Annotated in this window: 42 protein-coding genes (1 of these 42 running past the window's edge); 30 read left to right on the forward strand and 12 right to left on the reverse strand. The window is 68.5% G+C overall.

Annotation, left to right across the window (positions count from 1 at the left end):
• Nucleotides 1-279 carry the 3' end of a hypothetical protein gene (locus BLV60_RS14025; RefSeq protein WP_143042588.1) on the forward strand. It extends 1224 nt beyond the left edge of the window, so only the last 279 of its 1503 coding nucleotides appear in the window; its start codon lies beyond the left edge, outside the window; the stop codon is at nt 277-279.
• A 21-nt stretch (nt 280-300) separates the two neighbouring features.
• On the opposite strand, the gene BLV60_RS14030 is transcribed toward BLV60_RS14025, so the two are convergent.
• Nucleotides 301-744, reverse strand: coding sequence for an META domain-containing protein (locus tag BLV60_RS14030; protein ID WP_093055410.1), 444 nt, complete (start codon nt 742-744; stop codon nt 301-303).
• Between the two features lie 108 nt (nt 745-852).
• Nucleotides 853-1773 (reverse strand): tetratricopeptide repeat protein, encoded by a 921-nt coding sequence (locus BLV60_RS14035; protein ID WP_093055412.1) that lies wholly within the window; start codon nt 1771-1773, stop codon nt 853-855.
• Nucleotides 1774-1809: 36 nt separating this feature from the next.
• Between BLV60_RS14035 and purE the strand changes: the two genes are divergently transcribed.
• Genes purE through BLV60_RS14050 form a run of 3 tightly spaced genes read left to right on the forward strand, consistent with a single transcriptional unit; the run spans nt 1810 to nt 4567 of the window.
• Nucleotides 1810-2370 (forward strand): 5-(carboxyamino)imidazole ribonucleotide mutase, encoded by a 561-nt coding sequence (gene purE / locus BLV60_RS14040; RefSeq protein WP_093055414.1) that lies wholly within the window; start codon nt 1810-1812, stop codon nt 2368-2370.
• Entirely contained in the window at nt 2367-3569 is a 1203-nt protein-coding gene (locus tag BLV60_RS14045; protein ID WP_093055416.1) for a 5-(carboxyamino)imidazole ribonucleotide synthase, read from the forward strand. The genes purE and BLV60_RS14045 overlap by 4 nt, the downstream gene beginning before the upstream one ends.
• A complete protein-coding gene (locus tag BLV60_RS14050) occupies nt 3566-4567 on the forward strand; it encodes an L-threonylcarbamoyladenylate synthase (protein WP_093055418.1) in 1002 nt (333 codons plus the stop codon). The genes BLV60_RS14045 and BLV60_RS14050 overlap by 4 nt, the downstream gene beginning before the upstream one ends.
• A 7-nt stretch (nt 4568-4574) precedes the next feature.
• Here BLV60_RS14050 and BLV60_RS14055 read toward each other — a convergent pair whose 3' ends face one another.
• The 3 genes from BLV60_RS14055 to BLV60_RS14065 all read right to left on the reverse strand — a co-directional run bounded on the left by BLV60_RS14055 (nt 4575) and on the right by BLV60_RS14065 (nt 8333).
• On the reverse strand, nt 4575-6140 hold the full coding sequence (locus BLV60_RS14055) for an alpha/beta hydrolase family protein (RefSeq protein ID WP_093055420.1): 1566 nt from the start codon (nt 6138-6140) through the stop codon (nt 4575-4577).
• 176 nt (nt 6141-6316) lie between these two features.
• Nucleotides 6317-7738, reverse strand: a complete 1422-nt coding sequence (gene dacB / locus BLV60_RS14060) for a D-alanyl-D-alanine carboxypeptidase/D-alanyl-D-alanine endopeptidase (RefSeq protein WP_093055422.1) — start codon at nt 7736-7738, stop codon at nt 6317-6319.
• Nucleotides 7739-7745: 7 nt separating this feature from the next.
• Nucleotides 7746-8333 carry an NUDIX hydrolase gene (locus BLV60_RS14065; protein ID WP_093055511.1) on the reverse strand — a complete coding sequence of 196 codons (588 nt, stop codon included), beginning with the start codon at nt 8331-8333 and terminating at the stop codon, nt 7746-7748.
• Between the two features lie 79 nt (nt 8334-8412).
• Between BLV60_RS14065 and BLV60_RS14070 the strand changes: the two genes are divergently transcribed.
• The 5 genes from BLV60_RS14070 to pyrF are packed head-to-tail and all read left to right on the forward strand — an operon-like array spanning nt 8413 to nt 12113.
• Nucleotides 8413-9180, forward strand: coding sequence for a DeoR/GlpR family DNA-binding transcription regulator (locus tag BLV60_RS14070; RefSeq protein ID WP_093055424.1), 768 nt, complete (start codon nt 8413-8415; stop codon nt 9178-9180).
• Nucleotides 9181-9214: 34 nt separating this feature from the next.
• Nucleotides 9215-9925: a tRNA (adenosine(37)-N6)-threonylcarbamoyltransferase complex dimerization subunit type 1 TsaB gene (tsaB, locus tag BLV60_RS14075; protein WP_093055426.1), complete on the forward strand. Its 711-nt coding sequence runs from the start codon at nt 9215-9217 to the stop codon at nt 9923-9925.
• 5 nt (nt 9926-9930) lie between these two features.
• On the forward strand, nt 9931-10473 hold the full coding sequence (gene rimI, locus BLV60_RS14080; protein ID WP_093055428.1) for a ribosomal protein S18-alanine N-acetyltransferase: 543 nt from the start codon (nt 9931-9933) through the stop codon (nt 10471-10473).
• A complete protein-coding gene (locus BLV60_RS14085; RefSeq protein WP_093055430.1) occupies nt 10470-11255 on the forward strand; it encodes a uracil-DNA glycosylase family protein in 786 nt (261 codons plus the stop codon). The genes rimI and BLV60_RS14085 overlap by 4 nt, the downstream gene beginning before the upstream one ends.
• Nucleotides 11256-11288: 33 nt before the next feature.
• Complete coding sequence (pyrF, locus tag BLV60_RS14090; protein WP_093055432.1) at nt 11289-12113, forward strand: orotidine-5'-phosphate decarboxylase; 825 nt, start codon at nt 11289-11291, stop codon at nt 12111-12113.
• A gap of 12 nt (nt 12114-12125) precedes the next feature.
• On the opposite strand, the gene BLV60_RS14095 is transcribed toward pyrF, so the two are convergent.
• The gene (locus tag BLV60_RS14095) at nt 12126-12860 is read right to left on the reverse strand and encodes a helix-turn-helix domain-containing protein (RefSeq protein WP_093055434.1); all 735 of its coding nucleotides are present in this window, start codon (nt 12858-12860) and stop codon (nt 12126-12128) included.
• A 146-nt stretch (nt 12861-13006) separates the two neighbouring features.
• Here BLV60_RS14095 and BLV60_RS14100 point away from each other — a divergent pair, with 146 nt between their 5' ends.
• The 7 genes from BLV60_RS14100 (at nt 13007) to BLV60_RS14130 (ending at nt 19379) form a co-directional block, all read left to right on the forward strand.
• The gene (locus BLV60_RS14100; RefSeq protein ID WP_093055436.1) at nt 13007-13861 is read left to right on the forward strand and encodes a hypothetical protein; all 855 of its coding nucleotides are present in this window, start codon (nt 13007-13009) and stop codon (nt 13859-13861) included.
• Between the two features lie 14 nt (nt 13862-13875).
• A complete protein-coding gene (locus BLV60_RS14105; protein ID WP_093055438.1) occupies nt 13876-15831 on the forward strand; it encodes an MFS transporter in 1956 nt (651 codons plus the stop codon).
• Nucleotides 15832-15957: 126 nt separating this feature from the next.
• On the forward strand, nt 15958-16464 hold the full coding sequence (locus tag BLV60_RS14110) for a YiaA/YiaB family inner membrane protein (protein WP_093055440.1): 507 nt from the start codon (nt 15958-15960) through the stop codon (nt 16462-16464).
• A 27-nt stretch (nt 16465-16491) separates the two neighbouring features.
• Entirely contained in the window at nt 16492-16950 is a 459-nt protein-coding gene (locus BLV60_RS14115) for a hypothetical protein (RefSeq protein ID WP_093055442.1), read from the forward strand.
• Nucleotides 16947-17765, forward strand: a complete 819-nt coding sequence (locus tag BLV60_RS14120; RefSeq protein WP_371127370.1) for a DUF2145 domain-containing protein — start codon at nt 16947-16949, stop codon at nt 17763-17765. Before BLV60_RS14115 ends, BLV60_RS14120 begins: the two co-directional genes overlap by 4 nt.
• Nucleotides 17766-17790: 25 nt before the next feature.
• Nucleotides 17791-18861, forward strand: a complete 1071-nt coding sequence (locus tag BLV60_RS14125; protein WP_093055444.1) for a zinc ribbon domain-containing protein — start codon at nt 17791-17793, stop codon at nt 18859-18861.
• A 137-nt stretch (nt 18862-18998) separates the two neighbouring features.
• Nucleotides 18999-19379, forward strand: a complete 381-nt coding sequence (locus BLV60_RS14130) for a DUF3597 domain-containing protein (RefSeq protein WP_093055446.1) — start codon at nt 18999-19001, stop codon at nt 19377-19379.
• Between the two features lie 72 nt (nt 19380-19451).
• On the opposite strand, the gene BLV60_RS14135 is transcribed toward BLV60_RS14130, so the two are convergent.
• Nucleotides 19452-20234, reverse strand: a complete 783-nt coding sequence (locus BLV60_RS14135; protein ID WP_093055448.1) for an SDR family NAD(P)-dependent oxidoreductase — start codon at nt 20232-20234, stop codon at nt 19452-19454.
• Nucleotides 20235-20370: 136 nt separating this feature from the next.
• On the opposite strand from BLV60_RS14135, the gene BLV60_RS14140 reads away from it, so the two are divergent.
• Complete coding sequence (locus BLV60_RS14140; RefSeq protein ID WP_256329066.1) at nt 20371-20739, forward strand: hypothetical protein; 369 nt, start codon at nt 20371-20373, stop codon at nt 20737-20739.
• A 19-nt stretch (nt 20740-20758) separates the two neighbouring features.
• On the opposite strand, the gene tgt is transcribed toward BLV60_RS14140, so the two are convergent.
• Together tgt and queA are read right to left on the reverse strand one after the other, a co-directional pair.
• A complete protein-coding gene (gene tgt / locus BLV60_RS14145) occupies nt 20759-21931 on the reverse strand; it encodes a tRNA guanosine(34) transglycosylase Tgt (protein ID WP_093055450.1) in 1173 nt (390 codons plus the stop codon).
• Nucleotides 21932-21936: 5 nt separating this feature from the next.
• Nucleotides 21937-22980 carry a tRNA preQ1(34) S-adenosylmethionine ribosyltransferase-isomerase QueA gene (queA, locus tag BLV60_RS14150; protein WP_093055452.1) on the reverse strand — a complete coding sequence of 348 codons (1044 nt, stop codon included), beginning with the start codon at nt 22978-22980 and terminating at the stop codon, nt 21937-21939.
• Between the two features lie 82 nt (nt 22981-23062).
• On the opposite strand from queA, the gene recG reads away from it, so the two are divergent.
• Nucleotides 23063-25189, forward strand: coding sequence for an ATP-dependent DNA helicase RecG (gene recG / locus BLV60_RS14155; RefSeq protein WP_093055454.1), 2127 nt, complete (start codon nt 23063-23065; stop codon nt 25187-25189).
• Nucleotides 25190-25195: 6 nt separating this feature from the next.
• Here recG and BLV60_RS14160 read toward each other — a convergent pair whose 3' ends face one another.
• Entirely contained in the window at nt 25196-25828 is a 633-nt protein-coding gene (locus tag BLV60_RS14160; protein ID WP_093055456.1) for a LysE family translocator, read from the reverse strand.
• A 74-nt stretch (nt 25829-25902) separates the two neighbouring features.
• Between BLV60_RS14160 and BLV60_RS34555 the strand changes: the two genes are divergently transcribed.
• Nucleotides 25903-26061 (forward strand): hypothetical protein, encoded by a 159-nt coding sequence (locus BLV60_RS34555; protein WP_218132226.1) that lies wholly within the window; start codon nt 25903-25905, stop codon nt 26059-26061.
• On the opposite strand, the gene BLV60_RS14165 is transcribed toward BLV60_RS34555, so the two are convergent.
• The gene (locus BLV60_RS14165) at nt 26058-26762 is read right to left on the reverse strand and encodes a GntR family transcriptional regulator (protein ID WP_093055458.1); all 705 of its coding nucleotides are present in this window, start codon (nt 26760-26762) and stop codon (nt 26058-26060) included. The two genes, BLV60_RS34555 and BLV60_RS14165, sit on opposite strands and share 4 nt — an antisense overlap.
• Nucleotides 26763-27054: 292 nt before the next feature.
• Here BLV60_RS14165 and BLV60_RS14170 point away from each other — a divergent pair, with 292 nt between their 5' ends.
• From BLV60_RS14170 to BLV60_RS14220, 11 genes are all read left to right on the forward strand, one after another.
• The gene (locus tag BLV60_RS14170) at nt 27055-27795 is read left to right on the forward strand and encodes a DUF969 domain-containing protein (protein ID WP_093055460.1); all 741 of its coding nucleotides are present in this window, start codon (nt 27055-27057) and stop codon (nt 27793-27795) included.
• Between the two features lie 2 nt (nt 27796-27797).
• Nucleotides 27798-28754 carry a DUF979 domain-containing protein gene (locus tag BLV60_RS14175; protein WP_093055462.1) on the forward strand — a complete coding sequence of 319 codons (957 nt, stop codon included), beginning with the start codon at nt 27798-27800 and terminating at the stop codon, nt 28752-28754.
• A 10-nt stretch (nt 28755-28764) separates the two neighbouring features.
• Nucleotides 28765-29442, forward strand: a complete 678-nt coding sequence (gene pcp, locus BLV60_RS14180) for a pyroglutamyl-peptidase I (protein WP_093055464.1) — start codon at nt 28765-28767, stop codon at nt 29440-29442.
• Between the two features lie 17 nt (nt 29443-29459).
• Nucleotides 29460-30227, forward strand: coding sequence for a LamB/YcsF family protein (locus BLV60_RS14185; RefSeq protein ID WP_093055466.1), 768 nt, complete (start codon nt 29460-29462; stop codon nt 30225-30227).
• 2 nt (nt 30228-30229) lie between these two features.
• Entirely contained in the window at nt 30230-31822 is a 1593-nt protein-coding gene (locus BLV60_RS14190) for a 5-oxoprolinase subunit B/C family protein (RefSeq protein ID WP_093055515.1), read from the forward strand.
• A gap of 10 nt (nt 31823-31832) precedes the next feature.
• Nucleotides 31833-33563: an acetyl/propionyl/methylcrotonyl-CoA carboxylase subunit alpha gene (locus BLV60_RS14195; RefSeq protein WP_093055468.1), complete on the forward strand. Its 1731-nt coding sequence runs from the start codon at nt 31833-31835 to the stop codon at nt 33561-33563.
• A 4-nt stretch (nt 33564-33567) separates the two neighbouring features.
• On the forward strand, nt 33568-34569 hold the full coding sequence (locus BLV60_RS14200; protein WP_093055470.1) for a TRAP transporter substrate-binding protein: 1002 nt from the start codon (nt 33568-33570) through the stop codon (nt 34567-34569).
• Nucleotides 34570-34862: 293 nt separating this feature from the next.
• The gene (locus tag BLV60_RS14205; protein WP_093055517.1) at nt 34863-42368 is read left to right on the forward strand and encodes a non-ribosomal peptide synthetase; all 7506 of its coding nucleotides are present in this window, start codon (nt 34863-34865) and stop codon (nt 42366-42368) included.
• A 10-nt stretch (nt 42369-42378) separates the two neighbouring features.
• Nucleotides 42379-43698, forward strand: a complete 1320-nt coding sequence (locus tag BLV60_RS14210) for a glycosyltransferase (protein WP_093055472.1) — start codon at nt 42379-42381, stop codon at nt 43696-43698.
• 29 nt (nt 43699-43727) lie between these two features.
• Entirely contained in the window at nt 43728-43949 is a 222-nt protein-coding gene (locus BLV60_RS14215; protein WP_093055474.1) for an MbtH family protein, read from the forward strand.
• Nucleotides 43950-44121: 172 nt separating this feature from the next.
• Nucleotides 44122-45369 carry an acyltransferase family protein gene (locus BLV60_RS14220; protein WP_093055476.1) on the forward strand — a complete coding sequence of 416 codons (1248 nt, stop codon included), beginning with the start codon at nt 44122-44124 and terminating at the stop codon, nt 45367-45369.
• 192 nt (nt 45370-45561) lie between these two features.
• Here BLV60_RS14220 and BLV60_RS34560 read toward each other — a convergent pair.
• Nucleotides 45562-45860 (reverse strand): hypothetical protein (locus BLV60_RS34560; RefSeq protein WP_218132227.1); only part of this gene is annotated, 299 nt, incomplete at its 5' end.

Raw genomic sequence — 45860 nt, forward strand, 5'->3', positions numbered from 1 at the left:
GGGAGCGTCAGTGCCATGACTGTCGCGCCGGCCGACGATGCGAAGGTCAGTCCGGGCGAGGTCTACGAGATTGCCGTGAGCGGCATAACGGTCTGGCCGCAGGTGACGGTCAAGGGCTCGGCAACCTCCGAAATCCTGGTTGGTCCCGCGGTGAACCAGTTTGTCGTGCGCATCAAGGTGGCGGCAGACGCCAAGGGCACGGTGGACGTCAGCATCTCCGACCGGGGCCTGGCCACCGAAGACATCCAGCTGACCGTCGGTGCCCCCGCGGCCAAGTGAAGGTAGGCGCGGCGGGTGCGCTCAGCGCCCCCCACCGCTGTTCAACAACGCCACCGTCCGCCCGCCGCCGTCCAGCAGCGCCAGCCGGCTCGGCCCCGCCAGCCGGTAGCTCGCGGTGCTCTGCAGCGCGGAAATGAACTGCGCTTCATTGGCCCCACGCGCCGGGTCCGCGCAGGCCATGCGGGTAGAGGCCAGTTGGCCGATCCTCAGCGTGATGCCGCTGCGCGTGAAGGTGCCCGAGATGCGGTTGCAGCCGCCCGATCCGCTGACGCGGCCGCTGCTGCGGTCGAACTGAACTTGCGCTTCGCTCTGCCCGACCGGCTCGTCACCCAACTGAGCAAGGCGCCAGACCGGCCCTTCGATCGGCTCGTCGAGGCTGATGCCGCTGCCGCAACCGGTAAGGGCGGTCAGCAGCGCCGTCGTGGCAAGAAGGGGAAACACGATACGGCGGGCGAAGGAGCGCATGGCCAGTCTTCCTTTTCAATCTGCAACAAGTTGAATCGGGCGTGATCGTATTCGAGGCGGCCACGAAAAAGCGACCCCGAGGGTCGCTTTGTGGATCCGCTTTCCGGATCAGCTCAGCACGATGCTGCTGAGGCGGCGGCGATAGGTGGCCACCACCGGATCGTCCGGCGGGATCTGCCCGTCGGCCACCTTCACCTTCGGCGGCTCGATCAGGTCGAGGATGGCGATGTAGGTCTTGCGGGCCAGGTCTTCGCTCCAGGTCTTGTCGCGCATCAGGATGTCGAGCAGCTCGTCCATCGCGTCGGTCCAGCGCTGTGCGGCCATCAGCAGGCGGGCACGGCCGAAGCGGGCGTCGAAGTCGCGCTTGTTGGCGGCGATCTTTGCCTCGAAGTCGGCGATCGCAGGCGCGGCGCCAGCCACTGGCGCTGCGAAATCGATAGCATCCATCCAGCGCTGCAATGCATCGAAGCGGCGTACCAGCGTGGTCTTGGCGATCACCGGGGCGAAGGCGACCTTGGCGTCGTCGACGCGGCCTTCCTGCAGCAGCAGCTTGATGTAGTCGAAGCGGGCGTCGTCGTTGGCCGGGTCGGTGGCCACTGCGTGCTGCAGCCGTTCGAGCGCGCCCTGGGTGTCGCCTTCGGCCAGCGCTTCCTGCGCGGCGGCTTCTTCAGAGGCGGCCTCGGCCTCGTCGGCGCCCGGCACGTGCTTGTCGAGGAATTCGCGGATCTTCTCGGCCGGAATGGCGCCGACAAAGCCGTCCACCGGCTGGCCGTCCTTGAACATCACGCAGAACGGGATGCTGCGCACGCCGAACATTTCGGACAGCTGCGACGAAATCTGCGGCACCTTGTCGGCGTCGAGCTTGGCCAGCGTGAAGCGGCCGGCGTACTCGACTTCGAGCTTTTCGAGCACCGGGCCCAGCTGTTTGCAGGGGCCGCACCATTCGGCCCAGATGTCCAGCAGCACCGGCGTGGCCACTGAGCCTTCGATCAGTTCGGCCTGGAAATTTTCGAGAGTGATGTCGATCATCGGAACCAGCTGAGGGTGAAACGTAAAATTGAAACCATGAACGAAACCATTCAGGTCGGTGTAGTGATGGGCTCGAACTCCGATTGGGAGACGATGCGCAACGCGGTCGAGATTCTCCAGCAATTCGGAATCAGTCACGAAGCAAAGGTGGTCTCGGCCCACCGGATGCCCGATGCGCTCTTCGCGTACGCCGAAAGCGCCGCCGGGCGCGGGCTCACCGCGATCATCGCGGGCGCGGGCGGCGCGGCCCATCTGCCGGGCATGCTGGCCTCCAAGACCACGGTGCCGGTGCTGGGCGTGCCGGTGGCCAGCCGCCACCTGCAGGGCGTCGATTCGCTCTACAGCATCGTGCAGATGCCCAAGGGCGTGCCGGTGGCCACTTTTGCCATCGGCAACGCGGGCGCGGCCAACGCGGCGCTGTTCGCGGTGGCGATGCTGGCGGTGAACGATCCGGCGCTGCGCGCGAAGCTCGATGCCTTCCGCACGGCGCAGACCGCCGCCGCCGAGGCCATGACGCTGCCGCCGGCTCCTGCCGGCGGTGTTGGAGAAGTGCCCCCCGTGTCCCCTTTCTCGCCGCAAGGCGGAGGTGCCCTGTGAGCAACAGCAAGAACGGTGACCTGCCCATCCTCCCGGGCGCCACGCTCGGCGTGCTCGGCGGCGGCCAGCTGGGGCGCATGTTCGCCCATGCGGCCCAGCGCATGGGCTACTTCACGGCGGTGCTCGATCCCGACACCGACAGCCCCGCCGGCCGCGTGAGCCACCACCACATCCACACTGACTACGACGACGTCGACGGCCTCGCCCGCCTCGCCGGCCTGGCCGATGCGGTGACGACCGAGTTCGAGAACGTGCCCGCGCCCTCGCTGGAGCACCTCGCGGTCGCGCGGCCGGTGTCGCCCGGCGCCTCGGCCATCGCCATCGCGCAGGACCGCATCGCCGAAAAGGCCCACTTCACCCGCTGCGGCGTGCCCTGCGCGCCCTATGCGGTCATCGAGACCGCGGCGCAGCTCGCCGCCGTTGAAGACAGCCTGCTGCCCGGCATCCTGAAGACCGCGCGGCTGGGCTACGACGGAAAGGGCCAGCAGCGCGTGAAGACGCGCGCCGAGCTGGTCGACGCCTGGCAGGCCACGGGCTGCGTGCCCTGCGTGCTCGAGAAGATGCTGCCGCTGGAGTTCGAATGCTCGGTCATCCTCGCGCGCAGCCGCGATGGCCAGATCGTGCACTTCCCGCCGCAGCGCAACCTGCACCGCGACGGCATCCTGGCTGTCACCGAGGTGCATCCGCAGAACATGCCGAAGACGGTGGCGCAGGGCGCGGTCAATTCGGCGAAGAGCATCGCCAACGGCCTGGGCTATGTGGGCGTGCTGTGCGTTGAGTTCTTCGCGCTGGCCGACGGCTCGCTGGTCGTCAACGAGATGGCGCCGCGCCCGCACAACAGCGGCCACTACACGATGGAAGCCTGCGACGTGTCGCAGTTCGAGCTGCAGGTGCGCACGCTCGCCGGCCTGCCGCTGGCCGCGCCGCGCCAGCACAGCCCCGCGATCATGCTCAACCTGCTGGGCGACCTGTGGTTCACCGCCGAGGGCGGCGACAAGCCGGTTTCGCCGCGCTGGAGCGAAGTGCTCGCGCTGCCGGGCGTGCATCTGCACCTCTACGGAAAGATCGACCCGCGGCGCGGCCGCAAGATGGGCCACCTCACGCTCACCGGCGCCACGCTCGAAGCCGTGCGTGCCACCGCCTCGCAGGCCGCGCTGCTGCTGGGCCTGCCGGCGGTGACCACCGCCGATCTCGCATGATCCTCGACGGCCGCTCCCCCGAGTCCATTGCCGAAGCCGCGCGTGTGCTTCGCGCGGGCGGGCTGGTGGCCTTTCCGACCGAGACTGTCTACGGCCTGGGGGCTGACGCGAGCAGCGACATGGCCGTGGCCGGCATCTTCAAGGCCAAGGGGCGGCCCGCCGATCACCCGCTGATCGTCCACGTGGCGGCCGGCATCAAGGGCACCGAGTCGTTGTCGCGCTTCGCCCAGCCGCTGCCGCTCTTCGCGCAGAAACTCGTGCAGGCCTTCTGGCCCGGGCCGCTCACGCTGATCGTCACGCGCCAGCCCGGCGTGGGCGCGGCGGCGGCCGGCGGGCAGGACACCATCGGCCTGCGCTGCCCCTCGCATCCCGTGGCGCAGGCGCTGCTCGAAGCCTGCGCCCAGCAGGGTGTGCCCGGCCTTGCGGGGCCCAGCGCCAACCGCTTCGGCCGCGTCAGCCCGACCACGGCGCAGCACGTGCACGACGAGTTCGGCGACGCGCTGCTGGTGGTCGACGGCGGAGCCTGCGAGGTCGGTATCGAGTCGACCATCGTCGACTGCAGCCGCGGCGCCCCCGTGCTGCTGCGGCCCGGCCTGATCACGCGTGCGCAGATCGAGGCCGCCTGCGGCGAGAAGCTCAGCGACCGCGAAGTGCTCGAAACACCCGACCCGCGCGCCTCGGGCACGCTGGAGGCGCACTATGCCCCGGACGCCAGGGTGCGGCTGATGGACGCCAAGGCGATCCAGACCGGCCTCGACGTGCTGGGCGCGAATGCCGCGCACATCGCCGTGTGGTCGCGCACCGTGGTGCGCAGTCGCTCGCAGCGCGTGCTGCAGCGGCGCATGCCCGACGACGCGGCGGCCAGTGCGCAGCAACTCTTCGCGGTGCTGCGCGAGTTCGATGCGCAGGGCGTCAAGCTGATCTGGGTCGAGATGCCGCCCGACACGCCCGATTGGGAAGGCGTGCGGGATCGGCTGCAGCGCGCGTCAGCTGCCTGATCCTCGATCAGCCCCCAGCGGCGAGCACGCCCTGGAAGAAGCCGCGGGCGGAGGCCAGGCAGAACGGCGGCGCCAGCGTGCCGTGGTACGCCAGCGTGACCGCCTGCGCCTTGTCAGATGCGCTGCCTGACGTGTTCTGCGCCAGCAGGGCCTTGGCCTGCGCGAAGCCGGCACGGGCCGTCGAGTAGGCGTCGATCGCGGCCGAATCTTCCAGATCGACCACCGCCAGCGCGGTGGCCGGCACGCCCTTGGCGCGGAAGTAGCCTGACGTGGCGCGGGTGCTCACGAAGTTCACCGTCGGATCGTTGGCGCCGCCGCACATCAGCATCGGGCGGGTCGGCGTCCAGTTGCGCAGGTCGTTGGCGAGCGCCGCCTTGCGGAAGCCCGTGGACGGCTTGCAGTCCAGCGGCGAGGCCGTGCTCAGCGACGCCGACGTGGCCGGCAGCGCGTTGCCGGGGCAGGGCGTGGCCTGGATGTCGCCGGCGGCCTGCGTCAGGAAGCTCTGCTTGATGAGGTTGTTGGCGCCGTAGAAGATCGACAGCGAGGGGCTCACCGGCCCCGGCGTGGCATTGGCCGGGAACAGCGCCAGCTGCGGCAGCTTGCCGCTGGAGAACAGCGTGCCGGGCGAGGTGCTCGGCAGCAGGGTGTCGATGCCGTTGGCGTACTGCGCTTCATACACGTCGCTGGTGGAGCTGTAGACGTTGCCGAACTGCTGCTGCCAGCTGGTCGACAGCAGCGGCACGAACAGCGTGGCGCCCAGCGCCGGCCAGCCCTGGTAGGTGTAGTCCGTCAGCAGGCTGATGGCAGAGGGTGCCGACAGCGGCGCCGACGCCGTCACCGTCTTGCCCGTGGCCTGCATCTCGCGGTGCGCCGCCATTGCCACGTAGCCGCCCTGCGAGTAGCCGGTGATGAACAGCGAGCCGGCGTCGTTCGCGCCGATGCCCGAGAAGGTCTTGCGCGCGGCGGTGAGCGCGTCGACCATGTCCTTGCCCTGCTGGTCGCCGTTGAGATACGGGTGGTAGGGCAGGGTCGACTTGTCGTAGCCCGCGTAATTGGGCGCCACCACGATGTAGCCCTGCGCCGCGAACATGGCGGCAACCATCAGGCCCTCGCCGGCAGCCGCCTGCGTGCTGTCGGTCCACTTGGCCAGGTTGTAGGCCTTGGCGGCGGTGGTGCCGTGGGCATAGAGCACCACCGGACGCTGGCCGCCGCAGGCCACGTCGGAGCCGGTGGGCACCATGATCGCGGCGGTGGCGTTGGTGGCCTCGCTCTTCGCGCCGATGGTGCGGTATTCGAGGTAGCGCAGGTCGATGCCGCACTTGGGCGTGCCCGCCACCTGCAGCAGCGCCTTGCCCTGGTCGCTGGCCTGCAGGCTGGCGGTGAACTGGTCGGCGGTCAGCTTCGCCGTCTGCTCGGGCGGGTTGGTGACCACCGAGCCCCGGCCGTCGTCGGCGGCGGGCGGCGGAACGCCCACCCCGATGCCGATACCCCCGCCACCACCACCGCCTCCGCAGGCGGCGAGCAGCAACAAGGTTGCGCCTGCGAGCGCCGTCAGGGCTGCTGTCTTGCGCATCGGGACGGACGAATGGGGGTGGGGCTTTGTCAAGGCATGTCTCCTGCGTTGGTTTTGTACGGAAAAGAACGACCGTCCGATTCTGTGCAGGGGCATGCCCGCGCGCAAGCGGGCGTTTGCCCTCAGAAGATTTCAGTACACGGCCGCTGGCCGTGCGCCTTGCCGAGCCGTCGGCCTCAGTTGTCCTGCGAGGCCCAGTCGACCAGCGCGTCGAACGCCGCGCGCGCCGCGCCCGCGTTCTCGCCGTTGGCAATGGCCACCAGCACGTAGCGGCGCCCGCTTGCGCCGTCCACGTAGCCGGCCACGCCGGATGCGTCGCGCAGAGTGCCCGTCTTCAGGTGGGCCGAGCCGCCGGAGCGCAGCGTGCGCTTCTTCAGCGTGCCGTCCACGCCCATGGCCGGCAGCGAGGACATCAGCTCCGGCATTACCGGCGAGCGCCACGCCACCTGCAGCATCTTGCCGAGCGCGGCGGCGCTGATGCGCTCATCGCGCGACAGGCCAGAGCCGTTCTCGAACACCGGCTGCGCCTCGCCCGTGCCGATGCGCTCGCGCCACCACTGGCCCAACGCGGCGCGCGAGGCCTCGAAGGTGCCGCGGTTCTTCTGCGTGAGCCCGATCGTGAGGAACAACTGCTGCGCCATCACGTTGTTGCTGTACTTGTTGATGTCGCGGATCACCTCGGCCAGCGGCGGCGATTCGAACTCGAAGGCCGGCTTCAGCCCCGCCGGCACGCGCCCCTCGCGCATCTGCCCGCCCACGCGCCCGCCCATCTCGGCCCACATGCCGCCGATGGCGCGCATGGCGTAGGTGCGCGGGTCGCCGTAGGCCACGGCCCAGCTCTTCTCGCCGCAGCCGGCCGGGAAACCGCCGTTGAAGCGGATGCGGTTCACGTCGCTGAAGTCGGTGCGCAGCGCGGCGCGCCAGTCGCCGCATTCGCCGGGCACGATCGCCACGGTTGGCGGCATGGCCACGCTCGCCAGCGGGGGCTCGTAGCTCACCCGCGCGATCTGGCCGGCGCGGTCGGGCGCGAAAGTCATGTTGACCGACTTGAAGTTCACCAGCAGCGCGTCGGGCGAGGCGTTGTAGGGGCGCAGCGGCTCGCCGTCGAAGGCGCCCGGGTCGCCCTCGACCGTGGTCTCGAAGGCGCTGCGGTCGATGACGATGTCGCCGCTCACCGTGGTGATGCCCAGCCCCTGCACGTGGCGCAGCAGCAGCCACACGCGCTCCAGCACCAGCTTGGGGTCGCCCTGGCCCTTGATGTAGAGATTGCCGTTGAGCACGCCGTTGTTCACCGTGCCTTCGACGTAGACCGGCGTGGTCCAGCTGTAGGCCGCGCCGAGCAGGTCGAGCGCGGCGTAGGTGGTGACCAGCTTCATGATCGACGCCGGGTTCACCGGCGCCTGCGTGCGCCAGGCCAGGCGCGGCTGGCGCGTGCCGTCGGCCTCGGCCACCAGCATGGTCACGGACTCGCGCGGCACCTTGGCGCGGGCGAGGGCGGCATCGACCTGGGGCGGGAGTGCTTGCTGGGCGAAGGCGCCAGCCGGGGCCAGCAAGGAGAGAGTCAGTGCGCAGGCCGCGCGGCGGAGGGCAAGAGGCATCCGGCGATTATCCCGGCGCAAACACATGCAGCTTCGCGTGATACAGCAGCATCACCGTCTTGGCATCGGCGATGCGGCCGTCGGCCACCATGGCCAGCGCCTCGTCGATGGCCAGCTCCAGCACCTCGATGTCCTCGCCCTCCTCGGCCAGCCCGCCGCCCGCGCCGATGCGCATCGAGGGCTCGTAGGGCGCGACGAAGAAATGCAGCTTCTCGGTGACGGAACCCGGGCTCATGAAGCTCTCGAAGATCTTCTGCACCGTGCCGAGCCGGTAGCCGAGTTCTTCCTCGACCTCGGCGCGGATGCGCTCCTCGGGCTCCGCGTCGTCGAGCAGGCCGGCCGCGGCCTCGATCAGCAGGTCGTCGTGGCCGTTGACGAAGGCCGGGTAGCGGAACTGGCGCGTCAGCAGCACGGTGCGCTGCGCGAGGTTGTAGGGCAGCAGGGTGGCGCCGTTGCCGCGGTCGTAGGTTTCGCGGTGCATGCGCTGCCATTGGCCGTCGTTGCGCCGCCAGTCGAAGGCGGTGGTGCGCAGCGCGTACCAGTTGTCGGAAAGCAGGGTGACTTCGTGCACCCGGACGCGGTCGTGGATGGTCATGGCGGCGAGCATATGTGCGAATTCGTGCAAAAACAAGAAAAAACGTGCAATCAACGGCGCGCACCGATACCATCGGCCGATGCTCACCAGCCAGCGCAAGCAACACATCCTCTCGGTCCTGCGACGTGACGGCAACGTCGTCGCGAAGTCGCTCAGCGAAGAATTCGGCCTGTCGGAAGACACCATCCGCCGCGACCTGCGCGAGCTGGCCGCCGAAGGCCTGCTGCAGCGCGTGCACGGTGGCGCGCTGCCGGTCGCGGCGGCCGAGGCCGACTTCGCGGGGCGCCAGCAACTGGCTCCTGATGAAAAGGTGGCCATCGGCCGCGCCGCTGCGCGCCTCGTGAAGCCGGGACAGGTGGTATTCATCGATGGCGGCACCACGGCCGTGCAGCTCGCGCGCCACCTGCCGGCGAATCTGCAGGCCACCGTGGTCACGCACAGTCCGTCGGTGGCCATCGAGCTGGTGGCGCATGCCGGCATCGAGGTGGTGCTGATCGGCGGGCACCTCTTCAAGCACTCGGTGGTGGCGGTCGGCTCGGCGGCGATGGCGGCCATTGCGCGCATCCATGCCGACACGTATTTCATGGGCGTTACCGGCGTGCACGCCGAGGCGGGGCTGACCACGGGCGACCTGGAAGAGGCCGAGATCAAGCGCGCGCTGATGGCGTCGGCGGCCGAGACGGTCGTGCTGGCCTCGTCGGAAAAGCTCGGTGCGGCGTCGGCCTGGGTGGTGAACCCGGTGACCTCGGCCACCAGCCTGCTGGTATCGCCGGACGCTCCTGCCAAGGCGCTGGCGCCGCTGCGCAAGGCGGGGCTGGCCATTTTGCGCAGCGATAACGGCGCGTGACCCTGGGGATTGGCCGCCCCTCGATAATCGGCGGATGCCCCTCGCCCTGCCCAAGCTGCTCGCCTTCGACACCAGCACCGAGCACCTGTCCGTGGCCGTGCTTCACGGCGACAGGCTGCTCGCGCACAACGGCGTTGGCGGCGCGCAAGCCTCGACCACCCTGCTCCCGCTGATCCAGCAACTGCTGGGCGACGCCGGGCTGGCACTGTCCGAGCTCGACGCCATCGTCTTCGGCCGCGGCCCCGGTTCGTTCACCGGTCTGCGCACCGCCTGCTCGGTGGCACAGGGACTGGCCTTCGGCGCCAAGGTGCCGCTGCTGCCGGTCGACACGCTGCTCGCCGTGGCAGAGGAAGCGCGCCATGCCTTCGGTGCCCAACAGGTGGTGGCCGTGCTGGACGCCCGCATGGACCAGATCTATGCCGCTCGCTACGACTTCGCGGCCAACGGCCCGCTGGGTGGCGACGACGAGCCCCTGCTGCTGTCGCCCGAAGACCTCGAAGTGCCCGCCGGCTGGGCGCTCGCCGGCAATGCCTTCGCCGCCTACGGCCTTCGCCTGGCCCCGCCCGCCATCCGTCACGAGGCGCTGCCGACCGCCACCGCCATGCTGCGGCTGGCCCCCGCGCTGCTCGCGGCCGGGCGCACAGTGCCGGCCGCGCAGGCCTGGCCGCTCTATGTTCGGGATAAAGTGGCGCAAACCACCGAAGAGCGCGCCGCCATCAAGGCGGCCGCAGCCGCCGCCAACTGATCCGCATGAGCGCCGTCCTCCAGCCCGTCGAAGCCCGCCTCGAACCGCTCACCGTCGAGCGGATCGATGCCGTCTGCGCGGTCGAGCAGACGGCCTACAGCCATCCCTGGACGCGCGCCAACTTCACCGATTCCATGGCCGTGGGCTACCACTGCCAGTGCCTGCTGGCGCCCGGCGTGGCACCGGGTGTGAGCTCGCCGGTCACGGAGCTGGGCGAAACGCTGATCGGCTACTTCGTCGCCATGAAGGGCGTCGACGAGGTGCACCTGCTGAACATCACCGTCGCGCCGGCCTTCCAGCGCCAGGGCTGGGCGCCGCTCATGCTCGAGGCGCTGGGCGGCTGGTCGCGCGGCGAGGGCGCGCAGTGGCTGTGGCTCGAAGTGCGCCAGAGCAACCAGCGCGCGCTCGACATCTACATGCGCCAGGGCTTTCGCAGCGTCGGCGTGCGCAAGGGCTACTACCCGGCGCACGACGGCAAGCGCGAGGACGCCGTCGTCATGAGCCTGCGTTTGAACGAATCAGGCTCCGCCTGGGGAGCCTTGCGATGAGTGCGGTACAGACATTGAAGCTCGACGCCCGCCAGCGCGCGATGCTCGACGAGATGGGCGTGAAGGTCTGGTGGCCTGTGCCCGAGGCTGTCGAAGTGGCGGTGCCTGAGACGGCTGCTGTTGCCGAAGAAGAGGTGGCCGTGGCCGAGGAACGCGTGCAGGTCGAAGCACCCGTTGCCGCGCCAGCACCAGCTGCCCGGCCTGCTGCGGCACCAGCACCGGCTGCCCGGCCGGCAACTGCGCCGATGTCCCAGGGCGCTGCCGTGCTGGTCGAGGCGCCCTGCCGTCTCTATGCCGACGCCGGTGCAGCGGAATCCACGCAGGGCGGCTGGCTGGTCGTGGCCGACATGCCGCCCGAAGCCGACGGCCGCCACGGCGAGCCCTTCGAGGGCGACGCCGGCCGCCTGCTCGACAACATGCTGCGCGCCCTGAAGCTGCACGATGGCCATACGCCAGTGCACCTCATGCGCACCCACCGCGGCGTGGCCGCCGGCCAGCCCGGCAGCCCGCGCGCAATCGATGAGGCCTTCGACGAGCACGCCGCCGCGCTTGCACCCCGCGTCGTGCTGGCGATGGGCCCGCTGGCGGCGCAGAGCCTGATGCGCAGCGGCGACCCGCTGGGCAAGCTGCGCGGCCGCGTCGTGCCGCTGGATTCCGTCGGTGGCGCGGCGGTGGTGGCGACCTACCACCCCGCGTATTTGCTGCGCAACCCCGCCGACAAGGCACGCGCCTGGGCCGACCTCTGCCTGGCCGCCGAGCAGCACACGCCCGCGCCCAACTGAGGGCCGAAAGCGGGCCGCCTAAAATCAGGCCCCATGACTTTCCTCGACAAGCTGGCCGCCGCACAGCAAAAAAACGGTTCCTTGCTCTGCGTGGGGCTCGATCCGGAGCCAGCCAGATTCCCGGGGCAGTTCAAGGGCGACGCCAGCCGCATCTATGACTTCTGCGCGCGCATCGTCGACGCGACGGCCGACCTGGTCATCGCCTTCAAGCCGCAGATCGCCTACTTCGCGGCCCACCGCGCCGAAGCCCAGCTCGAACAGCTGATGGAGCACATGCGCCGCAACGCGCCCCACGTGCCCACGATCCTCGACGCCAAGCGCGGCGACATCGGCTCCACCGCCGAGCAATACGCCCTGGAAGCCTTCGAGCGCTACGGTGCCGACGCGGTGACGCTGTCGCCCTTCATGGGCTTCGACTCGGTCGCGCCGTACCTCAAGCACGAGGGCAAGGGCGCCTTCCTGCTTTGCCGCACCAGCAATCCCGGCGGGTCCGATCTGCAGGGGCAGCGGCTGGCGGACGTCGAGGGGCAGCCCTTTTTGTACGAACACGTCGCCAGGCTGGCGCAGGGGCCGTGGAACCTGAATGGCCAGCTCGGCCTGGTGGTGGGTGCGACCTACCCCGCCGAGATCGAGCGCGTGCGTGAGCTCGCGCCGACGGTGCCGCTGCTGATTCCGGGCGTCGGCGCCCAGGGCGGCGATGCTGTAGCCACGGTACGCGCCGGCTGGCGTGCCGATGCGCCGATCGTCGTGAACTCGTCGCGTGCGATCATTTATGCGTCGTCGGGCGACGACTTTGCCGAAGCGGCAAAAATCGCCGCGCGCACCATGCGCGACACCCTGGAAGCCGCCAAGCCCTGATCGGGCCCGGGTTCAGCCCCGGCGCAGGCGGGTGAAGAGCTCGAATTCCCAGTTGCGCATGCCCAGCAGCAGCGTGTAGCCCTCGCGGTCCTTGGCCGACAGCTTCTGGTCCGTCTGGTGCTGCTGCGCGAAGTCCTGCGCCACGCGCTGCAGGCGCTCCAGGAAGGCCGGCGCCAGCGAGCGGCTGATCGAGCCGTGCACCAGCAGCAGGCCCTCGGCCGGGCCGTCGAAGCCGCCGCGGTAGTAGTCGAGCACCACGTTCTCGCGAAAAAACTCCATCACCGGGCCGTGCGGCCGCCAGCGGAAGGTCTTGGCGAGCTTCAGGCGATACCGGTTGAGCGGGCGCAGTTCGATGATGCCGATGCGGTCCAGCTGCGCCAGGCAGCCGATGCACTCGGCCTCGCTCACGCGGTAGGCCGCCACGATCTGCTCCAGCGTCCACTGGCTCAGCACGCTGATGGCCACCAGCAGCAGCTTCTTGTCCTTGACCACGGCCTTTTCCTGCTCGTGCGTCAGCTCCTTCAGCAGCGGCTGGGCGTCGGCCACGCGGCGCGCCAGCTCGGCGAAATCGATCTTCAGCGCCCGGCAGATGGCGTCCACCCGCGACAGCGGCATGTCGCTCTTGGCCAGCATCCGCTTGACGCTGGATTCGGCCATGTCGAGCGACCGCGCCAGGTCGGCGTAGGTCATGCGGGCGCTCTTGAGTTCGTTCTTGAGGGCTTGGACGAGATCGACGGTGGTGCTCATGGGGCGGAAGCGTACACGGGCGCCGGCAAGTATCGATTGAAGATACCGTCAGGTGTGAATTAGTGCCACGTATCGATTCTCGATGCCTGTGGAGCGGCCCGCCACTAAATTCCGCGGCTCGTACAGACCACCCACCGAGGACCGCCATGCTCTTGCCCTCTCTCAGCCGCCGCGAACGCGGGTTGCTTTTCACCTTCGTGCTGCTCGCGCTGATCGCCTTCTTCGGGCCCGAGCTGCCGGCCGCCGAAGTCGCCATCGCCTCGGTGTTTGCCGACGACCGCGCCTGGCACGGCCTGCCCAACGCCATGGACGTGCTGAGCAACATCCCCTTCGTGGTGATCGGCCTGTGGGGCCTGTACCGGCTCAACCGCATCGACCGCTCGCACCAGGAGGCGCTGTCGCAATTCCCCCTGGCCCCGCCCGCCAGCGACCCGCCCGACAACACGCTGGACTGCGCCTGGCTCTTCTTCGCCGGCCTGATCGCCACCGCCGCGGGCTCGGCCTTCTTCCACCTCGTGCCCGACGCCCCCCGGCTCGCGGCGGACCGCGCCGGCATGGCGGTGGCCTTCGCAGGGCTGATCGGGGTGGCGGTCTGCGAGCGGGTGAGCCAGCGCGCCGGCTGGCCCGCCGCCTGGTTCGTGCTGACGGCCGGCCTGCTCTCGGCCGAGGTGTTCCAGGAAACCGGCAACGTCATGCCATGGGCGCTGGTGCAGTTCGGCGGCATGGCGCTGGTGGTGACGCTGGCGCTGGCCACGCCGATGCGCAAGTCGGTCGGGCTGAAGCTGGGCTGGGTCATCTTCTTCTACGTGCTGGCCAAGGCTTTCGAACTGGCCGACCACCAGATCTACGAATTCACGCGGCACACGGTTTCGGGCCATACGCTGAAGCACCTGACGGCCTCGCTCGCCGGGCTGCCCGTGGTGCTTGCGCTCCACAAGCTCGAAATGCGCTGGGAAGCTGCACTACGGCACAATCCGGGCGCCGCCGCCGTGGCCGCCTGAGGAGCACTCTTCGAATGACAAATCCCGCCGCTGCCGCAGCCACACCCGTGGCCCATGAAGCGAACGCCCACGCCAACCAGTTCGCCCTCCTCAAGCAGCGGCGCTTCGCGCCTTTCTTCTGGACCCAGTTCGCCGGCGCGGCGAACGACAACCTCTTCAAGTTCGCCTTCACCGTCATGGTGACCTACCAGCTCCAGCTGAGCTGGATGCCGCCGGCCATGGCGGGGCTGGTGATCGGTGCGCTGTTCATCCTGCCGTTTTTGCTGTTCTCGGCCACGTCCGGCCAGCTCACCGACAAGTTCGACAAGACGAAGATGATCCGCTTCGTCAAGAACCTCGAAATCGTCATCATGCTGATCGCCGCCTGGGGCTTCGTCACGGCCAACGCCGTGGTGCTGCTGGGCTGCGTGTTCCTCATGGGGCTGCATTCCACGCTGTTCGGGCCGGTCAAGTTCGCCTACCTGCCGCAGGTGCTCGACGCGCGCGAACTCACGGGCGGCAACGGCATGGTCGAGATGGGCACCTTCGTCGCCATCCTGCTCGGGCAGGTGGCGGGCGGGCTGCTGGTGGCGATACCGCAGATCGGCCACATGAGCGTGGCCGTGGGCTGCGTGCTGCTGGCGCTGGTCGGGCGGGGCGTGGCGCAGGCCATTCCGAAGGCGCCGGCCACCGACCCGGGGCTGGTCATCAACTGGAACCCCATCAGCGAAACCTGGCGCAACCTGAAGCTCGCGAACGAGAACGTGGTGGTGTTCCGCTCGCTGCTGGGTATTTCGTGGATGTGGTTCTTCGGCGCGGTGTTCCTGAGCCAGTTTCCGAGCTTCGCCAAGGAAGTGCTGCACGGCGACGAGCAGGTGGCCTCGCTGCTGCTGGTGGTGTTCTCGGTGGGCATCGGCGTCGGCTCGCTGCTGTGCGAGACGCTGAGCCGCCGGCAGGTTGAAATCGGCCTGGTGCCGCTGGGCGCCATCGGCATGAGCGTGTTCGCCATCGACTTGTACTTTGCCTCGCGCGGCCTGCCCAAGGTGCCCGAGATGGGCATCGGCGCCTTCGTGCACCAGGGCGCGCACTGGCGCGTGATGGCCGACCTGGCGCTGCTGTCGCTGTTCGCGGGGCTCTACAGCGTGCCGATGTACGCGCTGATCCAACTGCGCAGCCAGCCCACGCACCGCGCGCGCATCATCGCGGCCAACAACATCCTCAATGCGCTGTTCATGATCGGCAGCTCGGTCATTGCCGGCGCGCTGCTGGGCGCGGGCTTCACCATTCCGCAGATCTTTTTGTTCACCGGCATCGCCAACGCGGTGGTGGCGTTCTACATCTTCATGCTGGTGCCCGAGTACCTGCTGCGCTTCGTGGCCTGGGTGCTGTCGCGCTTCGTCTACCGCTTCGATATCAAGGGCGAGTCGCACATTCCCACCGAGGGCGCGGCGGTGCTGGTGTGCAACCACGTGAGCTTCATCGACGCGGTGCTGCTGATGGCGGCGAGCCCGCGGCCGATCCGCTTCATCATGGACCACCGCATCTTCAAGGTGCCGGTGCTGGGCTGGCTGTTCAAGCTGGCCAAGGCGATTCCCATCGCGCCGCAGAAGGAAGACCCGGCAGCGTACGAAGCGGCCTTTGCCAAGGCGCTGGGCGTGCTGCGCGAGGGTGACCTGCTCGCCATCTTCCCGGAGGGTGCGATCACGCGCGACGGCACGCTGCAGCCCTTCAAGGGCGGCGTGATGAAGATCGTCGAGAGCGCGCGCGCCGAAGGCCTGGAGCCGCCGGTGATCCCGATGGCGCTGATCAATCTCTGGGGCTCGTACTTCAGCCGCATCGAGCTGCGCGGCGGCGAACAGGTGGCCATGGCCAAGCCTTTCCGCCGCGGCTTCTTCAGCCGCGTGGGCCTGAACGTCGGCGGCCCCGTGCCGCCGGCCGAGGTGCAGCCCGAGTCGCTGCGCCAGCGCGTGAGCGCCCTGCTGGGCGCCTGAAACACCTCAAAAGTATCGGCTGCAGATACCGGTGGCGCTGAAAGCCGCCACTGGTGCAAGCATTCAAGCCTCGCGGTGCGGGAGCGAACCATCATTCGCTCACCTTCACTACGCCGCGAGGCACACATGCAACCCCTCTCATCCACCTCGACCGTTTTCATCCAGCGCGACACGCGGGCCTGGCAGTTCCAGGCCTGGGCTTCGTTCGCGATCGCCGTGTTCCTGTGCGCCACCGGGCTGAGCTGGCTGCCAGGGGAGGCGCTGGACCGGGCGTTCATGGTGATGGGCTACGTGTTCTGCCTGAGCACCGCCTTCATGCTGGCCAAGTTCGTCCGCGACAGCCAGCAGGCCGCCGAGCGCGGCGCCGATGCGGGCCGTGACGTGCCGATGTGGAAGCTGGTCGTCTGGGGCAGCTTCTTCACCGCGATGGGCCTGACCGGCTGGGGCCTCGTGCGCATGGAGATCAACGAGGCCTATAAGGCCTTCCTGGGCGTGAGCTGGCTGTTCCTCATCAGCTCGGCCTTCACGCTGGCCAAGACGCTGCGCGACCGCCATGAGGCCGACATGGCCGAAGCCCGCATGCAGGGCCGTCGCCAGGCCCGCGCCGAAGCCGCTGCTTCCTCTGCCGAATAACCCGTGTCCGATCAACGAAAGCCCATCATGAAAAAGTCGATTGCCGCTGTCCTCGTCGCCGCCTGCACCGCCTTCGCCGGCGTCACGGTTCCCCTGCATGCCCAGGCGCAGAGCGAAGCCTCGGTTGCTCTCTCTTTGATGCCTGTGGCATCGGTGGTGGTTACCGCCTCGGCCGTTGGAGCTTCTGCCACCACGGCGGTTGCGCTGCCTGCCGCGCTGTCGGTTGCCGGCTCTACGCTCACCGTGGTCGCGGTCGAAGCCTCTGCCGACGGCACGGTGTATGTACTCGAACGCGCCTCGGACGGCGCGCGTGCCAGCATCAAGGTGGCAGGGCGCGCGGCCAACGGCCTGTCGAATGCGGTGGGCACCAGCGTCGTCGTCAGCGTGATCGGCACGGGCGTCGTGCTGTCGGCCGCCGGCGAGGTGCTGGCCTTCGTGCCCAACGCCATCGGCCGCGCGCTGCTCTACAACGAGAGGCTGTCATGAAGCGCGGCGCGCTGCCCGTGCTCTGCGGGCTCGCCACCATCGTCGTCTTTGCCGCGATGGCCTTGCTGCCGATGCAGGCGCAGGCCGGCCGCTCGTGCGAGCAGGTCAAGCCGACGCCCGACGTGATCGTCAAGGGCATGCAGATGGCCGAGCGCACCTCGCAGGCGCTCGACGCCAGCGGCGCGCGCGTCGTGATCCTCGCGCGTGCCGGGCAGGACCTGAGCAAGTACGGCCTGCGCTATTCGCACCTGGGCTTCGCCTACAAGACCGATGCCGGCCCGTGGCGCGTGGTGCACAAGCTCAACCAGTGCGGCACCGCGGTGGCCGCCGTCTACCGCCAGGGGCTGGGCGAGTTCTTCCTCGACGACCCGTGGCGCTACGAGGCGGCCTGGGTCGTACCCACGCCCGACGTGCAGACGCATCTGCTGGCTGCGCTGAACGAATCGCCCGCGCGCATCGTGCGGCTGCACACCGCGCCCTACAGCATCGTGAGCTACGTCTGGGGCCAGAAGTACCAGCAGTCGAACCAGTGGGCAGTGGAGACGCTGGCCGCCGCCATGGAGCCCGCCACCATCAACAGCCGCGCGCAGGCGCAGGCCTGGATGCAGTTCAAGGGCTACGAGCCGACCACGCTGAAGCTCGGGCCGCTCACCCGGCTGGGCGGGCGCGTAGGCTCGGCCAACGTGGCCTTCGACGATCATCCGAACGACAAGCGGTTCTCGGACCGCATCGAGACGGTGACGGTCGATTCGGTGTTCGCGTGGCTGCCGCGTGCGGGGCTGGGTGCGGCGCCGGTGACACTCAGGCTTCAATGAAGAAAGACAAGAAGGAGAAAACAACATGAGCAAATCCCTGCGCCTTTCCGAAAAATGGTTCCGCCGCGGCCTCTGGCTGGTGGCGCTGGTGTTCGCGAGCTTCCTCATCGGGCTCGGCAGCACCGTCGTGAGCGACCTGCCGCAAGTGGAGCGCGTGCGCCAGCTCGACGACTTCATCGACAAGCCCAGGGCCGAGCCGCTGCGCGCCACCATCAAGGCCTCGGAAGCCGCGGAGCTGCAGGCCGCGCGCGACCTCGACCAGATCCGCCTGCAGCTCAGCGCCGCGCAGCAGGCCAGCGCCAATGCACGCGAAACCTTCGGCAACTGGATCGCCACGCGCCGCGCCACCGCGCAGCCCGACCAGGACACCGAGCTCATCGCGCGCACCAAGACGCTCGACGCCTTCAAGCAGAAGGAAGACGAGCTGCAGCACAAGGTCAACGCGCAGCAGCAGATCACGCTCGATGCGCGCCAGGCCGAGCAGCGCGCCCGCACGGCGCTTTCCGACCTGGAGCGCGACGCGCAGATCAAGCTCGACGCCGAATACCGCCGCATCGAGCTGCGCGTGTTCGCCTACCGGCTGGCGCTCACGCTGCCGTTGCTGCTGGTGGCCGGCTGGCTGTTCGTGAAGAAGCGCAAGAGCACCTACTGGCCGTTCGTGTGGGGCTTCATCTTCTTCGCGCTGTTCGCCTTCTTCGTCGAGCTGGTGCCCTACCTGCCGAGCTATGGCGGCTATGTGCGCTACGTGGTGGGCATCGTGCTCACGGTGCTGGTGGGGCGCTATGCCATCGTCGCGCTCAACCGCTACCTGGCGCGGCAGAAGCTGGCCGAGCAGCAGCCCGACCAGGTGCGGCGCGAAGAGCTCAGCTACGACACCGCACTTGCGCGCCTGGGCAAGAGCGTGTGCCCCGGCTGCGAGCGGCCGGTGGACCTGAAGAACAACGAGATCGACTTCTGCCCGCACTGCGGCATCGGCCTGTTCGACCACTGCGGCAATTGCGAGACGCGCAAGAGCGCGTTCTCGAAGTTCTGCCATGCCTGCGGCACCTCGGCCGCGCCGCGCGTTCTGCCGCCCATTGCGTCACCTGCCGCGTAGTCTGCGAATTCGGTCACAGGAGGCGGCCCGATCGACACACCGTGTAGCTGGTCTGCCGCACGGTCGTGCTACAACCGCCGACTGCGACACAAACGTTGCCGCAGACTTCCAGCCAACCCCTTCGACGGAGCACCAGCATGAGCATTTTCGGCAGCATCCTTTCCAAGATTTTCCCGTCCGCAAACGCCGCGCCCGCACCTGCTGCGCCGGCCCCCGACGCACCCGCAGGCGCCCCCGCCGCAGCGGCGCCGCCGCCCGCCATCACCGTGGTGGACGTCGAGGCCCTGCTCGACGGCATGCCCGGCGCGAGCAGCCTGAACTGGCGCACCTCCATCGTCGACCTGATGAAGCTCCTGGGCCTGGACAGCAGCCTCGACGCACGCAAGCAACTGGCCGCCGAACTGAGCTACGGCTCGGACACCAGCGACAGCGCCAAGATGAACATCTGGCTGCATCGCCAGGTGATGACCAAGCTGGCCGCGAACGGTGGCAAGGTCCCTGCCGAACTGCGCGACTGATCCGCTCGCAGTGCAAACAAAAAAGCCCGGCATGCCGGGCTTTTTGCTTGGTGGAGAAGGCGAAGAAAGGCTTCAGGTCCAGCCTGCGTCCACCACATAGTCCTGCGCTGTGCACATGCGCGAGTCGTCCGCCGCGAGAAACAGTGCCATCGCCGCAATGTCCTCAGCCATCACGCGGCCCGGCAGGCATTGCGCCGCATCGATCTCCGCGCCCGATTCGGGCTTGACCCACAGCTTGATCTGCCGCTCGGTCATCACCCAGCCCGGCACGATCGAATTCACGCGAATGCTCTGCTTGCCCAGGTCGCGCGCCAGCGAGCGCGTGAGGCCGCGCGCCGCCGCCTTGCAGGCCTGGTACACCGGGTAGCCCTTGCCCTTGATCATCCAGCTGATGGAGCCGAAGTTGACGATCGAGCCGCCGCCCAGCGCGCGCATGTCGTCGGCCACAGCCTGCGCCGCGAAGAACTGGTGCTTGAAGTTGACGGCCACGAGGCGGTCGAAGTCGTCGCTGGTCACGTCGGCCATCTCGTGGCGGCGGTCGTTGGCCGCGTTGTTCAGCAGCACGGCGATCGGGCCGAAGCGCTGGCGCACTGCGTCGATGGCGGCGGCGAGCGCGACTGTATCGGTCACGTCGCACGGTACGAACAGCGCCGGGTGCTCGCCTTGCAGCTGGGCCGCGAGCGCGTTGCCGGCAGCCGCATCGAGGTCGCAGAAACCGACCTTCGCGCCCTGCGCGTGAAAGGCCCGCACCAGCGATTCGCCGATGCCGCTGGCGCCGCCGGAGATGAACACGGTGCGCCCGGCCAGCGAGGGATAGCGGGCGGTGTAGGGCGAAAGTTGTGATGCGTTGGTCATGTGAATGCAGCAACAGCGGTAAGGAGAGGCGGCAAGCGTACCGGATGCATGTGCCCCTGCCGGGCGCGGGGCCGCCGGCCGGCGTATGGCTTACGGCGAATGGGCAGCGCGGGCCTGTGTGACTACGCTTGCCCGCATGACGAAGACCTTTCCCCGCCGCGCCCTCCTTGCGCTCTCGCTTCTCCCTGCCGCCTTGGCCGTGCGCTCAGTTCGCGCCCAGGCGCCGGCAGCGCCCGTGCAGCTCTTCAAGGTGGTGTCACCGCGTGACGAGGTTGTCGTGGGCGTCGATGCGGCGCAGCTCGGCGCGGGTTCCAACCCCGCCGTGGAGCGGCTGGCCGCACAGCTCGCGGCGAAGGGCCAGCTCACGCTCTGGCAGTACGCCTCGCACAAGGATGCGAGCGGTGCGCTGGTGCAGGCGCCGCTCAAGCAGATCGTCGTCTTCAAGAACGAACTGCTGCGCATCGAGCCCTATGCGACGCCGCTGCCGATCCAGCCCTTGAAGTAGCGGCCGGCGGCCCCGGGCGTCAGACGCCTCTTGCGCGCTCCGACTTGAAGCGCGCGCGAAACTCCGTGAACGTGCCCGCGTCCAGCGACTCGCGGATCTCGCTCATCAGGTTCAGGTAATAGTGCAGGTTGTGGATGGTCGTGAGCATCGGCCCCAGCATCTCGCCGCAGCGGTCCAGGTGATGCAGGTAGGCGCGGCTGAAGCCCTCGCGCCCGCCGTCGTTCCAGCTCACGCCCGAGGTGCCCGCGCAGGCGTGGCAGGTGCAGCTCGGGTCGATCGGCTGCGGGTCGCTCTTGTGGCGCGCATTGCGCATCTTCAGGTCGCCGAAGCGCGTGAAGAGCGTGCCGTTGCGCGCATTGCGGGTGGGCATCACGCAGTCGAACATGTCGACGCCATCGGCCACGCCCTGCACCAGGTCTTCCGGCGTGCCCACGCCCATCAGGTAGCGCGGCTTGTTCGCGGGCAGCCGGTGCGGCGTGTGGCCCATGATGTGCAGCATCTCTTCCTTGGGCTCGCCCACGCTCACGCCGCCGATGGCATAGCCAGGAAAATCCATGTCGACCAGCGCCGCCAGCGACTCTTCGCGCAGGTTCTCGAACATGCCGCCCTGCACGATGCCGAACAGCGCGTTCGGGTTCTCGAGCCGCGCGAACTCGCCCTGGCAGCGCTTGGCCCAGCGCAGGCTCAGCTCCATCGAGATGCGCGCCTCGGCCTCGGTCGTGATGTGGCCCTTGGTGTCGTAGGGCGTGCACTCGTCGAACTGCATCACGATGTCGCTGTTGAGGATGGTCTGGATCTGCATCGAGACCTCCGGCGTGAGGAACAGCTTGTCGCCATTGACGGGCGACGCGAACTTCACGCCCTCTTCGCTGATCTTGCGCATCGCGCCCAGCGACCACACCTGGAAGCCGCCCGAGTCAGTAAGGATGGGCTTGTCCCACTTCTCGAACTGGTGCAGCCCGCCGAAGCTCGCCATCACGTCGAGGCCGGGGCGCATCCACAAGTGGAAGGTGTTGCCCAGGATGATCTGCGCGCCCATCTCTTCCAGGCTGCGCGGCATCACGCCCTTGACGGTGCCATACGTGCCCACGGGCATGAAGATCGGCGTTTGCACCTTGCCGTGGTTGAGCGTGAGCGTGGCGCGGCGCGCGTGACTGTCGGGGTCGGTCTTGAGGAGTTCGAAGTTCAGCATGTCATTCAGTCCTTGGTCCGTGCGAGCAGCATGGCGTCGCCGTAGCTGAAGAAGCGGTATTGATGGGCGATGGCGTGGGCATAAAGCGCCATCACGCGCTCATAGCCTGCGAAGGCCGAGACCAGCATCATCAGCGTGCTCTTGGGCAAATGGAAGTTCGTCACCAGCAGGTCGACGTGCTCGAAGGCGAAGCCCGGCGTGATGAAGATGCGTGTGTCGCCCGTGGCCTCGCCGCTCTTGGCCCACGACTCGAGCGTGCGCACGGTGGTCGTGCCGACCGCGACGATGCGTCCGCCCCGCGCCTTGCACTCGGCAATGGCGCGCTGCGTGGCCTCGGGAACCTCGTAGCGCTCGGCGTGCATCGTGTGTTCGGCGATGTTCTCGGTCTTCACCGGCTGGAAGGTGCCGGCGCCCACGTGCAGCGTGACGTTGGTGCGCTGCACGCCGCGCGCTTCGAGCTCGGCCAGCAGGCCTTCGTCGAAATGCAGCGCGGCCGTGGGTGCTGCCACCGCGCCGGGCACGCGCGCGAACACGGTCTGGTAGCGGCTTTCGTCGTCGGCCGAATCTGTGTGCGTGATGTAGGGCGGCAGCGGCACGTGGCCGCAGCGGGCCATCAGTGCGTACGGGTCTTCGCCCGCGTCGCTCTCGAAGCCGAAGCGGAACAGCGCGCCCTGCTCATCGGGCCAGCGGCCGAGCAGCGTGGCGCGAAAGCCGCCGACCATCTGCAGCGTGGTGCCGACCGGAGGCTTCTTGCTGACCTTCATATGCGCGACCACCTCGTGGCCCTGCAGCACGCGCTCGACCAGCAGTTCGAGCTTGCCGCCGGTCGGCTTCTCGCCGAACAGGCGCGCCTTGACCACGCGCGTGTCGTTGAAGACCAGCAGGTCGCCCGCGCGCAGCAGCAAAGGCAGGTGCTTGAAGATACGGTCGACCGGTGCGGGCCCTGTGCCGTCGAGCAGACGGGAGGATGTGCGTTCGGTGGCCGGGTGTTGCGCCACCAGATCGGGTGGCAATGCGAAATCGAAATCGGAGAGCGTGAAGGCGCGCATGGTGCTTGAGGGCCGGACGGGCCCGTGCCAAGGAGGCATGGGGAAAAGAAAAAACAGGGCGGGAGCCGGGCAGAATTGTCCCATGCCCGCCGCGTCCAAGCCCGAACCGCCCGAAAAGACCGCAGCCGCGCCTGCGGCACCGGCGGCACCAGGTTCGGGCCTGAGCCTCGTGCAGCGCGCGCTGCGCAAGCTCGGCCTCGTGCGCGACATCGACTTCGCGCTCTACCTGCCGATGCGCTACGAGGACGAGACGCGCATCGTGCGGCTCGCCGACACGCGTGACGGCGACATGGCGCAGGTCGAGGGCGTCGTCACCGAATGCGAGGTGGTGTACCGCCCGCGCCGCCAGTTGCTGGCGACCATCGACGACGGCAGCGACACCTGCCAGCTGCGCTTCTTCAACTTCTATCCCTCGCAGCAAAAGCAGCTGGCGATCGGCGCGCGGGTGCGCGTGCGGGGCGAGATGCGCGGCGGTTTCGCGGGGCGGCAGATGATGCATCCGACCGTGAAGGCGGCCGGCACCGCGCTGCCGAATGCGCTCACGCCGGTGTATTCGACCGTGGCCGGGCTGGCGCAGCCTGTGCTGCGGCGCGAGGTGCGTTCGGGCCTTGCCCGCGCGGTGCTCGACGAGACGATTCCCGTGCAGATCGGCCTGCGCGGTGCGTGGGATCTGCGCGCCTCGCTGAGCTTCCTGCACTACCCGACGCCCGACGTGGCGATGGCCACGCTCGAAGACCACAGCCATCCGGCCTGGCAGCGCATCAAGGCCGAGGAACTGCTCGCGCAGCAGCTGTCGCAATTGCAGGCCCGGCTGGAGCGCGCGGCGCAGCGTGCGCCGGTGCTGCCCGCGCCTGCCGAGCCGGTCGCTACCTCGCTGCACGCGCAGCTGCTCGCGGTGCTGCCCTTCGGCCTTACCGGCGCGCAGCAGCGCGTGGGCGAAGAGATCACGCGCGACCTGGGGCGCGAGATACCGATGCACCGGCTGCTGCAGGGCGACGTGGGTTCGGGCAAGACCGTGGTGGCGGCGCTCGCGGCGGCGCGCTGCATCGACGCGGGTTTCCAGTGCGCGCTGATGGCCCCCACCGAAATCCTCGCGGCCCAGCATTTCGGCAAGCTGGTCGGCTGGCTCGATCCGTTGCTGGCCGAGCGCGGCCTGCGCGTGGCGTGGCTCACGGGCAGCCAGAAGAAAAAGGAGCGCGATGGGATGTCCGCCGCCGTCGAAAGCGGCGAGGCGGCGCTGGTCATCGGCACCCACGCGGTCATCTCGGAGAAGGTGCGTTTCAAGAACCTCGCGCTGGCCATCATCGACGAGCAGCATCGCTTCGGCGTGGCGCAGCGCCTGGCCTTGCGCGGCAAGGCTGGCGGCCATCTGGAGCCGCATCTGCTGATGATGAGCGCCACGCCCATCCCCCGCACGCTCGCGATGAGCTACTACGCCGACCTCGACGTGTCGACGCTCGACGAGCTTCCGCCGGGCCGCACGCCCATCGTTACCAAGCTGGTGGCCGACCACCGGCGCGATGAAGTCATCGACCGCATCCATGCGCAGATCGCGCAGGGCCGGCAGGTGTACTGGGTGTGTCCGCTGATCGAGGAGAGCGAAGCGGTCGACCTGCGCAACGCGACCGAGACGCGCGACGAACTGGCCGAGACGCTGGGCGAGCCCATCCAGGTCGGCCTGCTGCATTCGCGCATGCCCACGGCCGAGAAGCAGGCGGTGATGGCGGCATTCACCGCCAACGAAATCCAGGTGCTGGTGAGCACGACCGTGATCGAAGTGGGCGTCGACGTGCCCAATGCCTCGCTGATGGTGATCGAGCACGCAGAGCGCTTCGGCCTCTCGCAGCTGCACCAGCTGCGCGGTCGCGTGGGGCGCGGCGCGGCGGCCTCGGCCTGTGTGCTGCTCTATGCGCCGGGCGACAGCGGCCGCGTCGGCGAGGCAGCGCGTGCGCGGCTCAAGGCGATGGCCGAGACCAGCGACGGCTTCGAGATCGCCCGGCGCGACCTGGAGATTCGAGGGCCCGGCGAGTTCCTTGGCGCGCGGCAGTCGGGCGCACCGCTGCTGCGTTTTGCCGACCTCACGACTGACACGCTGCTGCTCGACTGGGCCCGTGAACTTGCGCCGGTCATGCTCCGCAAGCACCCCGACCTGGCCCAGCGCCACATCGACCGCTGGCTCGGCACCAAGGCCGAGTACCTGAAGGCCTGAGGAAGATCAGGCTGCAGGACGGCGCGTGAAGGCCAGGATGAGGCCGAAGCCGACCATCATGCTGCCGCTCACCCGGTTGAACCAGCGCATCGCGCGGCTGCCATCGGCCAGCCGGCGCATGCGCGCACCGAGCATCGCGTAGAGCGCGATCGCGATCAGCTCGAACACCAGGAAGGTCACGCCCAGCAGCATGTAGCTGGAGGCGTAGGCACCGGGCACCACGAACTGCGGAAAGAAGGCGGTGAACACCAGGATGGCCTTCGGGTTGCCCGCCGCCACGGTGAACTCCTGCCGCGCCAGCGCGCGCATGGAGGGCGGCGCGGATGCGTCGCGCGCCTGCACCTCGGCCATCGGCGCCGGGGCGCGCAGCAGGCGGATGCCGATCCACACGAGATACGCCGCACCGATGTACTTGATGACATCGAAGGCCAGCTCCGACGCCACCAGCACTGCGCCCATGCCCAGCCCCGCGATGGCGATCATGATCGCGAAGGCCACGAGCCGGCCGCTGGCCGCGATCACCGCCGGCGACACGCCGTGCTTTGCGCCGTTGGTCACGGACAGCAGGTTGTTGGGGCCGAAGGCCATGTTGATGGCGAAGCAGGCCGGCAGGAAGAGCAGGTAGGCAGACAGGGTCATGGCGGGTCCGTCGGCGGGGCGTTGCAGGGGCTGCCATTATTTCAGCTCATCCCGAGAAAGCCGCGGCGAATGCCATGACAACGAATTCCCCTCTGAAGATACGCAAGGCCGTACAGGCCGATCTCCCCGCCATCACCGCCATGCTGGCCGACGACGTGCTCGGCGCAGCGCGCGAGCGCCTGGGGTTCGAGGCCACGCACGAGGGCATGAAGCTCGAACTGGCGGCTGCCTAGTTGTCGATGCCGCTTTCCGGCATCTGCCGCGCGTAGACCGCGAGCACGATGCGCTCGGAATGAATGAGGTAGTCGTTGAGGGACGCCGAGCCCTCGGCGAACTTGCCGGCCTCGATGAGTTCGAGCAGCTTCGTGTTCATGTCCACATAAGGCGCGTGCAAAAACTCCGGGTCCTTGAGCAGGCCGAAGGCCAGCCGAAGCTCGACCAGGATGTGCGCGAACAGCACGTTCAGCCGCTCGCTGTCGGCCAGCTCCACGATGCCCTTGTGGAACTCCATGTTGGCCGTGCCCACGCCCAGCCAGTCGCCTGCGTCGCGGCATTTCAGGGCCATTTCCACCGCCTCGCGCATGTGCTTCTTGGCCGGGTGGCGCGGGTAGGCCTGCGCCAGCGCCTGGCATTCGATGAGGCGGCGCACCCGGTAGATGTCGATGATCGACGCGATGCTCGGCACCGCCACGAACACGCCACGGTTCGGCGCGTGCTTGAGCAGCCCTTCCTTGGTCAGCGTGCGGAACACCTCGCGCAGGGTGTTGCGTGAAATCTCGAAGCTGTCGGCCAGCGCGGCCTCCGACAGCCGCTGCCCCGGCGAGAACTCGCCCTTCACGATCTTCTGGCGGATGAGCTCCGCCACCCTGTCGTTGAGCGTCTGCGCGCCGGCGGCTGGCGAGGCGGGTGAAGTCGGGGAGGCCAGTGGGGTCATGCCGGAAGGGGGTGGAAGGAGCGGGGAGTCCGGGCGTTTGTAGCAGGTTTTCCCCGCCGGACGGCACCCGCGCGGCCGCCGCCCGATGCACCAAGTGTTGACACGCTCAGGGTTTTCATGGGGTCAATCAAGCACTGTTGTTGGGCACACTCACACAAATTGTTCAACAATTTATGAGAAATGAGTGATTCAGATGATTTGAATTGCTCATTCATTGGCACGCAGTTTGCAAGAAGCGGCTTGCCGGCGCCCCCGCGCAAGGTGTCTCCGAATCCAGAACCGAAAGACCAACATGACTCCTGACATCCCTCATCTGTGGCCGCTGATCGGCGTCGCCGTGATCATTGCGGGCTTCATCCTGCGCTTCAATCCGATGCTGGTGGTGATCGTCACGGCCATCGCCACGGCGATCGCCGCGGGCTTCGGCCCGATGGCGATCCTCACGGCCATCGGCACCGGGTTCATCAAGACCCGCAACCTGCCGCTGATCATTCTTCTGCCGCTGGCGGTGATCGGGCTGCTCGAGCGCCACGGCCTGCGCCAGCACGCGCAGAACTGGATCAGCCGCATCAAGTCGGCCACCGCCGGGCGCCTGCTGATCGTCTACCTCGCGGCGCGCGAACTCACGGCGGCAGTTGGCCTGACCAGCCTGGGCGGCCACCCGCAGATGGTTCGCCCGCTGCTCGCGCCCATGGCCGAAGGCGCCACCGAAACCCGCTACGGCAAGCTGCCCGACCGCATCCGCCACAAGCTGCGCGCCTATGCAGCGGCCACCGACAACGTGGGCCTGTTCTTCGGCGAAGACATCTTCGTGGCCTTCGGCGCCATCGTGCTGATGAGCACCTTCCTGCACGAGGCCGGCATCGACGTCGAGCCGCTGCACATCGCGCTGTGGGGCATCCCGACCGCGATTGCCGCCTTCATCATCCACGCCTGGCGCCTGCGCCGGCTCGACCAGTCGCTGGCACGTGAACTGGGCGGCGCACCGGCGTCCGATGCGCCCGCCGTTCCGGCCACGCAGGAAGGCCGCTGATCATGATTCTCTCGATCCAGCACCTCTACATCCTGGTCGGCCTGATCCTCGCGATCACGGCAGTCATGACGCTGGCCGACCGCCAGCACCCCAAGCGCTACACCAGCGCGCTGTTCTGGGGGCTCTATTCGCTGGTCTTCCTGGTCGGCGACAAGCTGCCGCCCGCATGGGTCGGCGTGGGCGCCATCGGCATGGCCGTCATTGCCGGCCTGCGCGGCGTTGGCGCGGGCAAGCACAAGGAGCCCACGCCGGCCGAGTACGAAACCAGCGCCAGGCGCCTGGGCAACAAGCTCTTCATGCCGGCGCTGGCGATTCCGCTGGTCACGGTGATCGGCACCGTGCTGATGAGCAAGGTGAAGATCGGCGACGCCTTCCTGCTCGACCCCAAGAACACCACGCTGGTGAGCCTGGGCGTGGGCTGCGTGGTGGCGCTGGCGCTGGCCTGCTGGCTGACGCGCGAGACGCCGGTGCAGGGCATGCGCGAGTCGCGCCGCCTGACCGACGCGCTGGGCTGGGCCGTGGTGCTGCCGCAGATGCTGGGCATGCTGGGCCTGGTGTTCTCCGACGCGGGCGTGGGCAAGGCCGTGGCGTACATCACCACGAGCTACATCAACATGGACATCCGCTTCGTCGCCGTTGCGGTGTATGTGCTGGGCATGGCGCTCTTCACCATCATCATGGGCAATGGCTTCGCGGCCTTCCCGGTGATGACGGGCGGCGTCGGCGTGCCGGTGCTGGTGGGCGTGTACCACGGCGACCCGGCGGTGATGGCGGCCATCGGCATGTTCTCGGGCTACTGCGGGACGCTGATGACGCCGATGGCGGCCAACTTCAACATCGTGCCGGCGGCGCTGCTGGAGCTGCCCGACAAGAACGCGGTGATCAAGGTGCAGATACCGACCGCGGCCGCGCTGCTGGTGGTCAACATCTTCCTGATGTACTTCCTGATGTTCCGCTGAGGCGCCGAGCATGACGAAGACCACCGATGGCGCGGCGCCCCGCGTGCTGCTCGCGGGCTTCGAGCCTTTCGAGAACGATCCCGTCAACCCCGCGTGGGAAATCGCGCGCTCGCTCGACGGCTGGGCCTGCGAAGGCACCGTGGTGCAAGCGGTGCAGCTGCCCTGCGTGTTCGGCCGCGCCATCGACACGCTCGACGAGGCGCTGGTGGGGCCGCCTCCACGGCTGGTGCTGTGCATTGGCGCGGCAGGCGGGCGCACCGAGATCTCGCTGGAGCGCGCGGCGCTGAACGTCGACGACGCGCGCATTCCCGACAACGCCGGTTACCGGCCCATCGACACCGAAGTGGTCGCCGGCGGCCCGGCGGCCTATTTTTCGACGCTGCCGATCAAGGCCATGGTGCGCGACATGCGCGCGGCAGGGCTTCCATCGGCGGTTTCCAACACTGCCGGCACCTTCGTGTGCAACCACATCTTCTATGCACTGATGCACCGCATCGCGACGAGCCCGGCGCTCGCACACACGCGCGGCGGATTCATCCACGTGCCCTACCTGCCCGAGCAGGCGGCCTCCAAGCCGGGCGTTGCCAGCATGGCGCTGGCCACGCAGGTCGAAGCCTTCCGCGTGGCGATACGCACCGCGCTCACCGTGCGCGACGACGTGCGCGAGACCGCCGGCCGCCTGCATTGATGACCCTGGGACCAACGATGAACATCGACTTGAACAGCGACCTCGGCGAGAGCCTTGGCGTTTGGCGCATGGGCGACGACGCCGCCATGCTTTCCCTCGTGAGCAGCGCCAATGTGGCCTGCGGCTTCCATGCGGGCGACCCGGCCGGCATTCTGCGCACGCTGCGCCAGGCGAAGGAGCGGGGCGTTGCCGTCGGCGCTCACGTGGCCTACCGCGACCTGGTGGGCTTCGGGCGCCGCAACATGGACGTCGACAGCGCCGACTTGCGCGCCGACGTCATCTACCAGATCGGCGCGCTGAAAGGCCTTGCCGCCGCCGCCGGCACCACCGTGCGCTACTTGAAGCCGCATGGCGCGCTCTACAACACCATCGCCCACGACGAGCGCCAGGCGCGCGACGTGATCGCTGCCATCCGCGAGATCGACCCCGGCCTGTGCCTGGTGGCGCTGGCGGGCTCGCCGCTGCTGGGCTGGGCGCGCGGCGAAGGCCTGCGCGCCGTGGCCGAAGCCTTTGCCGACCGTGCCTACACGCCGCAGGGCACGCTGGTGTCGCGCCGCGAACCTGGCGCCGTGCTGCACGACGCCGACGAAGTGGCCGCGCGCATGCTGCGGCTGGCCACCGACGGCGTGGTCACGGCCATCGACGGCAGCACGGTGCGCATCGAGGCCGAATCGGTCTGCGTGCACGGCGACAGCCCGGGCGCGGTCGAGATGGCGCGGCAGGTGCGCGCGCGGCTCGAACAGGCAGGCGTGACGATCCGCTCCTTCGTGGATTCAGCCGCATGACGATGCGCTTCCTGCCGGTCAATTTGAACGCCGTGCTGGTCGAGCTCGACGACCTGCCGCAAACCCTCGCGCTGCTGGCCTCGCTGCGCGCCGAACCCATCGCGGGCGTCGAAGAACTGGTGCCTGCGGCGCGCACGTTGCTGATCACTTTCCGCCCGGCCGCCATCACGGCCGATGAACTGGTGCGGCAGGTCGGCGGGCGGAGCCTCGACGCGCGCGAGACGCGCATCGACAAGCGCATCGAGATTCCCGTGCGCTACGACGGTGAAGACCTGGCCGAGGTGGCCGGTCTGCTGGGCATCACGCCCGAGGAGGTGGTTCGCCGCCACACCGGCAGCGACTACACCGTCGCCTTCACCGGCTTCGCGCCGGGCTTTGCTTATCTCTCGGGCGGACACCCGAGCCTGAACGTGCCGCGCCGCACGGTACCGCGCACGCGCATTCCGGCGGGCGCGGTCGGCCTTGCGGGCAGCTTCAGCGGCGTCTACCCGCAGGCCAGCCCTGGCGGCTGGCAGATCATCGGCATTACCGATGCGCCGATGTGGGACCTGGCGCGCGAGACGCCGGCGCTGCTGCAGCCGGGCGACACGGTGCGCTTCGTGGATGTCACCGGATTGCCGCAGGCTGTGCCTGTGACCGTGGCGCCTGTGCCTTCGCAACCCGCTGCCGTGGAAGGCGGCTGCGCCTTCGAGATTCGCGCTGCGGGCCTGCAGGCACTGCTGCAGGACTTCGGCCGGCATGGCCAGGCCGGGCAGGGCGTGTCGGCGTCCGGCGCGATGGACCAGCGATCGCTGCAGGCGGCCAACCGGCTGGTCGGCAACGCTTCGGACACGGCCTGCGTGGAGATTGCCTATGGCGGCTTCCAGCTGGTTTGCCGTGGCGACGCGGTGGTGGCGATCACGGGTGCGGACGGCCCCGTCACGCTGACCCGTGCCGATGGCGCGAAGTGGCCGCTGCCGCGCTACCAGCCCATCGCGCTGGCCGATGGCGACGTGTTTGCGCTCGGCGAGCCGCAGGCCGGCATCCGCAGCTACATCGCCGTGCGCGGCGGCTTCGACATCGCGCCCGTGCTGGGCAGTCTCTCGACCGACACGCTGGCCCGCGTCGGCCCGCCAGCCATTGCCACGGGCGACGTGCTGCCCGTACGTGCGGTCGCCACCGGCGCCGTGGTCGGTGCGCCCGAAACGCCACCGGCGGACCTGCCCACCGTGCCGGAAGAAGTCGTGCTCGACATCGTGTTCGGCCCGCGCACCGACTGGTTCACGCCCGATGCGGTCGAGCTTCTGTGCAGCCAGCCGTGGGTGGTCACGCCGCAATCGAACCGCGTCGGCATCCGGCTCGCGGGCGAGGTGCCGCTGGCACGCGCCAATCACGCGGAGCTGCCCAGCGAGGGCACGGCGCGCGGCTCGATCCAGGTGCCGCCCAGCGGCCAGCCCGTGCTGTTCCTGGCCGACCATCCGCTGACCGGCGGCTATCCCGTGATCGCCTCCGTCGCCACCCACCACCTCGACCGCGCGGGGCAGATTCCCGTGAATGCGCGCGTCCGCTTCAAGCCGATGGCCGACGCCGGCTTCGTCGAAACCTTTGCACCGTGAGAGCCTCCAGATGAAAAAACTCCTGATCGCCAACCGCGGCGAAATTGCCGTGCGTATCGCACGCGCCTGTGCCGACCACGGCGTGCAATCGGTCGCGGTGTATGCCGACGCCGACCTGAATGCGCTGCACGTTCGCATGGCCGACGAGGCCTATGGGCTCGATGGCAACAAGCCCGCCGACACCTACCTGAACATCGGCAAGCTGCTGGCGGTGGCCGCGCGCAGCGGCGCCGATGCGGTGCACCCGGGCTACGGCTTTCTCTCGGAGAGTGCCGCGTTCGCGCAGGCCGTCATCGACGCCGGCCTCACGTGGGTCGGCCCGTCGCCGGCCGCGATCGCGATGCTGGGCGACAAGGTGCAGGCCCGCAAGCTCGCGATGAAGGTCAGCGCGCCGCTGGTCGCGGGCACGGCCGATCCGGTGAAGAACGCTGGCGAGGTGCTTGCCTTCGCCGAGAAGCACGGATTGCCGGTCGCGATCAAGGCCGCGTTCGGCGGCGGTGGCCGCGGCATCAAGGTGGCGTGGCGACTCGACGAGGTTGAAGGCCTCTACGAATCGGCGGTGCGCGAGGCCGTCACGGCCTTCGGTCGCGGCGAGTGCTATGTCGAGCAGTTCCTCGACCGCCCGCGCCACGTCGAGGCGCAGGTGCTGGCCGACACGCACGGCAACGTGGTGGTGCTCGGCACGCGCGACTGCTCGCTGCAGCGGCGCAACCAGAAGCTGGTCGAAGAGGCGCCCGCGCCCTTCCTGAGTGACGAGCAGCGCGAACGCATTCACCAGTCGGCACGCGACATCTGCGCGGAAGCCGGCTACACGGGCGCCGGCACGGTCGAGTTCATGCTGAGCGCGAGCGGTGCGATCTCTTTTCTCGAAGTGAACACGCGGCTGCAAGTGGAGCATCCGGTGACCGAGGAAACCACGGGCATCGACCTCGTGATCGAGCAGCTGCGCATTGCCGAAGGCCTGCCGCTGTCGATCAGGCAGACGCCGGTGCCGCGCGGCCATGCCTTCGAGTTCCGCATCAACGCCGAGGACGTGGGGCGCGGCTTCATGCCTTCGCCCGGGCCGGTCAAGGTGTTCGATGCGCCTTCGGGCCCCGGCGTGCGTGTCGATGCCGGTGTGGATGCCGGCTCGCAGGTGCCGGGCACCTTCGATTCGCTGATGGCCAAGCTCATCGTCACTGGCGCGACGCGCGAGCAGGCCATTGCGCGGGCGCGCCGTGCGCTGAAGGAGTTCCGCATCGAGGGCCTGCCCACGGTGCTGCCGTTTCATCGTGCCGTGATGGCGCACCCCGACTTCGTGTCCGGCGATGCCTTCAAGGTGCACACGCGCTGGATCGAGACCGACTTTGCGAACGGCGAGGCCGCAGCTATGCGGCCGGACCCGTTGCCCGATGCAGCCCTGCTGCGTATGTCGATCGAGGTGGATGGGCGGCGAATGTCGCTGGGCCTGCCTGCCGTGCTGCTGAGCGGGCTGTCGGCGGCCGCTGGCGGCGCGGGCGCTGCACCGGTTGAAGCGGCAGCAGTGGTGGACGCCGCTGCAGTGGCCGCGCCGGTCTCCGGCACGGTGCAGGGCTGGAAGGTCGCCGATGGTGACGAGGTCGCAGCGGGCAGTGTCATTGCCGTGATGGAGGCGATGAAGATGGAAATGCAGGTGCTCGCGCATCGCGCGGGGCGCATCGCGTTCTCGGTCGCAGCGGGCGGCTACGTGGCGGCCGGCGCCGCCATTGCGACCATCGGCTGAGGCCATGAGCCAGCCCCTCATCACCCGCCGGACCTTCGCACTGCTGGTGGGCGGTGCGGGCGCCTTGTCTTCCGCCGCATCTGCCGCTCCCGGGGCGACGGTGTGGCGGCTGGCCACCGGCTATCCGTCGGAAAACTTCCACACGGCTAATTTGCTGGCCATGGCGAAGGAGGTCGAGCGCTCGGCTGCAGGGCAATTGCGCATCGAGATCCACGCCGGCAACTCGCTGTTCGCGTTGAACGCCATCCGCGCGGCGGTGCAGGACGGCAAGATCGAGGCCGGCGAAGCCATCATGAGCAGCCTTGCTGCCGACGTGCCGCTGGCCGGCGCCGATTCCGTCCCGTTCATCACCAGCAGCTATGCCGACGCGCAACGGCTCTGGCGTATCCAGCGTCCCCTGATCGAACAGGCCTTCGCCGAGCGCGGGCTGCGCGTGCTCTACGCCGTGGCGTGGCCGCCGCAGGGCCTGTATTCGACCAAGCCGCTCGGCGCGATGAGCGACCTGCGCGGCATGCGGATGCGTGCCTACAACGCCACCACCGCGCGCATCGCGACGCTGATGGGGGCGGTGCCCGTCGACGTGCCGGCCACCGAACTCGACAAGGCGCTGGCGGAAGGCCGTATCGACTGCATGATGACCTCCGCCGTCACGGGCGTGGAGAGCCGGGTGTGGCAATCCATGCGCTTCTTCTACGAGATCAATGCCTGGTTTCCCAAGAACCTCGTGTTCGTCAACGACAAGGCCTGGAGCGCCCTCGAGGCGCCTTCGCGCGATGCGCTGAAGGCCGCCGCTGCAGCCGCCGAACTGCGCGGCTGGGCGAACAGCGCTGCCGCAGCAGCACGCTCCATGGACGAATTGCGGCGCAACGGCATGAAGATCGAGCAGGTGCCCTTCCTGTTCAGCCGTGACCTGCAGCGCCTTGGCGAGCACTTCTCGCTGGACTGGGTCAAGCAGGTGGGCGTAGCCGCCAACGGCGTTTTCATTCCGTATTTCGACAAGCGGTGAGGCGGCGAACAGAGGGAAGACCCTACTCGTCGCTGAAGAAGTTGCTGCACCGCAACATGCTTTTGTAGCGGTTTTTTTCCGCAATACGACTAAAGATTCCCAATTCCGGAAACCGCGAATTGGGTGATCGCTTTGCGATGAAATCTTTCGCGCTCAAAGCTCCACGTGAAATGTTTTCACTCGGAAAGCTGTCTCTGAAATTGTTGAAACAGCTTGTACATTGATTCGGAGTTTGCGATTGTTTCCTGAGGGATTCGATCGCTGCCGATTCAATTCAAGACGTGGAGAAGTTCATGAGCACGGTCGATCCCCAGGGCGCCGCATCTGCCCTTACCTCGGGTCAGATGGCGATGTGGCTCGGCGCGAAATTCGCCTCGCCCGACACCAACTTCAATCTCGCCGAAGCCATAGAAATCGACGGCTGGATCGATCCCGCCGTCTTCATGGCCGCCATGCGGCAGGTGACCGAAGAAGCCGAGGCCACGCGCCTGAGCTTTGCCGACACCCCGCAGGGGCCGCGCCAGATCGTCGCGCCCGCTTTCATGCGCGAAATGCCTTACCTGGACTTCAGCGGCGCAGAGGATCCGGCCGCCGCCGCGCAGTCGTGGATGCACGCCGACTTCAGCCGCAAGGATGACCTGGCGCGGGACCAGCTCTGGATGTCCGCGCTGATCCGCATCGCGCCCGAGCGCCACATCTGGTACCACCGCAGCCATCACATCGTGCTCGACGGCTTCGGCGGCGGCCTGGTTGCGCGCCGCTTCGCCGATGTCTACACCGCACGCATCAACGGCACCGAGGTGCCTGAGGCTTCGCGCATCGCGCCCATCTCGCAACTGGCCGAGGAAGAGAAGGCCTACCGCGAGTCCGGCCGCTTTCCGCGCGACCGCCAGTACTGGACGGAACGCTTCGGCGACGCGCCCGATCCGCTGAGCCTTGCTTCGCACCGCTCGGTCAACGTTGGCGGGCTGCTGCGCCAGACGGCGCACCTGCCGGCCGCCAGCGTGCGGGCCCTGGCGGACATCGCGCAGCAGCTGGGCACCACGCTGCCGCAGATCCTGATTGCCACCACCGCGGCCTACCTGTACCGCGCCACCGGCATCGAGGACATGGTGATCGGCATTCCCGTCACCGCGCGCCACAACGACCGCATGCGGCGCGTGCCCGCGATGGTGGCAAACGCATTGCCGCTGCGGCTCGCGATGCGCCCGGACCTGCCGGTGCCTGAGCTCATCAACGAAGTGGGCCGGCAGATGCGGCAGATATTGCGGCACCAGTCGTACCGCTACGAGCACCTGCGCAGCGACCTGAACATGCTGGTCAACAACCGGCAGCTGTTCACCACCGTGGTCAACGTCGAGCCCTTCGACTACGACTTCCGCTTTGCCGGGCATGCCGCCAAGCCGCGCAACCTGTCCAACGGCACGGCCGAGGATCTGGGCATCTTCCTGTACGAGCGCGGCAACGGGCAGGACCTGCAGATCGACTTCGACGCCAATCCGGCGGTCTACACCGCGCAGGAGTTGGCCGATCACCAGCGCCGGCTGCTCGCCTTCATGACGGCAGTGATCCGCCAGCCCGACCAGGCCATCGGCCACATCGACCTGCTGCAAGCCAGCGAGCGCGAGCAACTGCTGGTGACGTGGAACGACACGGCCCATGCGGTGCCCGACACCCATCTCACCGCGTTGATCGAGGCACAGCTTGCCGCCAACCCGCAGGTCATCGCATTGCGCTTCGCCGGCGAGGACATGCGCAACGACGAGCTCAACCGGCGCGCCAACCGTCTCGCGCACCTGCTGCGCGAACGCGGCGCGGGCCCGGAGCGCACCGTGGCGCTGGCCATTCCGCGTTCGCTGGACTTGATGGTGGCCTTGCTTGCCACGCTGAAGACCGGCGCCGCCTACCTGCCCGTCGACCCGGACTTTCCGCAGGACCGCATCGCCTTCATGCTCGGCGACGCGCAGCCGGTGTGCCTGGTCACCACCGCAGCGCTCGCGGAGTCGCTGCCAGCCGAAGCTCCGAAACTTCTGCTCGATGTAGCGCAAACGTTTGCGGATCTGGCGAATTGCGCCGAAACCGATCCCGCCGTCGCGATCGATCCCTCGCACCCGGCCTACGTGATCTACACCTCGGGCTCGACCGGAAAGCCGAAGGGCGCGGTCGTGTCGCACCGCGCCATCGTCAACCGCCTGCGCTGGATGCAGGACCGCTACGGCCTGCAGGCCGACGACCGCGTGCTGCAGAAGACGCCGTCGAGCTTCGACGTGTCGGTGTGGGAATTCTTCTGGCCGCTGATCGACGGCGCCACGCTGGTGCTGGCAAAGCCGGGCGGCCACAAGGACGCGGCGTACCTCGCGGGGCTGATCGCGGACGAAGGCATCACCACGATCCACTTCGTGCCGTCGATGCTGGAGGTTTTCCTGCTCGAACCCATGGCCGCCAATTGCACCTCGCTGCGGCGCGTGATCTGCAGCGGCGAGGCCTTGTCGCCCGCGCTGCAATCGCAGTTCCAGCAGATCCTGCCGTGCGAGCTGCACAACCTCTATGGGCCAACCGAGGCCGCTGTCGACGTCACTTCGTGGGAGTGCCCGCGCACGCCCGAAGACGAGCCGTCGTCGAAGAGCGTGCCTGCCGTTCCTACCGTTCCGATCGGCCGCCCGATCTGGAACACGCAGATGCACGTGCTCGACAGCGGCCTGCAGCCGGTGCCGCCCGGCACGACCGGCGAGCTGTACATCGCGGGCATCGGCCTGGCGCGCGGCTATCTGAACCGCCCGCTGCTGAGCGCCGAGCGCTTCATTGCCAACCCGTACGGCGAACCCGGCAGCCGCATGTACCGCACCGGCGACCTCGCGCGTTGGCGCGCCGACGGCAGCCTGGACTTTCTCGGCCGTGCCGACCAGCAGGTGAAGATCCGCGGCCTGCGCATCGAGCCGGGCGAGATCGAATCGGCGCTGCTGCAGCATCCGCAAGTCGCGCAGGCCGCGGTGATCGCGCGTGAAGACGTGCCGGGCGAGAAGCGCCTTGTGGCCTACGTCGTGGCGGCCGATGCGGCCGACCCGCAGGCAGCCGAGCTGCGCACCCACCTCGCGCAAACGCTGCCCGAGTACATGGTGCCCTCGGCCTTCGTCGGCATGCCGGCCTTGCCGCTGGGCCCGAGCGGCAAGCTCGACCGCAAGGCGCTGCCGCCGCCCGAACTGCAGGCGGCCACGCCTTATGCCGCGCCTCGCACGCCCACCGAACGCATCCTCGCGGGGCTCTGGGCCGAGACGCTGCACCTGCCGCGCGTCGGCATCAACGACAACTTCTTCGAGCTCGGCGGGCACTCGCTGATGATCGTGCAGCTGATCTCGATGATCCGCCAGCAGTTCATGATCGACCTGCCGCTGGACACGCTGTTCCAGGTCTCCACCATCGCCGGCCTCGCGGAGCTGCTGGACCAGGCCTCGCAGGCGCGGCCCAGCCTCACGCCGATGCCGCGCCCGGCGCGCATTCCGCTGTCGTTCGCGCAGCGCCGCCTGTGGCTGATGAACCAGCTCGAGAACTCGAACCCGGCCTACAACATGCCGCTGGCCCTGCGCCTTTCGGGCGTGCTCGACCGCGATGCGCTGCAGGCCGCGCTGGACGACCTGGTGCAGCGCCACGAAAGCCTGCGCACCATCTACCCGAACGAAGACGGGCTGCCGTACCAGCAGATCCTCGATGGCGCACAAGCGCGCGCGCTGCTGATCGAAGCCGACAGCAGCGAAGACGAGATCGCTGCCCAGTTGCACGCCGCGGCACGCCTCGGTTTCGACCTCGGCAACACGGCCCCCTTGCGCCCCCACCTGTTCAGGCTGGCCGCCGACGAGCACGTGCTGCTGCTGCTGACGCACCACATCGTCGGCGATGGCGCCTCGCTGCTGCCGCTGGCGCGTGACCTGAGCATCGGCTACGCCGCACGCAGCGAAGGCAAGGCGCCCGGCTGGTCGCCGCTGCCGCTGCAATATGCCGACTACGCGCTGTGGCAGCAGGAACTGCTCGGCAGCGAAGACGACGCCGAGAGCATGGCCGGCCGCCAGCGCGAGTTCTGGCGCGAGACCCTGCGCGACCTGCCGGAGCGGCTGAGCCTGCCGGTCGACCGTCCGCACCCGGCCGTTCCCAGCTACCACGGTGACGTGGTGCCGGTGCAGATACCGGCGCACGTTCACGAGCGCATGCTGCAGCTGGCGCGCGACGGCCAGGCCAGCGTCTTCATGGTGCTGCAGGCCGCGCTCGCGGGCTTGCTGAACCGGCTGGGCGCGGGAGACGACATCGTCATCGGCACGCCGGTTGCCGGCCGCAGCGATCATGCGCTGGACGACCTGATCGGCTGCTTCGTCAACCCGCTGGTGCTGCGCACCGACACCTCGGGGCAGCCGGGCCTGCGCGACTTGGTCGCGCGGGTGCGGGCCACCAACCTTGCCGCGTACGCGAACCAGGAGTTCCCGTACGACCGGATCGTGGAACTGCTGCGGCCGCAACGCTCGGGTGCCAACCTGCCGCTGTTCCAGGTCATGCTGGGATTCCAGCAGGGCGGCAACCGGTTGTCGTTCAGCCTGCCCGGCCTGTCGATCACGCCGCAGCCGGTGGCCGTGGACACCGCCAAGTTCGACCTGTCCTTCATCCTCGACGAACTGCGCGGCGCCGATGGTCTGCCGGGGGGCATTGCTGGCGGCATCCAGTACAGCACCGACCTGTTCGACCGCAGCACCGTCGAAGCCATCGCGGCGCGACTGGTGCGCCTGCTGGAGCAGGCCTGCGACGCGCCCGACGCCGCGCTGGGCAGCCTGGACATCCTGAGCGAAGAGGAAGACCAACGCCTGCTTGCCGACTGGAGCGGCAGCACGCTCGACATCGCGCCGCTCTCGCTGGCCGCCATGGTGGAGTCGCACGCCGCCGCGCGTCCGAATGCACCGGCGGTGGTGCTCGACGGCGCGACCGTCAGCTACGCCGCGCTCGACGTGCGGGCCAACCGGCTTGCGCACCTGCTGCGGGGCCGGGGCATCGGCGCCGGCGCCATCGTTGCGACGGTGTTGCCGCGTTCGCTCGATCTCGTCGTGGCGCACCTTGCCATCGTGAAAGCAGGCGCGGCCTACCTGCCCATCGACCCGAATCACATGGCCGGGCGCAGTGCCTTCGTGTTCGGCGAGGCGGCGCCCGCGGGCGTGTTGACCCATGCATCGCTGCTGCCGGAACTGGCCGGCATTCCGCATTGCCTGGCGCTCGACAGCGACGAGACGGTCGCCGCACTGGCGATCCAGTCTGACGACCCCGTGGCGAAGTCGCGAGCGGTCGATGCGCGCGATGCCGCCTACGTCATCTACACCTCCGGCTCCACCGGCCTGCCCAAGGGCGTGGTGGTGCCGCATGCAGGCCTGAGCAGTCTCGGCGCGTCGATGGCGCAGCGCTTTGCCATCGGCCACGACTCGCGCGTGCTGCAGTTCTCTTCCAGCGGCTTCGACGCTTCGGTGATGGACCTGCTGATGGCCTTCCACGCCGGCGCCGCGCTGGTGGTGCCGTCGCCGCAGCAACTGCTGGGCACGGAACTGGCCGAGCTGCTCGAGCGCCAGGCCGTGAGCCATGCGCTGATTCCGCCCGCCGCGCTGGCAACCCTGCCGCACGGCGAATTCCCGCATCTGCAGACGCTGGTGGTGGGCGGCGATGCCTGCCCCGCCGCGCTGGCCGCGCGCTGGTCGCAAGGCCGCCGCATGATCAATGCGTACGGCCCGACGGAGATCACCATCTGCGCGAGCACGAGCGCGCCGATGAATGCCGAAGAGCAGCCCTCCATCGGCCAGCCGGTCTGGAACACGCGGGTGTACGTGCTCGACGACAGCCTGCAGCCGGTGCCACCCGGTGTCGCGGGCGAGCTCTACATCGCCGGCAGCGGGGTGGCGCGCGGCTACCTGAACCGCCCGCTGCTCAGCGCCGAACGCTTCATCGCCAACCCCTTCGGCGAACCCGGCAGCCGCATGTACCGCAGCGGCGACCTGGTGCGCTGGCGCGGCGACGGCAGCCTCGACTTCCTGGGCCGCGCCGACCAGCAGGTGAAGATCCGCGGCTTCCGCATCGAGCTGGGCGAAATCGAATCGGTGCTGCTGCAGCACCCGCTGGTGACGCAGGCGGCCGTGATCGTCCGCGAGGACGTGCCGGGCGAGAAGCGCCTCGTGGCCTACGTGGTCGCCGCGGCCGATCCGCAGCCGATCGAGTTGCGCGCCCACATGGCGAAGGCGCTGCCCGACTACATGGTGCCCTCGGCCTTCGTCCACCTGCCGTTCCTGCCGCTGACCCAGAGCGGCAAGCTCGACCGCAAGACATTGCCGGCGCCCGAGCAGCAGGCTGCGGCACCGTATGCCGAACCTCGCACACCCACCGAAAGGCAACTGGCCGCGCTCTGGGCCGAGACGCTGCACCTGGAACGCGTCGGCATCCACGACAACTTCTTCGAGCTCGGCGGGCATTCGCTGATGGCCATCCAGCTCGGCATGCGCATCCGCCAGCAGGTGCGTGCGGACTTCCCGCACGCCGAGGTCTACAACCGACCGACCGTCGCCGAACTCGCCGCGTGGCTCGACGACTCTGCCGGCACGGCCGAGGCGCTGGACCTGTCGCGCGAACTCGATCTGCCCGCGCACATCCGCAGCCAGGATGCTTCGCCGCCGCTGGCTGCAAAGCGCGTGTTCCTGACCGGCGCCAGCGGCTTCGTCGGCAGCCACCTGCTGGCTGCGCTGCTGCGCGACACATCGGCCTGTGTGGTCTGCCACGTGCGCGCCGCCGACGAAGAGGCGGGCAAGCGCCGCCTGAAGCTCACGCTGGCCCAGCGCCAGCTCGGCGCGATCTGGGACGACACGCGCATCAAGGTCGTCACAGGCGACCTCGGCAAGCCGCTGCTCGGCCTCGACGACAGCGCCGTGCAACTGGTGCGCGACGGCTGCGACGCCATCTACCACTGCGCCGCGCAGGTCGACTTCCTGCATCCTTATGCCAGCCTGAAGCCCGCCAATGTCGACAGCGTGGTCACGCTGCTCGAGTGGACGTCGCAGGGCCGGCCCAAGAGCATGCATTACGTCTCGACGCTGGCGGTGATCGACCAGAACAACAAGGACGGCACGGTCACCGAGCAGTCGGCTCTCGCTTCGTGGAGCGGGCTGGTCGACGGCTACAGCCAGAGCAAATGGGTCGGCGATGCGCTGGCCCGCGTGGCGCAGGCGCGCGGCATGCCGGTCGCGATCTACCGGCTGGGGGCGGTCACCGGCGACCACACCCACGCGATCTGCAACGCCGACGACCTGATCTGGCGCGTGGCGCATCTCTATGCCGACCTGGAAGCGATTCCCGACATGGACCTGCCGCTCAACCTGACGCCGGTGGACGACGTGGCGCGCGCCATCCTCGGCCTTGCGGGCCAGCAGGCGTCGTGGGGCCAGGTGTTCCACCTGATGAGCCAGGAGGCGCTGCGGGTGCGCGACATTCCGCCGGTGTTCGAGCGGCTCGGCATGCGGCTCGAACCGGTGGGGCTCGAGCCCTGGCTGGAGCGGGCGCATGCACGGCTCGCCGTGGGGCAGGACCGCGACCTTGCCGCGGTGCTGGCGATTCTCGACCGCTACGACACCTCGGCCACGCCGCCGCAGGTCAGCGGCGCGGCCACGCATGCACAGCTCGAAGCCATCGGCGCGGCGATCCGCCCGGTGGACCGCGAGCTGCTGCAGCGCTACTTCGTCGACCTCGGCATCGACACCAAGGCACGCCGTGCCCTGGAAACCAGCGCTTCATAGGAGACCCGACATGGCACGCTATCTCATCGCGGCAACCGCATTGCCGGGACACGTGTTGCCGATGCTGGCCATCGCCCAGCATCTGGTGAACCTCGGGCACGAGGTGCGGGTGCACACCGCGAGCCGGTTCCGGGCGCAGGCCGAGGCCACCGGCGCGAGCTTCACCGCCTTCGACGCCGCGATCGACTTCGACTACCGCGAGCTCGACCAGCGCTTTCCGCAGCGCCAGCGCCTGCCCTCGGCGCATGCGCAGCTGTGCTTCGGCCTGAAGCACTTCTTTGCCGACGCCATGGCCGCGCAGCGGGCCGGCCTGGGCGCGATCCTGGAGAACTTCGAGGCCGACGCCATCGTGGTCGACACGATGTTCTGCGGCACCTTTCCGCTGCTGCTGGGGCCGCGCGAGCATCGCCCGGCGATCGTTGCCATAGGCATCTCGGCGCTGCCGCTGTCCAGCTGCGACACGGCCTTCTTCGGCACCGCGCTGCCGCCGTCGTCCACGCCGGAAGGGCGCGTGCGCAACCGGGCGATGAACGCCAACCTCAAGCAGGCGATGTTCGGCGAGGTGCAGCGCTACTTCGATGCGTTGCTGACATGCGCAGGCCTGCCCGCGCTGCCGGATTTCTTCATCGACGCCATGGTCAAGCTGCCGGACCTGTATCTGCAGCTGACGGCGGCGTCTTTCGAATACCCGCGCAGCGACCTGCCCGCCTCGGTGCGTTTTGTCGGCCCGCTGCTCGCGCCCGCCAGCCGCGACTTCACGCCGCCCGACTGGTGGCACGAGCTGGACGACGGCCGCTCGGTCGTGCTGGTCACGCAAGGCACGCTGGCCAACCAGAACCCGGCGCAGCTGATCGGTCCGACCCTGCAGGCGCTGGCCGGGGCGAAGGACATCCAGGTCATCGCCACCACCGGCGGCCCGCTGCCGGCCGCGCTGAACATGGCGGTTCCCGCCAACGCCCGCGTGCTGCCGTTCCTGCCCTACGACCGGCTGCTGCCCAAGGTGCATGCGATGGTGACCAACGGCGGCTACGGCTCGGTCAACCATGCGCTGAGCCTCGGCGTGCCGCTGGTCGTGGCCGGCGCCACCGAGGAAAAGCCCGAGATCGCCGCGCGCGTGGCGTGGTCGGGCGCGGGAATCAACCTCGGCAACGGCCAGCCGAGCGCACGCCAGATCGGCGACGCCGTGCGCAGGCTGTTGAGCGAACCCAGCTACCGCCAGCGTGCGGGCGCGCTGCGCGAGGACTTCGCGCGCCATCACGCATTGACCGAAATCACCGCGGCCCTCACGGCGCTGCGCGAGGCAGCCCCCGAGTCCGTGGAAATGGCTTGAACGCCTGAACCCATTCAAGGAAATCGACCATGAGCAACCCGTTTGACGACAAGAACGCCACCTTCCTGGTGCTGGTAAATGAAGAAGGCCAGCACTCGCTGTGGCCGAGCTTCATCGAGGTGCCCGCCGGCTGGCAGGTCGCGCTGGCCGCGACCGACAGGGCGGCCTGCAGCGCCTTCATCGAGGCGAACTGGACCGACATGCGGCCGCGATCCCTTGCGGCCATGGACCTCGATGCCGCCAAGGCATGAGGGTGTTTGCCCTGCATCGGCGCGGCGCTGCCTGGGCATATGCGTCGCGGTTCCGGTCGCCTGCTGCCGATGACTTGAACAAGGAACGCACCGAGCCGGCGGGGGGAGGGGCCAGCGTTCTTGCGAAGGCGCCTGGAGCAAGAAGGCAACAACAGGGCAGGCCGCGCCAGCGATGAGCGTCTTGTCCGTCTGGCCGTATTTCGTGCTCGTGCTGGTCGTGCTCGGTGCGCAGGCGCTGCCGGTTTTCCGCGCGGCCGACGAACCACCGCAGCGCGACCAGCGCACCGCCACGCTCGACGGGCTGCGCGGCTTTCTCGCGCTGAGCGTGTTCGTGCACCACCTGACGGTGACCCACGGCTACATCGAGCGCGGCGAATGGACGTTTCCACACTCGGGCTTCCACACCCTGCTCGGGCAGGTCGGCGTGACGGTCTTCTTCATGATCACCGGCTTCCTGTTCTGGGAGAAATTGCTCGACGCCAAGGGCAGGCCGGACTGGACGAGCCTCTACATCGGCCGGCTCTGGCGCATCGGGCCGATGTACCTGGTGGCGGTGGGCCTGATGTTTCTCATCGTCGCCTGGAGAACCGGGTTCGAGCTCAAGGAGCCGGGCTGGTCCGTGCTGGGCGAGATGCTGCAGTGGCTGGCCCTTGGCATCGTGCCGATGCAGCCCGACATCAACGGCTATGACGGGACAAGGTTCATCCTCGCGGGCGTGACCTGGACGGTTTTCGTGGAATGGCTGTTCTACGGATCGCTCCGGCTGATGGCACCGCTCGCGCGCGGCGGCCGAACGCCGCGCTTCGTCGCCGGTGCCTTGCTGCTGTGCCTGCTGGTGCTGACGTTCTCCGCGCTTTCGCCGGACGGTTCGCTTTGGCACCCGACGCTTTTGCTTGTGGTCGGCGCCCTGGCGTGGGTGCTGGCGTCGTTCCTCATGGGCATGCTGTCGGCTTGGCTGATCCGTCGCGATGGCGCGAGCATGGCGAGGCTGCGACTGCCGGAATGGGCGGCTTCGTTGCTCGCACTGGTCTGCCTGGGCGCCGTGTTCCTCTGGTTCGAGCACATGGTGGGGCCCATTCAGGCCCTGCTGCTCTGGGTCTTCTTCCACCTGGTCTGCCGCGGCAGCACTCTGTTCGGCCTGCTGGCCACGCGCGCGGCCCGGCGCATGAGCACGGTGAGCTACAGCATCTATCTGCTGCAGGGGCTCGTTCTGACCGTGGTCTTCGCGGCACCGCCGGTGCGCGATTTCGCGATGACCGGCGCGCTGCAGTACTGGCTGGTGGGCATCCTCTGCGCGCTGCTGCTCGTGGCGGCCTCGGTCGTCAGCTACCGCCTGGTCGAGAAGCCGGGTATCGCGCAAGGCAAGCGTGCGCGATCGGGCCTGCGCCGGCTGCCCGCCGCACAGGGCGCCCGGCCCTGAGGGGGGCGGATCTGCGCTCTCCAAGACCTAGTGATTCCTAACAGAGTGTTAAAAAAAATCGACGTTTCTATTGGGTTTGGCGCCCTGCTGCCCGGTGGCCCTTGATTGCAGAGTGTTAAATCTGAAAGTGCCATCAGATTTCGGTGTGACGCGCTCCTAACAGAGTGTTAAAAAATCGAGAGCTTATTGAAGCTAGACCCCCTTCGGGACGAAACCCATTCGTCTTGGAGGAGAACTACGGCGCGGTCGATACAACTGAGCTGCTGTTGGGGAGTTTTGGAGCTTCGGAGCTTCCGCTTCAGACTGATGGTGGAAGTTCAGGCTTGCCACGGTGAACGTCTGCTGCATCGCATTCCAGTCGCTGACCTGTTGATTGCCGCCGAAATTTGACCAGCTGGGGGTGCGGATAAAAACTTGGACTGGTTTTATGTTGCAAGTCCAAGGCTCACCCGGTATTCGATAGGGCTGAGAGAGCCAAGGGAGATCTTGAT

This window comes from Variovorax sp. YR634 (genome assembly GCF_900106655.1).
In the GTDB taxonomy this organism is placed as follows: Bacteria; Pseudomonadota; Gammaproteobacteria; order Burkholderiales; family Burkholderiaceae_C; genus Variovorax.

Coding starts and splice junctions, on each gene's coding strand:
- pcp (WP_093055464.1), top strand. CDS start 28,765: ATGACGAAGACCACCGATGGCGCGGCGCCCCGCGTGCTGCTCGCGGGC.
- pyrF (WP_093055432.1), top strand. CDS start 11,289: ATGACTTTCCTCGACAAGCTGGCCGCCGCACAGCAAAAAAACGGTTCC.
- BLV60_RS14125 (WP_093055444.1), top strand. CDS start 17,791: ATGAGCAAATCCCTGCGCCTTTCCGAAAAATGGTTCCGCCGCGGCCTC.
- BLV60_RS14205 (WP_093055517.1), top strand. CDS start 34,863: ATGAGCACGGTCGATCCCCAGGGCGCCGCATCTGCCCTTACCTCGGGT.
- BLV60_RS14165 (WP_093055458.1), bottom strand. CDS start 26,762: ATGACCCCACTGGCCTCCCCGACTTCACCCGCCTCGCCAGCCGCCGGC.
- BLV60_RS14085 (WP_093055430.1), top strand. CDS start 10,470: ATGAGTGCGGTACAGACATTGAAGCTCGACGCCCGCCAGCGCGCGATG.
- BLV60_RS14215 (WP_093055474.1), top strand. CDS start 43,728: ATGAGCAACCCGTTTGACGACAAGAACGCCACCTTCCTGGTGCTGGTA.
- BLV60_RS14140 (WP_256329066.1), top strand. CDS start 20,371: ATGACGAAGACCTTTCCCCGCCGCGCCCTCCTTGCGCTCTCGCTTCTC.
- BLV60_RS14195 (WP_093055468.1), top strand. CDS start 31,833: ATGAAAAAACTCCTGATCGCCAACCGCGGCGAAATTGCCGTGCGTATC.
- tgt (WP_093055450.1), bottom strand. CDS start 21,931: ATGCTGAACTTCGAACTCCTCAAGACCGACCCCGACAGTCACGCGCGC.
- BLV60_RS14065 (WP_093055511.1), bottom strand. CDS start 8,333: ATGACCATCCACGACCGCGTCCGGGTGCACGAAGTCACCCTGCTTTCC.
- BLV60_RS14100 (WP_093055436.1), top strand. CDS start 13,007: ATGCTCTTGCCCTCTCTCAGCCGCCGCGAACGCGGGTTGCTTTTCACC.
- BLV60_RS34555 (WP_218132226.1), top strand. CDS start 25,903: ATGACAACGAATTCCCCTCTGAAGATACGCAAGGCCGTACAGGCCGAT.
- BLV60_RS14175 (WP_093055462.1), top strand. CDS start 27,798: ATGATTCTCTCGATCCAGCACCTCTACATCCTGGTCGGCCTGATCCTC.
- purE (WP_093055414.1), top strand. CDS start 1,810: ATGAACGAAACCATTCAGGTCGGTGTAGTGATGGGCTCGAACTCCGAT.
- BLV60_RS14105 (WP_093055438.1), top strand. CDS start 13,876: ATGACAAATCCCGCCGCTGCCGCAGCCACACCCGTGGCCCATGAAGCG.
- BLV60_RS14095 (WP_093055434.1), bottom strand. CDS start 12,860: ATGAGCACCACCGTCGATCTCGTCCAAGCCCTCAAGAACGAACTCAAG.
- BLV60_RS14120 (WP_371127370.1), top strand. CDS start 16,947: ATGAAGCGCGGCGCGCTGCCCGTGCTCTGCGGGCTCGCCACCATCGTC.
- BLV60_RS14135 (WP_093055448.1), bottom strand. CDS start 20,234: ATGACCAACGCATCACAACTTTCGCCCTACACCGCCCGCTATCCCTCG.
- BLV60_RS14115 (WP_093055442.1), top strand. CDS start 16,492: ATGAAAAAGTCGATTGCCGCTGTCCTCGTCGCCGCCTGCACCGCCTTC.
- queA (WP_093055452.1), bottom strand. CDS start 22,980: ATGCGCGCCTTCACGCTCTCCGATTTCGATTTCGCATTGCCACCCGAT.
- recG (WP_093055454.1), top strand. CDS start 23,063: ATGCCCGCCGCGTCCAAGCCCGAACCGCCCGAAAAGACCGCAGCCGCG.
- BLV60_RS14185 (WP_093055466.1), top strand. CDS start 29,460: ATGAACATCGACTTGAACAGCGACCTCGGCGAGAGCCTTGGCGTTTGG.
- BLV60_RS14035 (WP_093055412.1), bottom strand. CDS start 1,773: ATGATCGACATCACTCTCGAAAATTTCCAGGCCGAACTGATCGAAGGC.
- BLV60_RS14200 (WP_093055470.1), top strand. CDS start 33,568: ATGAGCCAGCCCCTCATCACCCGCCGGACCTTCGCACTGCTGGTGGGC.
- BLV60_RS14130 (WP_093055446.1), top strand. CDS start 18,999: ATGAGCATTTTCGGCAGCATCCTTTCCAAGATTTTCCCGTCCGCAAAC.
- BLV60_RS14160 (WP_093055456.1), bottom strand. CDS start 25,828: ATGACCCTGTCTGCCTACCTGCTCTTCCTGCCGGCCTGCTTCGCCATC.
- BLV60_RS14190 (WP_093055515.1), top strand. CDS start 30,230: ATGCGCTTCCTGCCGGTCAATTTGAACGCCGTGCTGGTCGAGCTCGAC.
- dacB (WP_093055422.1), bottom strand. CDS start 7,738: ATGCCTCTTGCCCTCCGCCGCGCGGCCTGCGCACTGACTCTCTCCTTG.
- tsaB (WP_093055426.1), top strand. CDS start 9,215: ATGCCCCTCGCCCTGCCCAAGCTGCTCGCCTTCGACACCAGCACCGAG.
- BLV60_RS14220 (WP_093055476.1), top strand. CDS start 44,122: ATGAGCGTCTTGTCCGTCTGGCCGTATTTCGTGCTCGTGCTGGTCGTG.
- BLV60_RS14070 (WP_093055424.1), top strand. CDS start 8,413: ATGCTCACCAGCCAGCGCAAGCAACACATCCTCTCGGTCCTGCGACGT.
- BLV60_RS14030 (WP_093055410.1), bottom strand. CDS start 744: ATGCGCTCCTTCGCCCGCCGTATCGTGTTTCCCCTTCTTGCCACGACG.
- rimI (WP_093055428.1), top strand. CDS start 9,931: ATGAGCGCCGTCCTCCAGCCCGTCGAAGCCCGCCTCGAACCGCTCACC.
- BLV60_RS14170 (WP_093055460.1), top strand. CDS start 27,055: ATGACTCCTGACATCCCTCATCTGTGGCCGCTGATCGGCGTCGCCGTG.
- BLV60_RS14050 (WP_093055418.1), top strand. CDS start 3,566: ATGATCCTCGACGGCCGCTCCCCCGAGTCCATTGCCGAAGCCGCGCGT.
- BLV60_RS14210 (WP_093055472.1), top strand. CDS start 42,379: ATGGCACGCTATCTCATCGCGGCAACCGCATTGCCGGGACACGTGTTG.
- BLV60_RS14055 (WP_093055420.1), bottom strand. CDS start 6,140: ATGCGCAAGACAGCAGCCCTGACGGCGCTCGCAGGCGCAACCTTGTTG.
- BLV60_RS14110 (WP_093055440.1), top strand. CDS start 15,958: ATGCAACCCCTCTCATCCACCTCGACCGTTTTCATCCAGCGCGACACG.